A 47,162-nucleotide genomic window follows, 5' to 3' on the forward strand; every position below is an offset into this window, starting at 1 on the left:
AGCAGCAGGGCCAGCGCGATGAGCGTCACGCCCCATGGCCACAGGCTTTGCCAATGCGTCCATACCCGGCCATTGAGCGAGCCGAAGTTCCAGAGCAGGATCGACGCCAGTCCCTGCTGCTGGCGGAGCAGCAGCAGGGAGGTCAGCGCCTGCAGGATCGATGTCGCGACGATGCCTGTCAGGGCGAGACGGGCCCCGTGATTGCCCTTGCGACCGTTCAGCGCATAGATCGCCAGCGTCGTGCCGATCCCGCCGACCATGGCGAGCAAGGCGAGCCGCGAGCCTGAGCCCAGGAGCATCGGCGCGTGCTGCATCGCCAGCACGATCGCCAACACCGAGCCTGCGGAGACGCCGATCAAGCCCGGCTCGACGAGCGGATTGCGCAACACGATCTGCAGGATCGCGCCCGCCAGACCGAGCATCGCGCCCGCCAGCAGGCCGACCAGCACGCGCGGCAGCCGCAGCTGCCAGAGGATATGGCGAACGCCCGCATCTTCGCCCCAGCCGAGCAGCGCCCGCCACATCTCTGCTGCCGACAGCGCGCTCCGTCCATAGGTCAGGTGCAGCAGCGTCAGCAGCAGGACTAGCGCCATAAGCGCGCCGCAGACGAGGAGCAGTCGCGCTCTGGCGGTCGCCCTGACCGGATTGCCGTTACCCATGCTGACCGCCTCCTCTCCGCAGGACGATATAGACCAGGAAGACCGAGCCGCCGATCAGCGTCGTCCAGACGCCGACCGGGATCTCCATCGGCTCGAGCCACAGGCGCGCCGCCTGATCGGCCAGCGTCAGCAGCGCCGCGCCGCACAGCGCCGAGACGGGCAGGACGAGCCGCGCATCCTGCGATCGCGTCATCGCGCGCGTCAGATGGGGGGCGAGCAGAGCGATGTAGCCGATCGGCCCGCACTGAGCGACGGTGGCGGCCACGAGCAGCGTGGAGACGACGAGCACCGTCAGCCTTACCCGTTCCACCCGCACCCCCAGACCCGCAGCCGTCTCCTCGCCGAGCTGCAGCAGGTTGACCGACCTCGCCAGTCCGAGGGCGATCGGCAGCACGAGCAGACACCAGGGGAGCAGCCCCTCCACCTGCTCCCAACCCCGATTGGCCAGCGAGCCGAGCAGATAAGCATAGAGCAGATTGACGTCATTGCCCGTGCCGAGCGCGATCAGGACGACGAGCAGCCCGTTCAGCATCGCCGACACCGCCATCCCGGTCAGCAGCATGCCGGTCGCGCCGATGCTGCGGGCGGCCAGGACGACGACCCCGCCGCTGAGCAGACCTCCGGACAGCGCCAACAGCGGATGCAGATGGAAGGGCACCGGCAGATGGAGCACGGTGATCGTCGCGACCGCGAGCGACGATCCCGCAGAGACGCCGAGCAGCTCCGGCCCGGCGAGCCGATTGCGCAGCGCGCCCTGCATGAGCGTGCCGGCCGCCGCCAGCATCGCCCCTACGAGCATGCCCAACAGGATACGCGGCAGTCGGATGTCGAGCACGATCGTACGCTCCAGCTCCTCGCCGCCTCCCGCCCACAGGATCGCGCCCAGCGTAGACCAGTCGAAGACGCGAGAGCCCCATCTCAACCCTGCCGCCATCGTCGCCGTCAGCAGGAGGCACAAGAGAAGGACCGGGAGCATCGCAGCTCTTCCGGTCCGGTAAGTTCGACTACCCGGCATCGCAGCGGCCTCCTACGACTGCCCCGGGTACAGTATAGCCATCGCTTCGTCGAGCAGGATGCCAAGCGAGCGGCTCCCCCTGCCATCTCCCCAGATCGGCGAGCGCACCTCATGCACCTGACCGTGCTGCACCGCCGATAGCTTGTCCCAGAGCGGCGATGCCGCCAGCTGCTCCGAGACCGGCACGGCATCCGCTCCGAAGGCATAGCTCTCGACGAAGATCACGTCCGGGTCCTCGGCGATCAGCCGCTCCAGCGAGTAGGGCACTGCGCCTTCGCCATAGGGATCGTCCTCCGGCTTCTCGACCTTCCACGGATAATCGGATATCTGGGCCATCACAGTACCGCCGAGACCGGATTGCGTGATGACCGAGAAGTTGACATCCGAGCCATAGATGATGAGCGCCTTTTTGTCCTTTGGCGACGCTGCGGCAGCTTGCGCCAGCTTGTCGAGGAACCGTTGCTTGGCCGCCTCGGCTTCAGCTGTTTTGCCGGTCAGTCGTCCGATGGTCTCTAGGACAGCGAGCGATTCGTCGTAGTGCTTCGGATTGACCAGATAGAGCGGAGCGACGCCAGTCAGTCCCTCGCGCAGCGTGTCATGGACGCCCTGCAGGCCGAACACCAGGTCAGGCGCGGTCGTGACAATATCCTCCAGACTCGGCTCGAAAAAGCTGCCCCCGATCGACGGCAGAGACTCGCCTGCGCTGCCATAAAACTCGGGCGCGCTGGCAATCGTCCGCACGCCGCCCTCGGCGACGGCCGCAGGCTCCATGCCCAGCTCGGCCAGCACGTCTACGCATAGCGAGACGATGCATGCGATGTTCTCGACCGGCTTCTCGAATCGCAAGGTCGCGCCTGTCACGTCCTGCACCTCTACCGGCTCGAAGACCGCTTCCACTTCCGTATCGGTCGCTGTCGTCTCCTGCCCGGCGACCGACTCGACTTGTTGCTGCGGCTGCCCGCTCTCCCCCGTATTGCCGCTGTTGCCGCAGGCGGCAACGGTCAGCATGACGAGGATCAGTATACTTGCCCAGCCATATCGTGTTCTGTTTCTCATGTTGCTCTCCCTTTTATGCGTAATTATTACGACTTGGATAGAGAGAAGGTCGATTCTCCTTTCACTCTCTCTCACACACTAATTGTAATCATTACGCTTTATCTTGTCAATTGTCCGATTTTATCTCGCTCGCCCGCTCTGTCCATCGGTCGCGGCCGATACTCCGCATACGCTTCGTCGATATGATCGACAGCAAGCGGCCGCTCCTGGATGATCGCCTTGCGCATCGCTTTCAGCAGGATCTGCTCCATATCGGCATAGCTGCAACCCTCCATGCGCTTAGCCGCCTGCTCCCGCACCTCCGGCTCACGAGCAAAGTCGCGGAGCATCAGATCGATGTAGGCGTCTCTCGCCTCGGCACACGGCATCGTATAGACCATCTTCGTATCGAAGCGGCGCCAGATCGCCGTATCCAGCTCGGTCTCCAGGTTGGTGGCGGCGGCGCAGACGCTGTCGCCGTCAAATTCGTCCAGGCATTGCAGCAGCGTATTGACGACGCGCGACATCTCCTTCACCTCGTCGTTGTTATCCCGCGTCCTCGCGATCGCGTCGAATTCGTCGAGGAACAGGACGCAGGGCGAGGCTTTGGCGTATTCGAATATTTTGCGCACATTACTGGCCGTCTCCCCCAGATGACTATGGATGATCGCATCGAGCCGCACCAGCACCAGCGGCAGCTCCAATCTGGCAGCCAGGTAGTAGGCGGTCAGCGTCTTGCCGGTGCCGGGCGGACCGAACATGACGAGCTTGTTGGGGATCGGCACATCGTACGCTTCGAACTTCTCCTTCATCGCCAGGATCGTCAGGAACTCGTCGACGATGCGCCGATTGTCGGGCGGCAGCACGATGCGCCTCACCTTTCGAGTGCACTCCTTGGGCGTGTAGTAAGTTGCGGTGTCGATGCCTTTGGCCCGGGGAATCCGGGCGTTCGGCTTGGCTTTCGTCATATCGCACTTCCTTATACGTAATATTTACTATTTATTATAACGCCGTCCTGATGAAATGCAATCGACAAATCTCTACTAATCGCCTTACGCACAAAAAAAGTCGGCTAGTTCGCCGACTTTAGCTTATCTTGCGCCTGTCTTGGAATTTCCCCCCATGTTACGCCGTCGTACGACGTCACACTGCCCGATTTTTTGGTATACAGCTTCAGATACCCGTCTACCTTCAGCTTCTTCGCAGCGGAGAAGCTGGTCATTGTTTGCTTGCCGTCCTTATCATAGGCAGGAAGTTCATACCAGTAACGCGTATCAATCTCTCCGGAATTCAACTTCGTCTCCTCGAGGTGATGGGGCTCGCCAATCTGTACATATAAATGCTCCTTGCCGAGACGATTGATATCGAAGGTGGCCAGAAATGCGATCCCTCCAACGAACAACACGGCCAGAACGCCGATAATTGCAACTAATTTTTTCATGTTTTTATACTCCCTTCAAGATTTATCGATCGGCAGGACGCTCCGCTCGAAGCTTCTCGCCGTCGCAATATAGTACAAGAGATAGATGATGCTATAGGCAAGCATCCATAACAAGACGGGAATCCATAAATCGGTCTGTAGTATATTGGAAAAGGCCAGCAGCGCCACTCCGCCGTGCAGCAGCCCTAGCATCAGCGGCGCTGCGAACATCATCCCTACCTGCTGGCGAATACTGCGTCTCATCTCGCGTCTAGAGATTCCGAGCTTGCTCAGTACAGCATAGGTCGCCCGATCCTCCTCGGCTTCTGTCAGCGTCTTGAAGAAGATCATGCTGCCAGTAGCGACCAGGAAGACCAAACCAAGGAAGCTGCCGACGAACAGCATCGCTCCGAGTCCTCCGATAGACGTGCGATACATCTCTACGGCGCTGGAGAATTGCTCTGTCTGCTCACCAAGTGTCCTGGACAACTCCAGATGGCTTTTATAGTCCTTCACATCGACCATCTGATACCGAAGCTCCTGTGCGTCAATCGCTTCATAATCTCGCGAGGTCATCACCATCACCCGAGCGCCTATCGTCTTGACATTGAACAAAGGCTGCTCATACAACCGTGATACGGGATAATCGACGTCTTCCCATGCTATAGATTCCGGCAATACCGAAAATCGCTTATCATACAAGGCATCAATCAACAGCACACTGCCTTCATCCGGCGGCGCAAGCTCCCTCCAGCCCAGACGTTGGGCCGGTCCAGCGAAGTATTCGTATGGAATGGCCGTGATTTCCCATTGCTGTCCGCCCTGCTGGATGCGCAGCGATTTGCCGAATACCTCCGCCTCGAACTCAACGATCGACGAGTCGAGCGCAACAGCTTCCCCTTGCCACATAAAGCTGTACGGGGCAAACGTCTTCACCTCCTGCTCGGCATTATAATACAGCCCGAATACCGCGCCGCCCGCAGTAATCGTCGTGGCGCTAAGCGTCGCGATGATCGTAAGCGTGCGGGCATTGCCCTTGACTCGATAGAGCATCTGCGACATCGAGAGCAGCCGCAGTCCTCGCCATGCCAGCGAGGGCAATCGCTTCAGACGATGTAGCATATAGACGAGCACGCTGCGAAAAATAAGGAAAGTTCCAAAAATCGTCAGGCCGATGATGACGAGCGGCGTCGCCACACTGAGCATCCGCCACGCCTCGGACGAGGTCAGATCCTGCAGCGCCAGCCAGTACCCGCATGTCAGTGTCGCCATACCTGCCAACGCCGAGACGAAGCTTGCTCTGGGCAGCGCTTCGCCTGCCTTCTCGGCATGAAATAACTCGATCAGCCGAAAGCGATAGATGACGCGATAGGCCTGCAACGAGGTGGCAACGAAGAGCAACAGAAAGACAATTGCCGTATGCATAACAGCTTTCTGAGAGAAGATAAAACCGACTGTCAGTTCCAGACCCATAAGCTTGAGCAGAACGGCCAGTAGCGCTTGCGACACCAGGAAGCCAAGGCCGATACCCGCCACTAGCGACGCGATACCGATAACGATGTTCTCGAAGAACAGCATCCAGCCAATAGCCCGCTTGCGCACTCCCATCAGCGCGTACAAGGCAACCTCCTTTTTGCGTTTTTTGACGAAGAAGGCGTTGGAGTACAAAACGAAGATCGCGACAAAGACAATGAGTACAAACGCCGAAGCGCTCATCAAGCTTTGCATGCGCTGGGACTCCTCGGACAGCTCGCTGATCTCCTTGCTATACTGCAACGTCACGAAAGTAAAGTAGATCAGGATCGAGAAGACAGTCGCGCCGATGTACAGGCCGTAGCTTCTCATATTGCGCTTCATGTTCCTCAGCGTCAGCTCAGTTAGCGTCATCGACCACACCGCCCAAGCTGGACATCGTGTCCATGATTTGTTGGAAAAACGCTTTGCGGCTCTGCGAGCCGCGGCTCAGCTCGGACGCAAGACGCCCATCCTTAATGAACAGGATCCGGCCGCAAAAGCTCGCGGCGAACGCGTCATGGGTGACCATCATAATCGTCGTCCCTTGCGAGGCATTCATCGCGCTCAATCGATCCAGCAGATCGGTAGCCGAACTGGAATCGAGCGCCCCGGTCGGCTCGTCAGCGAACAACAGCTTCGGGTCGGTAATCAAGGCGCGACATGCGGCCGTACGTTGCTTTTGCCCCCCGGATATCTGGTAAGGATAATTGTTGAGCAGGCGATCGATGCCAAATGCCGCCGTTATCGCTTCGACGCGCGCATTGATCTCGGCAGCCGGCCGCTTCGCGACGGCGAGCGGGAGCAGGATGTTCTCCCGCACCGTGAGCGAGTCGAGCAGATGATAGTCCTGGAAGATGAACCCGAGATTGCGGCGTCTGAAGTCAGCGAGTTGATCCTCCTTCATCCCGCTCAGTTGATCCTCGCCGATATAGATATCCCCTCTCGTCGGCGCATCGATCGTCGCCAGCACATGAAGCAGCGTCGACTTGCCGGAGCCTGACGGGCCCATGATGCCGACGAACTCGCCCTCCTCCATATCGAACGTAATTTCCTTCAGCGCCTGGAAGCTATTCGCGCCCTTTCCATACATTTTGTCTACCTTTCTTACACTTAACAATACGCTCATCGCCGCATCCCCTCTTTCCTTGTATGCTTCCACTATACGGCGCTGTCTTTAACTCACCTTCACGCAAACCTTACAAAATGTTTAAATCCGCTCTCCTGCTGCGCGAACATGGTACACTAGGACATATCCAAAAGACAGCCTGGGGTTGGGACGCACCATAGGGCCAAAAAAAGCTGCCGGGAAAGGATGAACGATATGGAACAACCCTGCATCCTCGTCGTCGATGACGAGGCCGATCTGTGCCGATTGGTCAAAACTGCGCTGCATAAGGAAGGGCTGACGAACGTGGAGACGGCAGGCAGCGTGCAGATGGGCTGGACGCTGTTCGAGCGGCTCGCGCCTGACCTGGCAATCCTCGACATCATGCTGCCCGACGGCGAAGGCTTCGACCTGTGCCGCAGAATCCGCGAGGTGTCGCGCATCCCGATCCTGTTCCTGTCGGCAAGGGATGAGGAGGTGGACAAGCTGCTGGGACTGGCAATCGGCGGCGACGACTATGTGACCAAGCCGTTCAGCCCCAAGGAGGTCGCCTATCGGGTCAAAGCGCAGCTCAGACGGGCTGGCATCTATGCAGCAGAGAGCGGACAGACAGCCGATGCAAAGGTTGAGCACGCGGTCACGGTCGGGCCCTTCACTATAAATGGAGATCGGACAGAGGTATGGAAGAGCAGCGAGCGCCTGGAGCTAACAGCCAAGGAGGTCGGGCTGATGGCGTGCTTCATGCGCAATCCGAATCGAATCCTCAGCAAGGAGACGCTTTTCAGGACGGTATGGGGCGAGGACTTTTACGGAGCGGACAATACGTTGATGGTTCATATTCGCAGATTGAGGGAAAAGATAGAGGATACGCCTTCCGAGCCCCGACATATCGTAACGGTCAAAGGGCTGGGCTATCGTTTTCAGGAGTAGGTGAGCAGACATGAAATGGAAATTGACCGGACGGTATCTCGTCTCGATTATTTGTATCGTTATCGTCGTCATCATCGTCAATACGGTGCTGCTGATCATTTTTGTGCTGCACCAGCCAAGCTCCGGTTTTGAAGGCATACAAGGCACATCCGCTCAGACGTTCACCCGGGAGTTCTCCGCTTATCTGCGAATGGAGGGCGGCTCGCCCGTCATTACGGACGAAGGCAAGCAAGCCTTGGCCGACTACGGCGCCTGGGTGCAAATCCTGGACCCCAACGGCAATGTTGTCGCCTCCCATCTCGCGCCGGAGACGGCGGTCGCCCATTATACCCCAATCGATCTGGTGCATAAATACAAGTATATGGACGACGAGTTTAATACGTATTTCATCAGCCCCTTCGAGGAATACAGCTACCTCATCGGCGTGCCGTTCTCGCAGGAGCGACGCTTCTTCATCATGCTTGATCCGGATTCGCTATTGCAGCCTGCCTCGCGGGCACTGCTAGCGGTTATCGTCATCGATATCATCATCGCCGCCGTCATCGGCCTGCTGTTCAGCACGCTGCTCTCGCGGCCTGTCCATGCGATCATCGAGCGGATCGCCCAGCTCAGGCGCCGGGACTTCCGCCCGTCGCCTCCGCGCAGGACCGGCATCTATGCCTCGGTGTTCCACAACCTTAACGACGTCTCTGAGACGCTCCGGCAGCATGAGCAGGAGCGGCTGCAGCTTGAGCGGCTGCGGAACGAGTGGATCGGCAATCTGTCGCATGACCTCAAGACGCCGCTCGCTTCGATCCAAGGCTACGCCGAGCTGCTGAATGGCGATGAGGTAAGCGCCGCCGAGCGCGCCGACTACGCCGGAGTGATCGAGCGGCAATCGATCTATATGAAGGATCTGCTGGAGGACCTCAACCTGACGATGCGGCTGCGCAGTCAGAATCTGCCGCTGCAGCTGGAGGATACGCGTCTGGAGGCATTCACGCGGGAGCTCGTCATCGATGTGCTCAACGACCCGCAGTTCCAGGAGCGCGACATCGCCTTCGTCGGCGAAGCGCCTGAGCTGCTGCTGCCGCTCGACCGGCATCTGATGAAGCGGGCGTTGCTCAACCTCGTACACAACGCGCTCATCCACAGCGGCGAGCAGGCATCCGTGACCGTCGCCGTCAGCCAGACGAAGCTCGTCATCGCCGACGACGGCCGGGGCATCCCGGAGACAGAGCGCGAGCGCGTCTTCGAGCGTTACTATCGCGGCAGCCATACGGCGGCCACGCGCGGTACCGGCCTTGGCATGGCGATCGCCCGCGACATCGTCGTCGCGCACGGCATGACCGTGACGCTCGAGAGCGAGGTTGGGCGAGGGACGACGGTGACGGTGCGATGGGCGGGGTCAACTCTTAGACCAGGCTAACGCCGCCCTTTACGGGCCTGAGATTTTTTCAGACTCCAGCACTTCAATCGCCGGGCCTCTGTCATGCGAATGACTGGGGCCTCCAGCAATTGCCGTACCAGCTCTCTCCCATCACTCCTGTAGCGCCAGCTACAACAGCCGTGTCGCTCTGTTTTCCGCAGGTCATCTAGACCTCTGTTTTGTCGGCGTCCTAAGGCCCGGTTTTACGGACAACGATATGATTTTTATAATACCCATCCAAGTAACAATTCATCGTTTTCCAAACATCTTCTTTGAAATCGCGTTGAAGTCCATCCAGACCATTTTGCTCGATGATCTCGATAACTTCCGCAGGCAAGGTCGCAGATAATTTGCAGCCGGTTATTATCGAGGCTTCGGCCTGAAGAATCTCCATGACGTCTTCCGGAGTGACGGCTTGCGAATCGCAGATGATGGCCACCAGCTCTGTCATGAGCTGGTACAGATTGATTTTCTGGTTAAGCATCGTTTCCGCGTCCACGTTTTTCTCGAATACCGCTGTTCGCATGGATTCAAGCTTGACGTAAAGCGGGTTCTGATCTACCAATTCCATAAGTTCATTCATGACGAGTTTTTTGAAATCTTCAAAGCTCCGTACAGGCGTTTCCTTCGCCAATTCCGTTAGACGAGCCAGACGCATCGGGTCAGCAACCCGCCTTTGCCTCCGCAAAGAGACAGCTTGATCGCCTCGATCCGCAATGCCGGGTATCTGACTGCGGCAGAGAAGGAACAAGTCATTCGCCATCTGAACCGCTTGCCCGTCAAGCAGCAATTGTGTCACGGCGATCCTAACCCGGGCAATATTATGATTCACGGAGACGAAGCGGTATTCATCGACTGGATGAATGCCTCGATCGGTAACCCGGAAGCCGATCTGGCCGAATACATCATTATGATCCGTTACGCGATTTTGCCGCCGCATGCGCCGAGCAATGCCGTGTCTCGCTTTGATTCGTTACGGGAGCGTATCATTCATGTGTTCTGCGAGGAATACCGAAGGCTGACAGGTCTTGAGCCCAATGAGATCGAGGACTGGATATTGCCCGTGGCGGCGCGCAAGCTGCATGCGGACGCCATCAGCGAACAAGAAAAAGCGTTGTTGCTCGCGGAGATCAGGTCAAGACTATAACTGAACCACGTACGCAGCCGCGCGCCGCACCGGCTTCCGCATGTCGACCACCCTGGCGCACAGGATAACAATGCCTGGAGTGCGAGGTAATCCGAGGGAAGACAGTGCGGATTATAGCTTAACTGCCCGTCTCAGCCTTTGACCGACCCGGCCAGACCGGAGACGAAATATTTCTGAAATGCCATGTAGACGGCAAGTACCGGCAGGACCGACAGGAGCACCCCTGCATTCATTAATGTATAATTGGTGGAGAATTCCCCGCGGAAGGCTAGCAGGCCGGTCGTAATCGTCCGCATCGTATCCTTGGTGATGAAAATTTGAGCCAGCAAAAATTCGTTCCACGTCGCCATGAAATCAAAAATAAAGAGCGTGGCAATAGCCGGCATGGAAAGCGGTAAAATAATCCGGAAAAACTTGCCGGTATCTCCGCAGCCATCGATGAGCGCAGCTTCGTCGATCTCCTTGGGTATCGAGCGAAAAAAGCCGCGCAGAATCAAAATGCCGAACGGAATGCCAAAGCCCAGATAGACAAGAATGATGCCCGGATACGTGTTGACCAGCCCTGTTTTGTTAAGAAAGATATTGAGCGGCACCAGCGTCGCCTGCATCGGCACCATCATCCCAATCAGAAATAAAGCGAATAACGCGCTCCCCCATCGAAAGACCATCCGCGTCATCGCATAGGAGGCCAAAGCAACAACCAGAATGCCAAGCGGCACTTTAATAAAGGCAATCACAGCCGTATTTTTCATATACATGCCCAGTCTGCCTTGCTCCCATGCCATAGCAAAATTGTTCCACTGAATCTTCTCGGGAAATGCGTAAAAGGGATTGCGAAGCAAATCCGAATTGGATTTCAACGCGGTAAATGCGATAAATACAACCGGGATCATAAAGACGACAGCAAGCAAGATCAAAAAAACATAACGGGTCGCAACCCTCAGCGGATGTTCTTGAAGCTCCATTCGTTCGCCTCCAGTACATGCAAGCTATACATGCGATTTCTTCGTGGTGTAGTAGACATAAGGAATGATAACGACCATGGTAATCAAAATTAGAAACATGGAAATCGCGGAGCCGATTCCGATATTGGCAAATCGGAACGTCTGGAAATACATCCATGATGCCAATACATGCGTGCTCTCCGCAGGTCCGCCTCCAGTCATCGCATAGACCAGGTCGTATACCTTCATCGAAGACACCATCGTAATCGCGACGACAATAATAAACGTCTCGCGCAGCAGCGGCAGCGTAATGAATCGAAATTGCTGCGAGGGCTTGGCCCCGTCGATAATCGCTGCCTCATAAGGGTCCTGCGGAATCGTCTGCAAGCCAGCGAGGAACAGCACCATCGGCTGACCGACCCCGTTCCAGATAGCCGCCAGAAACACGGCATAGAGAGCGAGTTTGGGCTCAGCCAGCCAGGCTCTCGTCCAGCTCTCCAGGCCAAGCCACTCTAAAGCATGGTTGAAAAAGCCTTGCAACGGGTTGTACATCCACACCCAGATCGTAGCGACGATAATGCCGGAGAGGACATAAGGGAAATAAAACAGTCCTCTGAACAGTATCCGTCCCTTCAGCTTGCGATTGAGCATCAAAGCAAGCATTAGCCCGATGCCCATAATTAAGGTTAAGGAGCCGAGTGTCCAGATCAAATTGTTCATTAAGGCTTTCGGGAAAACGGTATCGTTCCAAAGAAGCTCTGCATAGTTTTTTAAGCCGACGAATTTTTTGTCCGGAGCCACCCCGTTCCAGCTGAAAAAGCTTAAATAAAGCGTGTAGGCGGACGGAATAAAAATAACGGTTAAATAGATAGCCAGAGCTGGAAGGATAAACAGCCAGGGCTTGTAAACGCTTGTCCTCATACGTTTGCTCCTCCATTAAGAAGAAGGAGGAGCGATCATAGCGATCGACCGCTCCAGCCTGTTCTTGGTTATGACCTGCCTTTATAGTCGTTCACGGCTTTATCCATCGCTTCCGCTGCTTGCTGAGGCGTCCATTCGTCGAGCGCTACCTTGTCCTGCGCTTCGAACAGCTTTTGCACCACCTCTTGCGGCAACGCCTGGTCCATGATCAGGAAGCCTCCCTTAGTCGCCATGTCGAGAAGAGGCTCGACATTAGGCATGTTGTCCGAGAAGGCTACATTTAACGTGGCCGGCGTGCCGTACGTATCGTTATATTTGTTGACGACGTCGATGCTGGTCAGATATTCGCCCACAGTAATCGCAGCCTCCAGCTTCGCATCGTCCAGATCGGCGTTCACCTGGAACATCTCTGCAAATACGGATGAACGCTCGGTCGGGAATTTAAATACCCCGAAGTTGTTCGGATCAAAGCCAGCAGCAGTAATGTTGCGGTCCAGCCAGGTTCCCTCGACGCTCATCGCTGCTGCGCTCGGATAGAACATATTAATCGCTTCTGCCTGATCGATCGCGACATGGCCTTTGGGGAAGTAACCCTTGTCCGAATATTCCTTGAGCTTCTCGAACGTTTGGACGACAGCTGGATCATTCCACGAAGCTTCAAGACGGCTCAGCTTGTCGTGCAGCTCTGCGCCTCCGAAATATTCGATGAGCTGCTCGGTCAGCCGCATCAGATGCCAGCCGTTTTTGCCGCCGAGCGCAAGCGGCACGATTCCGTTGTCATGGATTGTCTGTAATTGCGCTTCGAAGTCTTCGAAGGATGCCGGAGGCGTCAGCTGCAATTGCGCATAAACATCCTTGGCGTACCACATATCTACTGCATTCAGGTGGTACGGAATGCCCGCAAGCTTGCCGCCATAGGTTGACATGTCGATCGCTGCCTGATTGTATTTGTCCGACCAGTTGCGTTCCGCCGCAATCTGGGTCAGGTCGGCCGTCAAACCGTTCTCGGCGTAGAAGGAGCCGAGCGAGCCGCCCCATGTGAACCACATATCCGGCAGCGTCTTCGAATTTGCCGCGACCTTCAATGCTTCCTTCAGCGGATCCACCCCGTACTTGCTCACTTCGATACGGATGTCGTCATGGGAGTTGTTGAAGTCCTCTACCGCGCCGTCGATCCATAGATGGTCATCGATGATCCATAGCGAGACGGTTGTGGTCTCGCTTGGCGCCACCCCGCTTTCCGGCGAGTTGCCTGTTTGGCTGGAGCAGCCGGCGGCCAGGACAGCAGCGGCCAGTAGACCGCTCATTATTTTCATTGGTTTTTTCATAGTTATATCCTCCTCGGGTGATAGGACTCAGTTCATACTCTGGTAATGCGCAAGGCTTGATAAGGCTCTGCAGGCAGCTCGATCCGGCTAGAGCCTGTGTATACGCCCGGCAATGGCGTAATCGTCATCCGCCACGTATCGATTCGCTCGATCCGGTATTCGCTGCCTGCCGGCAGCGGCAGCACGCGAAATGCAGGCCGGCTCGAACCGAAGTACACGAGATAATAGCTCTCATCCGCACTGCCGGCGCAGGTATCCCACTGGAAGTTAGCCGCACTGGTATCGAGCTGCGGTCCCTCCTCCATCAAGCTTCGCAGAAAAGCGATTCGCTCCGCGCTCTCGCCATGCAGCTCGCCGCCATGCGACCACCAGATGATGTCATCCGGGTGCACGAAGGTTTCGCCATGTGTCGCATAACCGCCCTGGGCCATTCCTTCCCAGAAGCATTCAACCATCCGCTCAGCCGTAATGTTACCCCAGCCGTGATTCAAGTTGCCCTCGTATCGGCATTCATCGACGACGATCGGCTTGCGGTAGAGCGTCCTCCATTCCGTCACGAACTTTAAGTCGGCATGCTGGATGCTCGCATGGGTCACCCATGGCTTGCCGTGGTCGTACCAATGCAGATTGCTGCGATAATGAATCTCGGGATGATGCCAGTTATGGATCGATCGCAGATGCTGATAAGGATCGGACTGCTGGACAATCTGGAAATAGCGATCCCAGTCGCTCATCCGCTTCTCTTGCATCAGATCGTACTCATTGGCCATCGACCACCAGATGTTGCGGAAGGAAGCCAGCCTCGCTATCGCATACGTCAGATAAAAATCGTCGGTCTGCGCGCTCATCGCGGCGAAGCCCCAACGATCGTACGGATGAAACAGGATCACATCCGCTTCGATGCCCAGCGCCAGCAGATCATCGAGTCGCCGCTCCAGATGGCGCCAAAATACCGGGTTGAACCGCTCCCACTCCCATCCCTCCGCAAGCGAACCTTCGAATGCAAAGGATTGCGGCTCGTGCAAGTTATAATCGTAATGCTTCGGGAAGATACACATCCTGATTTTGTTGAACGGCGCGTTAGCCAGGCTGCTAAGCGTGAGCTGCTGCAGCGCCTCGTCTTGATGAATCCAGGCATAGCTGGTCGTGCCTACCGGGTAGAATGGCTTGCCGTCGGCATAGGCAAAATGATACGTACGGTCAACCCGGACGGGGCCGTGATTATCCTCTGCTGGAGCCGAGCAATGCAGCACGCCTCTATGGCTATCCAGCTCCGGGGCATTGCTCCTGGTCTCGAACGACCATTCTCCTGTCGTGTCCGGCATAAATCGAATTGCATATTGGCCGTCGCCGTCGTAGAAGCCGTTCACCTCGATTACGCGATGATGATGACGAAAATGCCCCGATAGTTGCACGTCCTTAAACGGGTTGCCGAGCGCTGGTCCTTCCATGCGATACTCAAACCGCCCCCAGCGCTCAACCGTAAACGCTTTCCCCTCTGTTTCGGTCATTCTGGCATTCTTCCTTTCTTGTGCTTCATGCCTTAATTTTATACGCCAAGCGGCGACATTCGTAGAAGAGGAATCGGCTGTTTCGTGTCCCATCATGACCTGTTCAAACGGGCGGACAGCAACAGGACATATCTCTTTTATCCTTTTGTATGTTTTTTTGACCTCATAGCGGTTGTTCAAAAAGTCCCCAATTGATCACGAAGAGAATCAGGAAGCGGGGCTACAAAAAATCCCCTATCCTTCGTCGCAGGACAATAGGATAAGGGATAGCGTTATGAATTGCGTTATTGATTGCGGTATTCAAACGGCGTCACACCAATCCGCTCCTTGAACAGCTTGCTGAAATACTGCGGGTTCGAGTAACCGATATCAGCGGTAATCTCATATATTTTGCGGTTGGTCTCCCGCAGCAGCTTCTGCGCATGCTCCAGCTTGCGGCGGATGATATAATCGCTGAAGTTCTCGCCCATCTCCTTCAGGAAGATCCGGCTCAAGTATCCTTGACTGACATGCGCTTGCTCCGCAACATTGGCCAGCGTGACGTCCTCCAGCAGATGCCGATCGATGAGCTGCTTCGCCTTGCGAACGATATAGTTGTCCGTATGATCGTCGCTTGGCAGCTCCAGAAGAGCAGCCAGATACGCCTGGGGCAGCCGCTTGATTCCGGGTTGCGTGGCACTCGTCGAGTACACAAGCGCCACGTTCAGCAGCTCCATCACCTTCTGCTTGAGTCTTGCCAGAAATTCCGCCAAGCCCTCGTCCCCGCCAGTTGCCCCCCTTGCAGGCGCAATCCAAATAATCTCTCTGTAGCTGCGATGGAACACAAGCCCGCCCCAGCCCTTATTGACTCGTTCGGCGATCAAATACTGCATGGCGCGAAACTGCAGATGGTCTTCGTCTCCATCGGCAGATCCATCCTCGCGCTTGCGCAAGACGGTAAGCCATCCTCCCTGCTCCAGCATGTCCAGCTCTAGACCCGCCAGATGCGGATGGTCCGGCATCATATAATCATCAAGCAGCGACAGCAGGAAATCATTGGCTTCCTCGGCGCTTGGTCCGACCTTCGCTCCCATCGTCGTCTGCAGCGCTTGGACAGCCTTCGTTAGTGCCGCTCCGATCTCTATCTCGTCCATCGTCAGCTTGTGCAAGTAGTCCACCGCGCCGATACGCAACGCTTCCTTGGCATAATCAAAATCTCCGTAACTGCTGAGGAATATAATCTGAACGTCGGGATAGCGCTGGCGAACCTGCTTGGCGAAGCGCAGTCCGTCGATTCCCGGCATACGGATATCCGTCAACAGGATATGGAAGTCTTCTGTCTCCATCAGACGTAACGCTTCTTCTCCGCTAGAGGCCTCACCCTTCCAGCACACATTGTAGACATCCCATTTCATCATATATCGCAAGCCAACCCTCACGATCTGCTCATCTTCGACTACCAGCAGATTCCACATGTCAGTCCTCCCCGTCCTTGCTCTGCCTGAATGGCAACGTAACCGTTGCAAGCGTCAGCCCGTTCTCTCGCACTACGCTCACGCCGTACGCCTCGCCAAATCGCAATCGTATTCTATCCTGGACATTCTGAAGACCGATATGTCCTTGCTGGCCCTGCTGTCCTCCATGAGCCGCCATGATCTTGTGTTCATCGGATGCAAAGCCCATACCGTCATCGCAAATCGAAATGACCAGCAGTCCTTCATCGTGCGGCGAGAGCTCAGCCATGATCGTAATCGTAAGGATGCGACCGAGTCCTTTGCTGCCGTGGAAGATTGCATTTTCCAGTAAGGGCTGCAGCAGCATAGGCGGCAGCACAGCCATTCGCACTCGCTCCGCAATGTGCCATTCCGTTTGAAATACGCCATCGAAGCGCAAATCCATCAGTCGCGCGTAGCTTTGCAGCAGCTCGAACTCCTCGCTCAGCGTGACGAGCTCGGTATCCAGCTTCATATTGGCATATAGCAGCTTGTTCAAGGACTGAATCAGATGGGCGATCTTATGCGACTGCTGCAGCATCGCTAACATACGGATCGAATTGAGCGTATTGTACAAAAAGTGAGGTTGAATGCGCGCTCGCAGGGCATACAGCTCGGCATGCCGCTTCTGTCGCTCATTTTCCTCAATCGACTGGATCATGGTCTCCAACCGCAGCACCATCTTGCTATAGCTACGCTCCAACTGTCCGATCTCATCCTCGCGTCCGTATGGTATAGGTGCGTCGAATTCTCCCTTCTCCACGCTCCGCATCGAACGGATCAATCGGGCAATCGGCTTGGACAGTCCTTTGGACAGCATGTAGGATAACAATATCGCAAGCAGGGCAACAGCGACTACGATGACGAGCGTAAAGCTACGGATCGCATTGCTGCCCTGTAACAGCTCGTCCTGGTCAATTCCCATATAGATATGCCAGTCCAGGTAGTTGCTCTTCAGGAATACGCCACTAAAGGTTCTGCTTTTGTCTTCCAGCTTGAGCTCCATCTCCCACACGCCTTTGTCGTCCACGCCCGCTGGCAACGCTTGCTCGGACAGCTCTGCTGAAGAGGCGTAGATGAGATGACGCTTGCTATCGAGCACCGCGATCTGCACATCGTCGTAATCCAGCGAGCGGATGATCGACGGGATAAACTGCGGCGATATAAACATCGCGATAACACCGAGCGGGTGGTAGTCCTCGTCCATCAATAAACGGGCACCGATAATCGCCTCCAGCGGAGGACCGTTGAACTGGTGTACCTGCTGCACGCCGGTGACGACAAAGCCTCCTTTTCTGGCAACAACATCTTGATACCATACTTCTTCCTCAGCGTTGACACGCATATTTATCCCGTTATCTCCGCTTAGCCTGTACCCGTTGACAGACCCGTTCATCCCGTACAAGACGAGCCCCTTTATCGAAGAATTAATGGAAGGGTAGGCGCTCATCAGCCGCGCCATCGTTTTCTGAGCTTCGATCTCCTGCGTCCCCCAGCGCTCCGGCGACACATAGGGCTTGTTAAGAAAGGTGAACATATCGGGCATAAAGTAAGGCAGCATCGTAAATCGATCGAAATCATTAATTTGTCGTTCCATTGAAGCGCTTACCTGACCAAGTATAACTTCCAGGTCTTTGGTCGATTGCCTCTGCAATTCGTCTGCCGATCGCTGATAACCAATCATGCCAATAGTTAGGGCAGGAAGACTGCTCAGAAGCAAAAACAAGATGAACAGCTTCGACTGGTATTTGGCATTTTTCCAAATCATGAATCCACCTGCCGACCAGAGATGTAATGCTTATACGATATACGACATTTCATTCGCTGTCCACATCCGCTATTAGGAAAACGATCCACCTCAAACTCTGCACTCAAAAAAGACCGTCACATCAGCTGTGACGATCATCATTATTGTTCTGTTCCTTGCAGTCTCCTGCTTAGGGCAACAGCCGCCGCGTCGTCAGACGCGGCCAAGCCTGGCACGCGACGAAGCCTTCCGCATACGCTGCGCCGCATTGAAGCCCGCGAAACTTGGATACGGTGCGGACGAAGTCGAGGAAGTCGATCCCGTCATGCTCGTAGAGCCACTTGATCTGGCTCTGATGCCGCTCATTCATCGCCAACTTGGTATCGATAACCTCCGAGATGTCCACGTACTCGGTCGGCAGGAAGCCTACGCCGGCCAACGTGTCCATATAGAAGATCGGCGCTGGAGAGCCAGTCGCGCTGCTGCCCTTATCCCGGCTGTAATGCGGTACGGTCGCCGCGAAGCTTGCATCGAACACCGCCCGCGACACCTCCATATGATCCTTCATATAGTCCTCTGGCGGATGGGTGATGATGTAATCCGGCTTCGTCTGACGGATCACCTCGACCAGCTTGGCGATCAAGCCATCGTCGTCCGCCTTCACCGACAGATCGGGGATACCCAGGCTGATCACCTCGGCGCCGATCAGCGCGCCAGCCGCCTGCGCCTCTCCCTCCCGCAGCGCGCTCAACTGCTCGGGCAGGATCACCTTGTGCCCTTTGTCCCCATTGGCTACATGCACCATCGTGACCTTGTGGCCTTGCCCAGCCAGCTTCGCCAGCGTGCCGCCGCAGCCGATCTCCAGATCGTCTGGATGACAGCCGATTGCCAATACATGCATGATGCTTCTCCTCTCTTTTTCCTGAGCCTCGCGCGGTCTGATTCGCCCCTCCCTGCATCGCCGCATGTTATACTACTCTATAAGTAGAGCATGAGCTGACGGAGGTTGATCTTGCTGTGGCAACAGACGCTTTTGTACGAACCAAGCTTCAGGAGGTCTACACGATCGGATCGATCGTTTCCTTGCATTATTTCGAGTTTTCCAAACACTTTCGATTCCAGGGCGAGCGCCATGACTTCTGGGAGCTCGTCTATGTCGACAAGGGAGAGATCGACGTGTTCGCCGATCAGGAGGGGTACTCTCTCCAGCAGGGCGACGTAATCTTCCACAAGCCCGACGAATTCCACGGCGTATGGGCCAACAGCCGCAGTGCGCCCAACGTCGTCATCGTTTCCTTTGTCAGCCATTCCAAGGCGATGAGCTTCTTCGCGGGCAAAATCTTCAAGCTGAATGCGCGGCAGCATGAGTTGCTCGCCCAGCTGATGAAAAACGGCTTCGCCGCATTCGAGCCGCCGTACGACGATCCGTATAACCATACGCTGCGGCGACGAGACAGGGCCCCGCTCGGGGCAGAGCAACTGATCAAGCTGTACCTCGAGATGCTGCTGATCAGCCTCAGCCAGGACGATGCGCTGACCAAGCGCGAGCAGCGTCTCTCAAGCAGAACCAAGCAGCGCAGCGAGGCCGAGCTGGCCCGACGGATGCAAGCGTACATGGCGCAGCATCTGCTCGAGGATCTGCGGCTCGAGCAGATCCACCGGGCGGTTAACCTGAGCCGGAGCCACGCCCTCCATATCTTCAAGTCCCATACCGGCCAGAGCATCATGAAGTATTATCGCGGGCTGAAGATCGAGTTGGCCAAGACGTTGCTCCGCGAGCAGCAGCACAATGTGACCGAGATCGCCGAACGGCTCTGCTACAGTAGCGTCCATACCTTCTCCCGCCACTTCAAGCTGGCCGCCGGCATGTCCCCATCCGAATATGCCAAGTCGGTGCTCGCCCGGATGTGAGCTGCGGTAAGGTGTGTGCGTTAATTGACGGCTGCAGCCAGCGGTCCTGCGAGCTCCCGCAGGAAGAATAGCGATCCTGGAAAGGTCGGCATATAGGTCGACGGCAGCCAGCGGTCCGGGCCATAGCGCAGCGTCGTCCACAGCGACAGCCCTTGCCACTGCATGCCGCGACCCAGCGCGCCGTCGCAGCCGCCGATGATCGCATCGGACTGCAGGAAGATGCCCGGTCCGATCGTGTTGGCCCGGCACGGTACGAGGGTCGTCCGGCTCTTGAAGCTGGTGATCGCGTTCTGCTCGATCGTCAGCGGATGGAGCTGGGCAGCGATCCGATGCGTCGCCTGACGCCATGTCGCATCGCTCTCGTACTCGCCGCCGAAGTGCGGCTCCCAGAAGGCAATATGCATCATCCGGCCGATCCCGAATATGGTGATCAGCTGCGCCCCCTCCGCCTTTAGCGCGGCGATCTGCTCGGCATAACGCGGCAGCGCCTCCTTGGTGGCAAAGTGGCGCTGTGCGACCGGCACCGTATATTCGCCCAGCGGCCCATAGAATGCCTGCTCCATGGCATACTGGAAGGAGCCGGGATTGTCCGGCGACAGCGTATTGCCCGCATCGTCGCTCCATTCATCCATATTGAAGCCGTAGACATGACTGCAATCCACCTGCCACGCCCGCAAGAAGAAGACCGCCCACTTGTACATCCCCATCGGCCCCGCCGGCAGGATGCAAGCCAGCTTGCGCCCCTGCTCGCGACTCGAACGGATCTGCAGGGCGATCTCATGTCCCATCTTGACCTCCAGCTCGCCCAGCTCCTCGCAGGCGACGGGACGGAAGCCCTCGTGCCAGTGCGGCTGGCGCTCCTCGATCGTCTCGGGCGCGTGTGCGCAGCAGCGATCGATCCGCTCCATATCCCACCCTTGCGGGAAGAAGCCCTCCGTCATCGATCCTTTGATCGTCTGCATCAAATTCAATCGAACCCCTCCTGACAAGTTATAATTTGGCTATGCTTCCCTTTCAGTGTAAGCCGGGACGCCTTGCGTTTCTTTAGCAAAAGACACGGAATCGGTTGCAATTCGGACACTCACGCGCCAAAAGGCCAGCTCTGCAGAGCTGGCCTGTCGCCTGTATCCCTATTCCCCTATCATCTGTATCTTCCTTCACTGCATCTGTAACGACCAGTCTTCGGCCCGTTGCTGGATGTCCCACAGCTCCGCATATAGTCCCCTCTGCGCCAGCAATTGTCCATGGGACCCGTGCTCCACCAGCTCGCCTTGATCCATGACGAGGATCTGATCCGCCGCCTGGACGGTGCGCAGCCGATGCGCAATCAGGATGACGGTACGATCAGCGACCAGCGCATCGATCGCTTGCTGCACTGCCGCTTCATTCTCGGGGTCTAGCGCAGCCGTCGCTTCGTCGAGCAGGACGATCGATGCGTCCTTAAGCAGGGCGCGGGCGATCGAGATCCGTTGCTTCTCGCCCCCCGACAGCGTCGAGCCTCCCTCGCCGACAGGCGTATCGTAGCCTTGAGGCAGTCCGGCAATGAAGTCATGACAGCACGCCCGCCGCGCCGCTTGCTCGACCTCCTCTTGACTCGCGCCCGGCTTGCCGATCCGGATGTTATTGCCGATCGTATCCCGGAACAGATAGACGTCCTGGAACACCATCGACAGATGCCGCAGCAATTGCTCGGGGTCGATCCGCTCCACGGAGCGCCCGCCGATCAGGATGCGTCCCTCCTGGATGTCCCAGAATCGCGCCAATACTTGCAGAATCGTACTCTTGCCGCTGCCGGACGGACCAACCAGCGCATTGATCGTATTCGGCCGGATCGTGAAGGAGAGGTTGCGCAGCACCGGCAGGCCAGGGTCGTAGCCGAAGCCGACGCCCTCGAAAACGATCTCCCCTCCCGCAGGCATCCCTTCCGCACCCTGAATCGGCTGTTCTCGCCGAACGTCCATGATGCGCTGGGCGCTGTAGGCGGAATAACGCAGCTCGCCATAGCTGGTCATGACCACTGCAAGCGGCTCGTACAGCTTGGTCCCCACCAGCAGGAACAACAGGAAAACGGAGAACGACAGCGATCCGCCGACCAACAGGTAGCTTCCCAGTCCGATCATCAGCGCCATACCGGAGCGAGTGAGCAGGAGCGCGCCCAGGATGGCCGGTCCGACGACGCCCTCCAGCCGGATCGACGCCCGCTTCAATCGGTCAAACGACATCCGCAGCCGCTCGAACCGCTCGCCGCCGACATGATGTGCCTTGATCTCTCGGATACCGGAGAGATACTCCTGCAGACGGCTTGCCGCCTCGTTTTTGGCCTGTACATGAGCAGCGCTCAGTCGTCGCTGCAGCGCATCGGAGAGCCAGAGCAGGAGCGCGCCCAGCGGAATCGAGAGGAGCATCGCCAGCGCCATCCGCCAGTCGAGCCAGAGCAGGCCGCCAAAGGCCAGCACCGGCAGCGTGATCGCGCTGATGAGCTGCGGGACATTGTGCGAGATCGTATGCTCGACCTGCCCATAGTCGGAGAGCAGCAGATTGGTCAGATCGCCAGGATCGCGCTTGCCGATGAAGCCGAGAGACAACTGGCGGACATGATCGGCCAGTCGCAGCCGTCCTTCGGCCGCTACCTCATAGGCCGTACGATATGTCTTGTCGTACAGAAGCGCATACGTCACATACTGCAAGCCGAGGAAGACGAACAAGAGGAATGCGATGAGCCACATCCGTCCAAGGTTAACGCCCGTCGTCGGGTCGGCGAAGGCAGTATAGAGCGTATGGATCAGATCGATCAGCAGCGCAGCGGGAATCACCTTTACGATGCCATCGAGCAGCGCTGCCGCTGCTGCCGGCAGCAGGCTGCGGGGCTTGCCGGCCGTAATGTTGTAGAAGTACTCAAGCATAGCGCCCCTCCTTCTTCTGCATGCCTTCGGCATCTGCGGCTTGCGAAGCTCCTCTCTGACCAAGCCGCCATACATGCGAACGACTATGCGCTTGCCACATCTGCTCATAGCAGCCCCCGAGCGCGCGCAGCTCGTCATGAGTGCCGCGTTCGGCGATGCGACCGTTACGGACGACCAGGATCTGTTCGGCCCTTCGGATCGTCGACAAGCGGTGAGCGATGATGATGACTGTCTTACCCTTGACGAGCTCGCCGATCGCCTGCTGGATCTGGTATTCATTGGCTGCATCGGCGTAGGCCGTCGCCTCGTCGAGGACGAGGATCGGCGCATTCTTCAGCAGCGCCCGAGCGATCGAGATGCGCTGGGCCTCGCCGCCGGAGAGATACGTGCCGCCTTCGCCGATCCTTGTGTCATAACCGAGCGGGAGCTTCGCGATAAAATCATGGCAGCATGCCGCCTTGGCTGCGGCGATTACCTCTTCGCGGGTCGCCTCCATATTGCCCATCCGCAGGTTGGCCTCGATCGTATCGTAGAACAGATGCACATCCTGGAACACAAAAGAGATTGTCCGCATCAGCCGCTCGGTGCCCATCTCCCGGATCGGTACGCCGCCGATCGCAATCTCCCCTTGAGACACATCCCAAAAGCGCAGCAGCAGATTGGCGATCGTCGATTTCCCTCCGCCCGAAGGTCCGACAAGCGCCGTCATCTCGCCCGCCCGCGCTAAGAAATCGACGCCCTGCAGCACTGGCTTGTAGTCGCGGCTCGACGAATGCTCATACGCAAACGACACCTCTCGAAAAACAATGTCGAACCGCTCCGGCCTGCGCGGCATTGCCGGCTCGACTGTGATCGGCTCCGATAAGACCGCCTCGATGCGCCGATTGCCCTCGGCGATCTCCCGCAAGCCGCCGCCAAGATAGATCAGCTTCAATACCGGCGCAGACAAGCCCGGAGCCAGAATGAGAAAGGCGGTAAAGGTAATGGCCATCGCCTGATTGTCGGGCGTTCCGCGCATCAGCCAAATGCCGAGCGGCACAACGAATATGACGAGCGACGCTACCAGTACAAAAAACAGACTATAGGAGGTTTTGCACAGACGCGTAATCGTCAGCGCGATGTCGCGATATTGCGTGACGGCATGCTTGAACGTCAGGAAGGAATCGGCGGTCAGGCCGAACAGCTTGACCGCTTGCATCCCTCGCACATACTCGACGCCGGTCGCATTCATGTCCTCAAGGGCATACTGGTAATCGCGATACGCCTGCTTGCCCTGCTCGCTGGCGAATACCCGGGCTTGCAGCCAGAAGGCTGCAAGCAGCGGCAGCAAAAGTATCCCGGCCATCCGCCAATCGATCCAGAACAGATAGCCAAGCAGCAACAGCGGCATGAGCAACGCGCTCACGGTATCCGGCAACTGATGCGCAAGGAAGGATTCGATCTTCTCTACGCTCGTCTCGATGATCTTCTTGAGCTCGCCGGTCGCTGTCTTGGTATGATAGCCCATCGGTACCCGGCTCACATGCTCGGCCAGGCGAAGACGCAGACGGTAGAGGATGTTGAAGGCTGCGATATGAGAGCACATGCCGCCTATATAGAGCGCGATCAGGCTCGCGCCCAGCCCGCCGAGCGCCAGCCACCCCCAACGCATGATCAAGGCGCCGTCGATCGCTTCCGGCTGCTGGGCATGACGGAGCAACTCCTCGACAATCCGGTACACCGCGACGAAGGGCACGAGCTGCAGCACGCTTGAGAGCACGGAGAAGCACGAGGCGACGAGCAACAGCCATTTTTTCTCCCCGGCGACTTGCAACAGCCTGGACAGATCCGAGTTCGTCTTCAAGACTGCTCACCCGCCCGTCCGGGCGTCTGCGGATCGTTGCAGCTCATCGGGGAGCATGCGCTGCAGCCAGCTAAGCCCATCCTCGGCTGTGGCAAATGCTTGACCTGCACAGCCATACACCTTGCGGGTGGGGATCGCTGTCACAGGCTTGTACAGCAGCAACATCCGGGGCGTCGGCAGCACTACGGCGATGCCGGCGCAATACTGACCGATCTGCTCCTTGTGCGACTTGCACCAGTTCATATACGCTGCCGTGACCGTCTTGTCAGGACGCTCGGCGTTATCAGCCTTCTGCACAATCAGCAGCCCGAAGCGCTGCTGACGCGCCAGCAGCCGCTCCCACGCACGGATATACGCGTCTACGATCTCTGCCGTGAATGTCTGCCCCATCTCTACAGCGACGATCGGCCACTGACTTTCATCAAAGTTCATTGCTACCCCTCCATCAATATACGAAGAATAGCTCTATCCTACATTTAGTTGAGAATTATTCTCAACCCCTCGCAGACGCATCTTCCCCCCTGAATGACAGGGACCAGCGCCAAAAAGACAGCAGCCCGCGAGCTCCCGTCCTTTTACGCTTCCCTCTATTCGTTGCGTTCGTCCCGGTAGCGGCCCCGCCACTCCCGCGGCGTCATCCCCTCCAGCTTTTTGAAAATTGCCGAAAACTTGCTCGGGTTGCTGTATCCGAGCTCAACGGCGATGTCGGTAATGCTGTCATTGCTCTCCAGCAGCTTCCTTTTGCCTGCCGCTACTTTGCTCTCCAGCGTGTACATGGAGATACTCGTATGGTACAACTGCTTGAAGCCTTGCTTGACCTTGGTCGCATTCATACAGCTCAGTCTGGAGAGCTCCGCCAAGCTCGGCGATCGGTCCGGCTCTCGCTCCAGCGCTTGACGGACGCGCTCCAGCGCCTGACGGTCCTCCTGAGTGAGCGGGATGCGCGCTCTGTCTCCGTCCCCGGATCGCGAGGCCCAATCCAGACATTCCGAGAGCACTTGAAACGTCAGTCCCTTCCACTGAAAGTAACGTTCCGCTCGCTCCAGCCCTTCCATCGTCGACAGTTGGCGGAAGCGGGCGATTATCCGCTCCGGTGCCCTCGTCACGACCATCCGGGTGCCGCCCAGACAGTCTGAGAGATGCTGCTGCCACGGTACGTTTGCATCCTCGCTCAGCTCCAGCAGTGTCGGGTCCAGCTCCAGACTGATCGAGACAAAGCCGTTGGTCTTCATCTCGACGGCCGATACGTCGGGATCGGTCTGATAGAAGATGAGATCGCCCCGGGCGAACTCATGCCACTCCTCCGAAGGTCGAAACCGGTAGCTGCAGCCGCCCTCCACGATGAGGATCATCTCGAACATCGGGCGGAGCCACACCCTCGAGTCCGGCAGCGTATACTGCACCCGCTCATAGGTCGTCGCACAGAAGACGATCCCTTCGCCCACGCGTCTGCGCAGGATATATCCGCTGCCATAGCGCTCGGACAGCCGATATCGCTGGCCGCCCATGGCCGTCTCGATCCTATGCAGGAGTCGATTCGCGCGCATCACCTCGAACGGATCATCGTCTTGCAGCTTGGAGTAGCTCAAGCGATCACAACCTTTACTATGGTAATAGGGAGTTTTCCGTTATAATAAGTGATAATCATTATCGACGCAAGCAAAAACGACCGTCACAGGATAAGTGACGATCGTCCTTTCCTCTATTGGCTTCCCGCAGTCCGAAACACCGCAGCGCTAAGGTTCAAGCCTCACCTTGGCGCCAGCCACCGCAAGACTCGCGGAACACAAACGGCGTCTCGAACGGAACGGCTGTCGGCTTGGCCGACGTATCCAGCACCCGCGCCATGACGAGGCGGATACAGCCCTCCGCCATCTCCTCGACAGGCAGCTTGACCGTCGACAGCGACGGCACGCTATACGACTCCGCGTCATGGTCGCCGTAGGTCAGGATCTCCATCTGCTCCGGGATCGCGATCCCTGCCCGGTAGAACTCCGGCAACGCAGCAACGGCCATCGGTCCAAGCGGGAAGTACATCGCTGTCGGCAATGGCTCGCCGCTCTCGAGGATTCGCTTCGTGGCCGCGTTGCCGCCAGCCATCGTCATCGGAGCAGCCTGGATATGATGCGGCTCCAGTTGCAGCCCGTACTTCTTGCAGGACTCGACGAAGCCCTTGAAGCGGAGATTCTTCATCGTATCGACGAGATAGTCCGGGACGATCGTACCGACTCGCTGATGTCCCCGACTGGCGAACAGCTCCGCCGATCTGCGCCCGATCTCATACGTATCGACATAGGCGCAGCTGTAGACGCTGCTCATCCGATTGAACAGTACAACCGGCACACTGAGCTTGTCCTTCTCCAGCTCCTCCTGCTCATCCGCCGACAGCCCCGTCAGGATCGCGCCATGATAGCCGCCGCCTGCACAAATATCGCGGATGCGCTCGATATCATTACGCTTGTAAGGATGTATGGTCATCTCGAACTCAGCCTCTTGTGCCAGCACGCAGCTCTGAGCCCCCATGATGAATCGGCCGAGCAGATCCGCCGACAGATCTGATGGCCAGAAGATCGCGATGACCGGTATGTTGCGTGCATTGGATTGTCTTAGTCGCCTCGCCGAGACGTTAGGCAAATACCCGAGTCCTTGCGCAGCTTCTATGATTCGCTGCTGCGTTTTTTTCGAGATCCGCATCTCGTCGCCGCGCCCGTTAAGCACGATCGATACCGTTCCGATCGAGAGGTTGGTTCGTTCAGCGATGTCCTTGATTGTCGTCACACTCATCCGTCCATACCCCCTGTTTACTATATTAAGAAGGAATACATATCCTCTTGTCAAGCAAGCATAAGATATATTACGCGACTATAATGGGAAAATCTAACTAAGACTATAGATTGAATTGACATTTTATTCAACCCGCGATACGATGCATATATTAGCTAAAACGAAATTGCAATTGCTCCAACCTTTAATCCGGAGGAGGAACCTGTGTTGAGAAAAGGAAGCCGCGCATTGCAACAAACTGTAACCGCATTCATGTCTGTTATCTCCCTGCTGCTCATGAGCATTTTGGGTCCATTCAGTGTCGTACCGGCCGCTGCCGCCCCGTCAATTCCCTATCTCGCGCCGAAAGGCCCCGTCACCTTGTCCGCAGGTCATACACACGCGTTCGAGATTGCCAATCTGCCAAAGGATGCCAAAGCGGTATGGAGCAGCGACCGCAAGGCAGTAGCCACTGTCGATCAAAGCGGCAAGGTGCAGGCTGTCGGTCCCGGCACGGCCACGATCAGCTGCGTCCTGACCTCGGATAACAAACAAGAAATCCTCGCCGCCAAAGTCATCGTAAAGGAGGAAGCTATGAAGACCGAACCTGTAAAAATCGAGGTGGATAAGAACGGAGTCGATGCTCAAGGTCGAATGATCGCCTACTTCGGCTCGCCGGTCATCGATGGCAACGCAGATCCGATCTGGGCCGCAGCGCAGCCGATCGTGCCGCAGCATATCTCGCCTAAGATCGATACCTCAGTATCCTTCCGGGCACTGTGGGATGACCATGCCCTCTATATCCTCGCCGAGGTCAAGGACAAGGAGCTGTCCGCCCAATCAAACACACCGCATATGCAAGATTCCATCGAAATCTTCCTCGATGAGAACAACGACAAGACCAAGGAATACGGTCCCGACGATCTACATATCCGCATCAATTACGAGAACAAAATGACGATCGACAACGGCAACCCCGATATGTACTATACAGCTGCCAAGCGTACGAAGGACGGCTATCTCGTCGAAACGAGAATTGCCTTGAAAGCCAAGCCGGAAAACGGTACGGTGTTCGGCATCGAGCTGCAGGTGAACGATGCGAAGGGCGCCGAACGCATCGGCGGCATCAATGTATTCGACGGCAGCGGGACCGCTTGGCATGATCCGTCCAAATTCGGAGAAATCGTACTGGCCGGGAAAAGCGCCCGAGATGTAAGCGGAAACAATCCCTATGAACTGTTGAACCTGGTCAAACGCGCACTGAAGCTGGATGTGAAACGTTACACCAATGCCAATATCGTCTCGGATGCAGTGACGAATGCGATGGCGGAAAATATCCTTGGCGATAGCGCCGTCACCCAGGAGCAAATCGATCGGCAATACGCTGCGCTGCAAGCCGCCATGGGCAAGCTGATCATGACTGATGAAGCGGCCAATGAGAAATACTTCACGCCGCTCCCGGACGCCTATCGGCTCCAAAGCGATAAGCCCGGTATCATCGAAACCTTGCATTACCAGACGCCTAACACGGAGAACGGACTCGATGACAAAAAAATGCATGTCTACCTCCCTTACGGCTACGATGCCAAAGCGAGCGACAAAAAATACAATGTGCTCTACATGATGCACGGCGGCGGAGAAAACGAGGATCTCCTCTTCGGCGGGCCAGGTCAGGAGAAAGAGCTAAAGCGAATCGTCGACCACATGATTGCTAATGGCGACATCGAGCCGATGATCGTCGTCACGCCGACCTTTAACGGCGGCAAAAAGGATGTCGCGCTCTTCCATGAGGAACTGCTTGCCAAGATCATCCCGACGGTAGAGACCAAGTACAACACGCATGCCAAGTCTGGCAGCCTGGAGGACTTGAAGGCTTCCCGCGCCCACCGGGCGATCGGCGGCTTCTCGCAAGGTGCGGTGACCACATGGTTCGCCTATATTAACGCCTTGGATTACTTCAAGTACTTCATCCCGCTCAGCGGCGACAGCTGGGTTATCGAGCTGCGCGGAGGCGGGCTGAAGCCGAAGGAGACAGCGGAGCGTCTCGCCGAGGTAGCCCGGAAGTCCGGCTACAAGCCGCAGGACTACTATATTTTCAGCGCGACAGGCGATCTGGATATCGCCTATCCTAACCTGAAGCCGCAGGTCGATGCTATGAAGCAACTGAGCGACGTCTTCATCTACTCGTCCAATCCGAAGAAGGGCAACTTCTACTTCCTCGAAGCCGAGGGCGGGACGCATGCCTGGGGCTGGCAAAACCAATATATCTTCGACATCCTGCCTGACCTGTTCCACAATTAAATCTGCGTCTCGTCCAGAAGCTCAGGCCATAGCCTGGGCTTCTGTGATATAATCAAACCGAATCCTATTGGTATGCTATTGGTCCGCTATCCTTCTAATATTCGGCAACGAAAGGAAACGTGAATCGCAATGACCAAAAAACAAGCCGTCAATCCGTACATGCCCTCCTGGGAATACGTCCCGGACGGCGAGCCGCATGTGTTCGGAGACCGTGTCTATGTGTATGGCTCGCATGATCGATTCAATGGGCATGTCTTCTGCCTGAACGACTATGTGTGCTACTCGGCTCCTGTGGACGATCTGACAGACTGGCGCTATGAAGGCGTTATCTATGAGAAAATTGATGATCCGCTGAATCCCGACGCGCGTATGTGCCTGTATGCGCCGGATGTCACAGTTGGGCCGGACGGACGTTACTATCTGTACTACGTCCTCGACAAGGTACCCGTGGTCTCGGCGGCGGTCTGCGATACGCCGGCCGGCAAGTATACCTTCTACGGCTACGTGCATTATGCAGACGGGACACGCCTTGGCGAGCGCGAGGGCGATCAGCCGCAGTTCGATCCGGCTGTGTTGACGGAGGGCGATCGTACCTACTTGTACACCGGCTTCTGCGCGATCGGCGATCGCTCGCGCAAAGGCGCAATGGCTACGGTGCTGGATGCGGATATGCTGACGATTGTCGAGGAGCCGGTTTTCATTATGCCGAGCGAGCCCTACAGCGCGGGCAGCGGCTACGAGGGCTTTGAATTTTTCGAAGCGCCGTCGATTCGGAAGGTTGGCGATACGTACTACTTCGTCTACTCCTCGATCTCGATGCACCAGCTATGCTACGCGACCAGCAAGCATCCGACGAAGGACTTCTCCTATCGGGGCGTCATCGTCAGCAACAACGATACCCATATCGACACCTACAAGCCGGCGGACAAGCCAGCTTACTATGGCGGCAACAATCACGGAGGCATGGTCGAGCTCCACGGCCAATGGTACATCTTCTACCATCGCCATACGAACGGGACGAGCTTCTGCCGTCAGGGCTGCATCGAGCCGATCGTCATCCTCGAGGATGGCAGTATCCCTCAAGTGGAGATTACGACCAGCGGACCTAATGGCGGACCGCTAATCGGCCTAGGCGAGTACCCTGCCCATCTGGCCTGCCACCTGTTCACCGACCATGACGAGCCGTATTCGGGTACGCATGGCGCCTGGATGGACGGCCGCTTCCCGAAGATTACGCAGGATGGCCGAGACGGCGACGAGGAGCCAGGCTATATCGCGAATCTGCAGAATAACGCTCAGGCTGGCTTCAAGTACTTCCAGTGCAGCGGCGTGCGACGCGTCAAGATCAAGGCCAGAGGCTACGCACGCGGAGCCTTCGAGGTGAAGACCGACTGGGACGGCCCTTCGCTCGGCTCGATCCCTGTCCAGTTCACCAACGTCTGGACGACCTACACAGCCGACATCGCCATCCCGGACGGCGTCCATGCCCTTTATTTCCAATATAAAGGCATCGGCAACGCCAGCCTGGCTTCTTTTACGCTGGAGACGTAGTAGACTTTACGCGGTTCCAAAATTTTCATTCCTTTCGATTTCCTGCAGAAGGTCGCAAGGGCAACCAAAAGCTCAGCCCCCAATCGACGATCGGGTGTCTGAGCTTTTTTAGTCGTGGTATAATAAAAAGAAACGGAGTTGATGGCGCATTGACGGAACTGCTCGATCCCCGAAACGATTTTGTGTTCAAACGCATCTTTGGCAGCGAGGACAACAAGGATGTCTTGCTCGCCTTCCTCAATCGCACGTTCACAGAATCGGGTGAAGCGCCGCTGACGGAGATTGTGCTGCTTAACCCGTATACCGACAAGGATGCCCCGCTCGATAAGCAATCCATATTTGATATCTGGGCCAAGACGGTCGAAGGGCAGCTCATTAATATCGAAATGCAACTCTTCAACAAATATGACATTGAAAAACGGACCCTCTATTACTGGAGCAAGCGCTACGCCAGTCAGCTGCAGGAGGGCCAGACCTACAAGCAACTAAAGAAATGTGTCACGATCAACATACTGAACTACTCCTTTATCGCCAACGAGCGTTATCATAACGTGTTTCATCTGAGAGAAGATCATACCGGCATCGAGTTAAGCGACGATATCGAAGTGCATTTCATGGAGCTGACCAAGCTGGATCAGCAGTCCCTGCCGATGGAGGGCGGACTGATCAACTGGCTGTTGTTTTTGAAGGGTGCCGACAAATCAAACTGGGAGGTGTTGAAGATGAATGAACCAACCTTGAAAAAAGCGATGGATACGCTCGAGTTTCTCAGTCAGGACCAGGAAGCTCGCCGCCTGTATGAGGAACGGCAAAAGTATCTGCACGATGAAGCTTCCATGATCGAATGGGCGACGGAAAAGGGGATCCAAAAAGGCCTGGAGCAAGGCATACAAAAAGGCCTAGAGCAAGGCATACAAAAAGGTTTAGAGAAAGGCCGGACCGTCATTGCTCACAATATGCTGGCCATGGGCCTTGAAATTTCCGTCATCGCTAAAGCTAGCGGATTGTCTGAGGAAGATGTGAAACTGCTGAAACGTGGTCAAATGGGTCGGGTTGAAGATGAATGAACCGACCTTGAAAAAAGCAATGGATACGCTCGAGTTTCTCAGTCAAGACCAGGAAGCCCGCCGCCTGTATGAGGAGCGGCAAAAGTATCTGCACGATGAAGCTTCCATGATCGAATGGGCGACGGAGAAAGGCATGCAAAAAGGCTTTGAGAAAGGCCGGACCGTCATTGCTCACAATATGCTCGCTATGGGGCTTGAAATCTCTGTCATCGCCAAAGCTAGCGGATTGTCCGAAGAAGACGTGAAACTGCTGAAACGTGGTCAAATAGGTCGGGTTGAAGATGAATGAACCGACCTTGAAAAAAGCGATGGATACGCTCGAGTTTCTCAGTCAAGACCAGGAAGCTCGCCGTCTACATGAGGAACGGCAAAAGTATTTGCACGATGAAGCTTCCATGATCGAATGGGCGACGGAGAAAGGCATGCAAAAAGGTTTGGAGAAGGGCCGGACAGAGGAAAAGAATACCATTGCACGAAATATGCTCGCTATGGGCCTTGAAATCTCCGTCATCGCTAAAGCTAGTGGATTGTCCGAAAAAGACGTGAAACTGCTGAAACGTGGTCTTTAATTTCTACGAATAGCTTGAAGCCTTTACACACCTGGAAGCCCTTGTGTATAAAGGCTTTTTATTATTCGTTGTCCCAAGCTGGATTCCAGACGATCTCCCACAGATGGCCATCGGGATCAAGAAAGTGTGCAGAGTACCCTCCCCAGAAGGCCTCATGCGGGAGATCTGTGACGATCGCTCCCGCTTGCTCGGCTTGGTGCACGATAGCGTCGACCTCCGCTTTGCTGCCGACATTATGACAGATCGTCAGCTCGCTTGAGCCCCCCCTGTCTTCACGCTTACTCGGGCTGCATAATCGGCTCGGCGAACGGCGTGGAGACAAGCACCTCCCCCGTAACATCCTCGACGATAATAGCTAATCCCCAAGGGGTGTCTGTCAACCGGGAGTCCGCCGCTTCGCCAATGACATACGGATGCTTCGAGTTAAGCAGCACCTGCGTCGTATGCTCGAACCCGGCTTGCGGAAAGATGGTCAGCGTGGCGCTTTGAAGGCCCCTCACACGAATTCGCCGCTGCATCACGATGCTGACAGCGGGGTATTCCTGACAGCTAATAAGAGCGCTCCCCTCCTGCTGCACGAAGACACGACATTCGGCCTGCCAAGCGCGTGGCAGGCGATAGCGCGCATATCCTGCCTCCAGCCGCGTCTCCCAACCGATCAGCAGTGGCGCTCCCATCGGATAGCGCAGCAGCAGATCGACCGTCGTATCGGGCACATAACCGGAGAAATAGAATGCGCCTGCGCTGCGATGGGTCGTTATCGCCATCCCGACGGCGCGCGGGTCCGCCTTGGCAAAGCGATACCCGGGTCCCAGCTCGGCCAGCAGCAATCGCAGCAACCTCTCCACCGGGTAATATACGGCAGGATCATCCGGAATCAACAGGTGCTCACCAGGCTCGGAGCGATTGCCATTGGCGCCGCGCAGCCATGCGACGGCGCCGCCCTGCCATGCGGGCTGCCTGCGGATCAGCGCGGCCACGCGCTGCGCCTCTCCTGCTCCGGCATACGCCGCCACCGTCGTGCCGACATCCGCAGCGTCCCTCAGCACGGCATCGATGCCACCGTCCGAGAACGCGGCGCGATGGCGGATGCGCTGCGGCCACACGCCGCGCTGCAGCGCATCGTCAGGCAGACGAAGCTCCCAGGCCAGCTCGCCGTCGATCGGCTCGGCGACAGCCAGATTGAGCGCCTCCAGCATTCGCGCTCCCGCATGACGCGCCGAGCCGTACAAGATCGCCTGACCGCCTGCCTCGATCCAGCCCAGCAGATCCCGTTCCCATAAGCTGCCTGCTGTCGGCAGCGGCGTGACGATGACCGAGCCGCGATACAGTCCAGGTGTCCGCTGCGCCGTCGCCGCGAAGTTGTCCGAGGAGACGACCGTGCTGATCGGCAAGCCGTGGTTGATCGCGCCTCGGATGAGCCAATCCTCGAAGAACGGACGCGCTACATCCGGCTGTTCGGCCATCGCGCCCTCATGATATTCGCGGAACGGGTACACCCATACGACCGGAGCCGGAGCATCCGGCTCGCAGGCGTAAGCCTGCATGAGATGGGGGATGACCTCGCTCGGCACCTGCTCCGGCAGCTCGCCGAGACAATTGTCCACCGTCAGCAGATTGAGATGGCTCGGCCCCTTCACCTCGCCCTGCCCATTGATGCGACAGATCGCCAGCGGCAGATAGATATCATGCGGCTGACCTTCGTAACGATCCAGCCAGGGGCTGTTCATCCACCACGGATCGTGGATATAGAAGCGGTACAGGAAGTCATCGCCGCCCGGCAGCTCGGCGATCCGCGACATATAGCCGGCCAGCTCCAGGCCGAAGTCGCCGTTCAGCGCCGCCCACGGCGAATTCGGCGGCGGCAGAATATCGAAGCCGCCCTCATAGATCGCCTGCAGCGGCACGCCGTCCGTCGACAGATCAATGCCTGCCGTCAGGTTCGTGCCCCGCGTCTCGATCGGGAAGCCGGGGCACTCCTGGCGGAAGAGCCGCCAGAACGTCAAGATCTGCTGCTGCGTATCCGCTACCCTCTCCTCATGGAAGCGCTCGCCGTCGAAGATGGCCCCCGTTACGCCCCACGTCTCCGTACCGAAGCCAAAGCCGTTCGACAGCCACAGGTAGTCGAATCCCAGATCGGTCAGGAACGCCTGGCATTGCCGGCCAAAAAACGTGCCAAACGGCGTCCCGTCAGGTATCCCGTATGGAAAGCTCGCGTAGGCCCGCTCGTCCCCGCGAAGCGTCGCATAGCTGCAGACGAAGCTGCGCGGCCCCATCGTGTCTCCCATGCAGATCTCGGGGTGGCGCTCGTACTTGAAGCTCGACTTGGCGAACTCAGGGCCGGGGTCGAAGGTCGCGCCGACCCGGATCGGCTTGATCAACAGCTCTGCGCCGACGCGCTTGAGCGTGCTGATGATCCGCGAGAGCAGGCCGTAGGTTAGCAGCGGAGGCTGCTCCGTGTACAGGTAGCTCCGCGTATGCAGACCGATGCCGTCAGGGTCGTTGATGCGATCCCAACGCTCCAGTGCAGTGGCGCCGCCGATATATTTCGCCCATTCCAGCTCCGTCTCCATGTGGCCGTCGTAGTCCAGGATCTCCGAGCCGTCGGAGGTCCAGAGGAGCACCGATACCGTATCTGCCTGCCGGGCCAGCGGCTGCCATTGGGCGAACATTTTACGGCATATCTCCTCCACGTAGACGGCATCCATCTGTTTGAACGGCTTCAGGCTCATTTCCAGCGTGATGCTCTTCAGCGCTTTCATGACATTCTCTCCCCGTGCATAGATTTGCTGGCTATCCTTTCAGCTACCCTTTCACAATAACGCTCTCGATGCCGAGCACCTGGCCGATCTTTTGCAGCGTCTTTGCATGATGGCCGACCCCAAGCGCGAAGTGATGCGTCGGCCCCTCCATCACCCACGCCTTGACGAAGGATTTGGCATCCGGCTCGAAGAAGCCGCGCGTATTGGTGTTGCCGGTGGGCGGGATCGGACCCTTCCTGGACTCCCCCTCGCCGATGACGAACTTGAAGCCGCTTGCCGTCTGCGTGATGCCGAGCATCGTGATCGGGCCTTCCTTGATCTTGAATTCGACCGATGCGCCGCTGCCCGGCTTGCCGTGGTATTTGGTCAGGCTGCGCAACACCGGCTTGTCGTCCGCGATCGCGATATGATGTGGGCCGTCATGGCCGACGAGGATGAAGTTCTCCTTGAAGTCGAATGGGTGAAACTCGGCGAAGCTGCCGCCGATGTCCAGCCGATCCATGATGAGCATCGCCAGCAGCGTCTTGATATCGTATTCGCTGCACATCGGGACGCCCTGCGCATTGAGCATCGAGTTGCCGACGATGAACGAAGCGGCAAGACGTCGCTGCAGCGAATCCTCCAGCCCTTCGTAATAATAGGCGAGTCCTGTCAAATGGTAGGCTTCAATCAGCTTATCCAGGGCAACCGCCGTGTGAGCGGCCTGCCGCAGATCAGCCTCGGTCAGCTTCGTCGTCACCGGATCGCTCTTCGGCTCCGGCGTGTCGAATGCATCCAGGATGACCTGCTGCTTGGCCGCAATCTCCGCCTCGGTCACCGTATCGTACAGTCGCACAACATCATCGATCTCGAGCAACGGCACATGGACGCCAAACGCCGCTGCGATCGCTGTCGGATCGGCGTGCATATCGTACATCGCCTCCAGTACATGACCCATCAGTCCGAGACGCGCCCCCTTCAGATCATGCAGCACCTTGGCGATTTCGCACCACATCCTGATCTCCTGCTCGGCCTCCTCGTCGTTGTGTAGGGTGCCCAGGATGACGTCATCGACCTTCTTGCCAATCCGCACCGCTGTGTTGGTGAATTCCGGCACCGCGCACACATTGTCGTTGACGAGCTGCATGTAGGTGCTGGCCTTCGTATAGTCCATCGCCGCCAGCGGCTGCAGTCCGATCAGCACCACTGGGATATCGATCCCGCGGATGATCGGCGCGAAGGTGGAGGACGTTGCGTACGTGATCATATTGCAGAATACCACGTCCAGACGATCCCCCTTCATACGCTCGAGCGCCTCGTAGCCCTTCATGCTCGTATCGATCATGCCATAATCCTTGACCGTAACGCCGTGCTGCTCCAGCTTCTCCCGCAGCTCGCCGTGATACCCCATCAGCTCATCCAGCAGACCTGCAAATTGATCCCAATAGGTGGCGTGACCGACCGCAAAAAAGCCCACTCTCGCCCCGCGTGACTTTAACCTCTGCAACATGACTTCTCCTCCATATCCATCTTAAATAAACTCGTCGGAATAAATCAGCTTCCTGCAGGAAGCGCGAATTATTGTCTTGATTATAGGCGATGTAATCGGATACGATATAGATGAAAAATAAACGCATAACCGTATAAAATAAACCTGTTGGAAAGGAGTGATACGATGCGCTCGCTGTCCTTCGATGCTATCGATCCATGTATCCGACTGCCTCATCTGTTCGAGGTACAAGGAAGCGATCCGTTGCCGCCGCGCGCAGCGTACGATTATCGAATCATGTACATCTATGGCGGTCAGGGGAAGGTCATCATCGATGAGGTGGAGTACGATGCCGCGAAGGGCAGGCTGTTCTACTGGAAGCCGGGGACGGTCTATGCATTAGAGGCGGATAGCGGCGAGAAGCTGGACATTTTCGGGATCAACTTTGACTTTACCCAGGCGGGCAGTGCGATCCATTATCCGATCCCGCCCGATCATATCGCTTTGTTTAACGCCGGGAATATTACGGAAACGATAGATTTTACAGACTTCCCCGTCTTAAACGATACGCTCGTGCTGGATAACATGCAGTCGATGGAGACTACCTTGCTCGATATGGAAAAGGAGTACACGCTCCGCAAAAAGTTTTACAGGCACCGAATACGAGGTCTGTTCCTCATGCTGCTGGGCGATCTGGCCAGACATGCCACATCGACGTACACGGACCAGGACATGCTGATGCATAAGGTCGATCAGATCCTGCAATACATCCGGGACCACTATGATGAGCCGCTGACCAACCGACAGATCGGCGAGCAGTTTAACTTCCATCCGGTATACATCAATCGGCTGCTCGTGCGATATACCGGCACGCCGCTGCATCAGTATCTGATCCAGTGTCGGATCTCCCGTGCGCTCAATTTGATGCAGCACTCCGGCTGCTCCGTCACCGAAGCGGCGCTCGAGTCGGGGTTCCAGGATGTCAACTCCTTCTCCAAATGCTTCAAAAAAAGACTCGGCATCAGTCCAAAGCATTACCTGGCGGCCGCGCGACGAAACGGAAACTGAGCAAGCTGCGCTGAGATAACTAAAAACAGAATGGAGAATCGTATCATGAGCGATGAAGCGAACATCAGCAAGAGCGCCTCTGCGCTGCGACACATCAATCTCGTCCTCGAAGGCCAAGAGCCACAGCCGCTAGGCTCGGCACATCCCGCCAACCTCGTCGTACAGGCGTACCAAGCGCCGGCAGACGCAGGCTACGGCAGCGCGGCTTACCAGGAGGGCGTCGATTATATCGTCGATTACGCTGCCGGCACCATCGCCCGCACCGAGGACAGCCGCATCCCCGATTGGCGCGAGCACCCTGCATACGGTCTGGAGCGCTTCGACCATACCGAGCTCCCGTATTACTCCAACGCCCATTACACCTGCGCGATTACTTACGAAGCGCCGACGTCCTCTCCTGCGCAGAGCGAGGCTCGAGACGAGCGCAGTCTGCTGGCCGAGCGGCTGCCGCGACTACACGCACGGCTGAGCCAAGACCGGCAGGCGGTCTGCACGATCTACGGCGACAGCATCAGCACAGGCGCGGAGGCGAGCGGGCCGGAGCGCTCGTTTTTCGGCCGCATCGTCAGCGAGTTGCAGCTTCGCTATCCTGACGCAGCGATCCGCTCCGAGATGCGGGCGATCGGCGGCGAGACCTCGACGATGGGACTGCAGCGGATCGCCGAGGTGATTGATACCAAGCCGGATCTCGTCCTCATCGGATACGGCATGAACGATCAGAATGTCGATCCCGATACCGGCAACGCAGTGCCCGTAGCGCAGTATGAACGCAACATTCGCGAGATGATCGCCTCGATCCGCAGCGCTACCGGCGCGGATATCGTGCTGCTGACGCCATGTCTGCCCAACCCGCGCTGGCGGTTCGCCAGCTCGAACGTAAGAGACTACGCAGCCGCCCTGCGCCGGATCGCAGACGACGGCGAGGCTGTGCTGGCCGATGTCCAGACTCTGTGGGAGCAGGCGCTTGCCACGGGCCTGTCGCATGCGAGCCTGCTGCTCAATCATGTCAACCACCCCAACGACTACGGCCACGAGGTGTATTACGAGGCGCTGGAGGCATCCCTCCTCGGCTGAATGTCACACCAAATGGCTGACTCCAGATGCGGACTCCTAACGCCTAACCATCAATTGACAAGAGGCATGCCCCGATGCGGACATGCCTCTTGATCTTGATGATTACGTTCAACCACAACATGATGATTACACTTGGTCACTGCTTGCTCGCGAGTCGCTAACCCACGTTTCAGTTCCAGCTGAACAGCTCGATAGCCTGCTCCCCCCCGCCGGTGAGCGATTCCATTGCGCCAGACTTGTCATAGCGGATCGTGCGGCGCTCGCCAGGCAGCAGGTCGAAGTAATTGTCCGAGAATAGATAGGCGCCGTGCAGCAGGACCGACTTGGCATAGCGGTCCGCCACGACCGTCACCTCTCCCCGCTCGGCGTCGCCGACGCGAGCTTCGATCCGCGCCCCCGAGGGGCGCAGCCTCATATCCGCAGGAATGCCTGCAAAGTAGATGCAGCGCTCTGCCCCGAACGGGCCCGCAATGTCCATGATCGCGATTCGGCGATCGTCCAGCAACAGTGCATCTAGCGCATCCAAGGGCTCCGTCAGGATAGCTGCCGAGGTGCCCGCTCCTAGCGCAAAGGCGATCTCGCGCTCCCACCCCGCAGCGGCACCCGCCGCATCGTCCAGCTTCACAATACGCAGCTTTGCCGTACCGCGAACCTCATGCGGCAGATCGCTGCATACCCAGAAAGCATAGCGCCCGTCCGCCTCGCTCCGCTCCACCGATGCGATGACTGGCCTGGCCGCCTGCTTGAAGCCGTAATAGCCGCCCTTCGGATAGCCGTAATAATCGACGAGACTCCAGCCGCTCGCCGGCCAGCAATCGTTGAACATCCAGAACAGAATCCCGCCCGTGTAGGGACGCTGGCGTCTGTACGCCTCGACGACCAGCCGGGTCAGCTCATGCTGAACATACGACATCTTGCGTATCTGCTCCGCAATGGAAGCGGACGGCGGCGTCAGCTTGTCTGCCAAGGTGCGGAGTGCGCGGAAAAGCGAAAAATCAACGAGTCCCGGATGATTCTTCGTGTGGTATTCCAGCATATCGAACGCGGGATCGGCGAGATCCTCTTCGCTCATGAAGCGGCGCAGCGTGTGCAGCTCGGGGGCGCCGAACATCGGAAACTCCGGGCAAAACCGACTGAGCAAGCCTGCGAAGTAAGCCTGATAATCCCGCAGATCCGTCTTGCGGAATACGTCGATCATCTCTAGCAACACGCCCGTATAATGGGCGGTTCCGATCGTCAGCGAATTGTTGGTCGCGCCCCCGTAAGGGCTGGTAGGCAGGAAGGGTCGGAGCGGGTCCAGCTCCGCGCACAACCGCCCGGTCACCCGCTCCGCAATCGCACGACCGATATAGGCCGGGTCCTCTTCATTGCCGAACATGCCATTTTCATTATCGCCGTTCCACCAGACAAGACTCGGATGATTGCGCAGCGCGCGAATGATGCCTTCAGTCTCGACTGCGAGCGAGGCCATCCACTGCGCATCCTCCTCGGGATACGTGCCGCAAGCCATCATGAAATCCTGACTGACGAGCATCCCCAATCGGTCGCACGCCTCCCAGAACGGCTCCGGCTCGTAGATCCCCCCTCCCCAGCAACGCAGCATCGTCATCCCGGCATCGCGGGCAAGACGCAGCAGATGTTCATAATGCGCCGCAGGAACCCTCGACGGAAAGGGATCGCACGGCACCCAGTTGGCCCCCTTGCAATAGATCGCAACGCTGTTCACAAGCAGCGCGAAGCTGCTGCCCGGCCGCTCCCCGTTGCGATCCCACTCCGCTCCGGCAGCCCGCAGCCGCTCGGTCGTTCGCGCCTCCTCGCTGCCCGGCCGGTCCGGCAGCTGCTCGATGCGAACCGTGCGGATGCCAAAGGCGCATTCCCGGACATCGACGACCCTGCCCCTCTCATCGACTAGCCTGGCTATGGTCCGGTACAGCGGCTGCTCGCCATAGCCGGTCGGCCACCACAGCTCCGGCTCCGCCAGGTCCGCAGTCAGCTCCAGCCGATCGCGATGGAGCTGGCGGGAGCACGCCCATACTTCACGCCCGGACGGGTCCAGCAGCTTCACCTCCAAGCGCAGTGGCTGCACCAATTCGTTGCGATTGCTCGTCTCTACGGTAATGCCGATCGAGGCCCCACGGCCATCGATCGACTTCGTATAGACGTGGAGATCCTCGATGACCGCGAGGTCCTCGAAGACGAGCCGCACCGGACGCCAGATGCCATAGCTGACCAGACGCCCGACCCAATCCCAGCCAAAGGTGCATTGCATGCGCCGCACATACAGTCGTTCGCTCGTAAACGCTGCGCTGCGGCCGACATATGGCTTGCCTGCTATCCCGTCGGCCACGGTGCGGAACCGAACGGCCAGCTCATTGGAGCCTACCTGCAGCAGCTCCGTTACGTCGAACCGATAGCCGATAAACATATTGTCGGTCCGAGCCAGCAGCGTCCCGTTCAGATAGATGTCTGCGTACGTGTCCAAGCCGTCAAATTCCAGGACCGGTCGACCGCCTCCATGGCGGTCGATATGGAACTCGCGACGATACGTCCACTGCCAATGCTCGACCCAGCCGCATTCGTCCGCCTGCTTGCGATAGCCGGGATCGCGGATCAGGCCGGCTCCGAGCAAGTCCTGATGGACGTGTCCGGGCACTTGCGCTTCGATGGCAATGGTTCCTCCAGCCGGCCCTTCGCCAACGTCTCCTCTCTCGCCTGTCAATTGCCAAGTACCCGTCAGCATCGTCGTACGTTTCATTCTTCTGCCGCCTCGGCGTAGTCGACCTCGCGAACCTCGACGTCGTCCACATAGAAATCCTGTACTGCGCCCTGTTGCTCCGTGTAGAGGAACAGACGCGTATCCGTTACGACCCCGGCGTCCTCGATCTCGTAAAAGCCCGACGCTTGCACCCACCCGGCATAACCGAGCTGCGGGCTCGTAAACAGGATTTTTTGCTGCACGACGCCATCCAGCTTATATTGCAGGCAGATCCGCAGCAGTCCGGGAGAGGCAGGCGCAGCGCCCAGCTTGCCCCAGGCCGAGTAATAATAACGTTTGTTTTTCTCCACCGTCACAGGCATAAAAATCGAGCCGTATCGGTTATTGTTTGTCTTGACCACATGCAGCGCCTGCGCGCCGTTGCGATGCTCGGACGAGACTAGGGACACATTCGCGCTGGAGCCATAATACGCTGTCGGCAATGCGCTGCCCTCCATCCCGCCATCGACGATCAGATTGCTCCCGAGCACCGCATTGTCCGCAAGGCCGGGGCTAAGCTTCACGGTTACGGTCGTGGTCGCCGTGAATCCGCCATCCACAGAGGTTGCCGTAATCTGCGCCGTACCGACGCTGTTGCCGTACACTGCGCCGTTGCGATCGACGACCGCCACCTCGGGATCATCCGAGCTCCAGATTAAGTCCCGGTTGCCGATGCCGCTTGTCGGCAGGAACGTCGGCTCCAGCGTCATCGTCTGCCCGTAGTACAAGGTTGCGGCAGGATCGAGACTCAGCCCCTCCACATGGACCCATGCAGGATTCGTCGAATACGTCACTGGCCTGGCCTCGACATCGTCCACATAGTAATTGTTGGCGCTGTCGACCTCAGTGTACACGAACAGATAGACGTTAGAGATCGCGCTTGTCTCCGCGATCGTGTAATGGCCCTGCAGTTGCGTCCAGTACTGGTCGCTTAATCCCGGGCTGGTAAAGATGATCATCTGCTTCACCTGATTGTCCACCTTGTACTGCAAGCACAGTCGCAGCGGCTCGCTGATCGTCGGCGCGTTTTGCAGCTTGGCCCAGATCGAATACCGATATTCCTGGCCCTCCTGCACGCCATCCAGCTTGAACATTGCGCTGCTGTAGCGGCCATTTTTCATCACCTTTAACGACTGACGGCCGCTATGATACTGCGAGATGTCCAATCCCATCGCGGTATTCTGCGTGAGCGCGCTCATCGTGCTGCCCTCGATGCCGGGATCGGTCACGATATTGTCGCCCAGGATCGGCAATGACGTCTCGGTATCCAGCCGCAAGGAATCGAGGCTGAACGCGCCGGAAGCCCGCGTCGGAACAAGCTTGATCTGCCTGATCACGCCCGACCAGGCCGTCTCCATTGTCGTATCGAAGACATACTCCCGATACAACGGTTCATTCGGCAGGATAGAGGAGGAGATCATCTTCAGCTCATTCCACGTCGTATCGCCATTGACCGTATAGTAGATTCGGGCTTCGTCGCCCGCCGTTTCATTGCGGAGCTTGACCCGCACGCGCTTGATCGATGCGGCATCCAGATCCAGCTGGTCGGGCGAGATGAGCTCCGGCTCCGTCGTGCCGGAGACGCCCAGGGAGACGCCGCTGAACGTACCGCCCAGCACGGCGCTGTCCGCGATCTGTCCGCCCGTCGTCCAGCCGTCCGCGAACTCGAAGTCCCAGATGACGCCGCCCGGGTAGATGCGGATGATGCCCGTCGTCTCATCCCAGCTGACCGTAGAGCCGAAGGCTTGCTCGAGATACGTAAGCGGCGCGAGTACCGTGCCGTTCGGGAGCAGTACAGGCGCATGCTCCAGTGTGAGCGGCTGCCCGTCCTTCAGCGCAGTCAGGCTTCCGACCGTCAGCTCGTGTACGCTGCTGTCCTTGGCCGCCACGCCGATCATCTTCTGTCCGTCTGCATCCCATTCGGACTTGACGCCCATCTGCAGCCATATATCCTTGATCGGAATCATCGCTACATCATCCTGTACGAGCGGCGCTTGACTGAAGCTTCTGCGCTTGCCATCCACATACAGCTTGATGTCGGCAGAGTCGTCTGCGACGCCCCGTATATAATCGATGCTGAACGTGCCCGTTGCCGAGATTGGATCGATGCGGATTTGCCGGATATTGCCGGTCCAGCTTTTGTTCCTCCACATGTCGACGTAGTAGTCTGTATATCCGTCGTCCTGCGGCTTCACGTAGAAGCCCATCGCCTTCGTCTCGTTCCAGTCCCCGTCGAGCTCCGTTGTAAAGAATACGCGCCCGTCGATATCGTTGGCTTCGTTTTTCATCCGAATCTTCAAGTAAGGAACATCCTCGGCCCGAATGCCGAGATGATCACCGGAGATGATGCCAGGGTCTGTATTGTCGGAGGTTCCCGTGAAGCTCCCGTTCGCCACGCCGGCCGACACGACCTGCTTCAGCACGCTCCAGCCCTCGCTATCGCCGTCGGTGTTGAACTCCCAGGAGACGACGGAGCTGCTGGAGATGGCGGGCGGCGTCAATGTGCGATTCGGCACGACTCGGTCTGCAGGGTACAACACGCCGATCCGGTTCTTCTGACTCTGTGTCGGTGCGACATCCGTATGCGTACCGGCTCCTGCAGCGAATACGTTGCGGATCGCATCGACATAGCCGAAGCCAGCCAGACCGGCAGGCATCAGGAAATGACCTTCGCCGAATTCGTTCCAGTTGTCCAGCATGACCAGCTTTTTGCCCAGATTGCCTGCGGACAAGGAGGGGATATACGTATCCTTCGTCCATTGCGCCAGCGATTGGAATTCGCCGGGGGTCGCGTAGTAGCCTGCGGCCAGCCCCCATGCCGTATCGTCGCGTCCCATGCTTAATCCGGCGATTACATCCAGCTCCTCGAAGCCGCTCTCGATCGTCAGCTTCAGCTTCTGGAATTCGGGATGTCCGCCAAAGGAGCCCCATGAATAGGCATACACGGCGTCAAAGCCAGCCATCCGGCGATTGACCAAATCCTGCGCATTCGTGCCATTGTACACGTTCAACAGGATCAAATCGTCGAAGCCGGCCGCAATTACTGCGTTCCGCAAGTAGTCAGTGTCGGCCTTGGCCCCGGCTACCGAGCCTGACAGCTTGACGAATTCGTTGTAGTGATAGATCGTGAACACCGGCTTATTGTCGATTTTCAAATACCGCGGATCCTTGAAATAGTATTCGATCCAATATGGCACCAGGTTCGTCCGGAAGTCGGCGCTGTCCGCAGCCTTAGAGTTGAGATTTTCCCACATGATCGCAAAATCCAGCTGATCGCTGTACTGCGCGTTGAAGTAGCCGTCATTCAACGCCGCCGACAGATAGGAGTCCTTGACCGGCGCATGCTCGCCGCCGATCGGGCGGAACCAGCAGGACATCTGGAAGCCGATGCCGTGCTCGACCATCCACTTGATCTCCCAGTCCGCCGTCTCCGGGTTGCCCTCGTCATAGAAGCCAAGGTATGGCGTCCGGTCGGGGAACGGATTGATCAGATCCCATCCCAGATGCGCCCCCTCGCGCCACATCGGACAGCTCTGTACGCCGACCAGTTGGTCTCCCGTACTGACCTTGACCGGCGCCGGCACATAATCCTCCGCCAGCGGCGTATCCTCGTAGACGACGATATCGTCGAGCCAGATCGTCCCTTTGTCGGCTGCGGAAGTGGTGAATCGAATGCTGTTGACGTCGGAGATGTCAGCCGCGAGCGCGATGTCCTCGGCCTGAAGCTTGCCGTTGATATAGACGTCGGCCATGGGGCCGGAGGCCGTCCAATGCAACTTGATCCTCATGCTATACCACAGATTGGCCTTGTAGTCGTACAGCTCGACAGGTTGACCGCCCGTATCGAGGTAGGACAGCATGCCGCCCGAGGTGACGAGCTTCAGCACCGTACTGGAGCCGCTGCGAAGCTCGGCTGCCAGACCATTCGTCTTGACCGGGATCAGAAACTTGTACTCCGCCGTCAGATCGTCCGTCAGCGGGTCGAAGCCTTTAGTCAGCTCCATCGCGCCAGTGGCGGACGCAGCGTCCATCCGGATGCTGTAAACGTCCGGCCGCGTCGCGATGATATACGGCTGCCCGTTGCTGCCGCTCATCTGTGCTGCGACGATCGAGCCGCCCGCCGCGCTCGCCGTCCAATCCTGGGGCAGGAAGCCATTTACGACCGACAGTAGCCGCTCATTGACGGCATAGCCCTTGTAGATTTTGAGCGGCGTGAAAAAAAAGTCCCCCTTCGAAGCCACTCCCGTCGTCAATTGGAACCGGTCCAGGGCGTCGACGGGATTGGCGAAGCTGGCGGCCGTCGCCTTCTTGACGCCGTTCACATATACATCCGCCTGCGAGGAAGCCATATCGATGACTACCTTGATGCCGTATTCTGTGTTGGCCGTATAGGCCTGGAGCGTCTGAGCGCCACTCGGCGTCTCGATCACGAGGTTGCTGCCGCTGGTCGCCACGCTGATGCCGGGCGTATCGCCGTCGAGCAGCTGCCACTTGATGCCGTCGATGATCGTCAGCGGCTTGAAGCGGTACTCCATCGTCAGCCTCCCCTCGCTATGCGCAGGGAACTTGCGGCTCATCGATACAGGCAGCGTCGCGCTCGTATCGCTCACCTTGAGCGTAGTGGCGTATGTACCCGCAAGCGAGCCGCCCGCGGCGCGGATGTCCCAGCCGGAAGGCTGACTCTCGCCGGGCACCAGGTTCGACAGAAACGTGAAGTTCTCGTCTACCAGATAAGCCGCTCCCTCAGGCGGACTGTCGGCCACTGCGGCATGGGGCCGGATCACTAATAAGAAAGCGCATACAATCATCGCTAAGCTTAATGACGCCCATAAGCTTTTTCCCTTAATCGTCATTATGGATTCCCCTTTTCATTAAATTACAAATCTCAGACAGCCCTCAAAAGGCAGAAGAGGCACGAGATCGAATCTGTAGAAGCGAAGCGTTCGCCTTTGTCCCCGGATTTCAACCGC

34 protein-coding genes and 3 pseudogenes are annotated in these 47,162 nt (G+C 57.6%); 11 read left to right on the forward strand and 26 right to left on the reverse strand.

Translation table 11 applies throughout. The annotated features are described in order from the left end of the window. The 7 genes from PA598K_RS16035 to PA598K_RS16065 all read right to left on the reverse strand — a co-directional run. A partial coding sequence (locus tag PA598K_RS16035; RefSeq protein ID WP_148091959.1) for a FecCD family ABC transporter permease occupies nt 1-659 on the reverse strand: 659 nt, incomplete at its 3' end. Beyond that, nucleotides 652-1,674, reverse strand: coding sequence for a FecCD family ABC transporter permease (locus PA598K_RS16040; RefSeq protein ID WP_128657939.1), 1,023 nt, complete (start codon nt 1,672-1,674; stop codon nt 652-654). The genes PA598K_RS16040 and PA598K_RS16035, both read right to left, overlap by 8 nt. 12 nt (nt 1,675-1,686) lie before the next feature. Further along, nucleotides 1,687-2,730 (reverse strand): ABC transporter substrate-binding protein, encoded by a 1,044-nt coding sequence (locus PA598K_RS16045; RefSeq protein WP_128657940.1) that lies wholly within the window; start codon nt 2,728-2,730, stop codon nt 1,687-1,689. 98 nt (nt 2,731-2,828) lie between these two features. After that, nucleotides 2,829-3,677 carry an AAA family ATPase gene (locus PA598K_RS16050; protein ID WP_128657941.1) on the reverse strand — a complete coding sequence of 283 codons (849 nt, stop codon included), beginning with the start codon at nt 3,675-3,677 and terminating at the stop codon, nt 2,829-2,831. A 104-nt stretch (nt 3,678-3,781) separates the two neighbouring features. Further along, a complete protein-coding gene (locus PA598K_RS16055) occupies nt 3,782-4,150 on the reverse strand; it encodes a YxeA family protein (RefSeq protein WP_128657942.1) in 369 nt (122 codons plus the stop codon). Nucleotides 4,151-4,165: 15 nt separating this feature from the next. Further along, nucleotides 4,166-6,016 (reverse strand): FtsX-like permease family protein, encoded by a 1,851-nt coding sequence (locus PA598K_RS16060; protein WP_128657943.1) that lies wholly within the window; start codon nt 6,014-6,016, stop codon nt 4,166-4,168. After that, complete coding sequence (locus PA598K_RS16065) at nt 6,003-6,770, reverse strand: ABC transporter ATP-binding protein (RefSeq protein ID WP_128657944.1); 768 nt, start codon at nt 6,768-6,770, stop codon at nt 6,003-6,005. The genes PA598K_RS16060 and PA598K_RS16065 overlap by 14 nt, the downstream gene beginning before the upstream one ends. Before the next feature lie 195 nt (nt 6,771-6,965). On the opposite strand from PA598K_RS16065, the gene PA598K_RS16070 reads away from it, so the two are divergent. Beyond that, complete coding sequence (locus tag PA598K_RS16070) at nt 6,966-7,679, forward strand: response regulator transcription factor (RefSeq protein ID WP_128657945.1); 714 nt, start codon at nt 6,966-6,968, stop codon at nt 7,677-7,679. Nucleotides 7,680-7,689: 10 nt separating this feature from the next. Continuing rightward, on the forward strand, nt 7,690-9,087 hold the full coding sequence (locus tag PA598K_RS16075; protein ID WP_128657946.1) for a sensor histidine kinase: 1,398 nt from the start codon (nt 7,690-7,692) through the stop codon (nt 9,085-9,087). Nucleotides 9,088-9,277: 190 nt separating this feature from the next. On the opposite strand, the gene PA598K_RS16080 is transcribed toward PA598K_RS16075, so the two are convergent. Continuing rightward, the gene (locus PA598K_RS16080) at nt 9,278-9,745 is read right to left on the reverse strand and encodes a hypothetical protein (RefSeq protein WP_128657947.1); all 468 of its coding nucleotides are present in this window, start codon (nt 9,743-9,745) and stop codon (nt 9,278-9,280) included. Nucleotides 9,746-9,784: 39 nt separating this feature from the next. On the opposite strand from PA598K_RS16080, the gene PA598K_RS16085 reads away from it, so the two are divergent. Then, nucleotides 9,785-10,234, forward strand: coding sequence for a phosphotransferase (locus PA598K_RS16085; protein WP_260405439.1), 450 nt, complete (start codon nt 9,785-9,787; stop codon nt 10,232-10,234). Between the two features lie 131 nt (nt 10,235-10,365). Here the strand turns inward: PA598K_RS16085 and PA598K_RS16090 are convergent, their stop codons facing one another. The 7 genes from PA598K_RS16090 to PA598K_RS16120 form a co-directional block, all read right to left on the reverse strand. Next, nucleotides 10,366-11,199, reverse strand: a complete 834-nt coding sequence (locus PA598K_RS16090; RefSeq protein ID WP_128657949.1) for a carbohydrate ABC transporter permease — start codon at nt 11,197-11,199, stop codon at nt 10,366-10,368. 24 nt (nt 11,200-11,223) lie between these two features. After that, nucleotides 11,224-12,099 carry a carbohydrate ABC transporter permease gene (locus PA598K_RS16095; protein WP_128657950.1) on the reverse strand — a complete coding sequence of 292 codons (876 nt, stop codon included), beginning with the start codon at nt 12,097-12,099 and terminating at the stop codon, nt 11,224-11,226. A 68-nt stretch (nt 12,100-12,167) separates the two neighbouring features. Next, complete coding sequence (locus PA598K_RS16100; RefSeq protein WP_128657951.1) at nt 12,168-13,427, reverse strand: ABC transporter substrate-binding protein; 1,260 nt, start codon at nt 13,425-13,427, stop codon at nt 12,168-12,170. 32 nt (nt 13,428-13,459) lie between these two features. Then, the gene (locus PA598K_RS16105) at nt 13,460-14,938 is read right to left on the reverse strand and encodes a DUF5605 domain-containing protein (protein WP_128657952.1); all 1,479 of its coding nucleotides are present in this window, start codon (nt 14,936-14,938) and stop codon (nt 13,460-13,462) included. Nucleotides 14,939-15,222: 284 nt separating this feature from the next. Further along, on the reverse strand, nt 15,223-16,392 hold the full coding sequence (locus tag PA598K_RS16110; RefSeq protein WP_128657953.1) for a response regulator: 1,170 nt from the start codon (nt 16,390-16,392) through the stop codon (nt 15,223-15,225). 1 nt (nt 16,393) lies between these two features. Further along, nucleotides 16,394-18,007 carry a sensor histidine kinase gene (locus tag PA598K_RS16115; RefSeq protein WP_260405440.1) on the reverse strand — a complete coding sequence of 538 codons (1,614 nt, stop codon included), beginning with the start codon at nt 18,005-18,007 and terminating at the stop codon, nt 16,394-16,396. A 340-nt stretch (nt 18,008-18,347) separates the two neighbouring features. Further along, entirely contained in the window at nt 18,348-19,058 is a 711-nt protein-coding gene (locus PA598K_RS16120) for a PIG-L deacetylase family protein (RefSeq protein WP_185602023.1), read from the reverse strand. A 116-nt stretch (nt 19,059-19,174) separates the two neighbouring features. Here PA598K_RS16120 and PA598K_RS16125 point away from each other — a divergent pair, with 116 nt between their 5' ends. Next, on the forward strand, nt 19,175-20,068 hold the full coding sequence (locus PA598K_RS16125; protein ID WP_128657956.1) for an AraC family transcriptional regulator: 894 nt from the start codon (nt 19,175-19,177) through the stop codon (nt 20,066-20,068). Between the two features lie 20 nt (nt 20,069-20,088). On the opposite strand, the gene PA598K_RS16130 is transcribed toward PA598K_RS16125, so the two are convergent. The 6 genes from PA598K_RS16130 to PA598K_RS16155 form a co-directional block, all read right to left on the reverse strand. Beyond that, entirely contained in the window at nt 20,089-21,030 is a 942-nt protein-coding gene (locus tag PA598K_RS16130) for a glucosamine-6-phosphate isomerase (protein WP_260405441.1), read from the reverse strand. A 195-nt stretch (nt 21,031-21,225) separates the two neighbouring features. After that, a complete protein-coding gene (locus PA598K_RS16135; protein ID WP_128657958.1) occupies nt 21,226-22,971 on the reverse strand; it encodes an ABC transporter ATP-binding protein in 1,746 nt (581 codons plus the stop codon). Continuing rightward, the gene (locus PA598K_RS16140) at nt 22,964-24,814 is read right to left on the reverse strand and encodes an ABC transporter ATP-binding protein (RefSeq protein WP_128657959.1); all 1,851 of its coding nucleotides are present in this window, start codon (nt 24,812-24,814) and stop codon (nt 22,964-22,966) included. The genes PA598K_RS16135 and PA598K_RS16140 overlap by 8 nt, the downstream gene beginning before the upstream one ends. 6 nt (nt 24,815-24,820) lie before the next feature. Further along, nucleotides 24,821-25,246, reverse strand: coding sequence for a hypothetical protein (locus PA598K_RS16145; protein WP_128657960.1), 426 nt, complete (start codon nt 25,244-25,246; stop codon nt 24,821-24,823). A 155-nt stretch (nt 25,247-25,401) separates the two neighbouring features. Further along, complete coding sequence (locus tag PA598K_RS16150) at nt 25,402-26,403, reverse strand: helix-turn-helix domain-containing protein (RefSeq protein ID WP_128657961.1); 1,002 nt, start codon at nt 26,401-26,403, stop codon at nt 25,402-25,404. A gap of 154 nt (nt 26,404-26,557) precedes the next feature. Then, entirely contained in the window at nt 26,558-27,598 is a 1,041-nt protein-coding gene (locus PA598K_RS16155) for a LacI family DNA-binding transcriptional regulator (protein WP_128657962.1), read from the reverse strand. Nucleotides 27,599-27,805: 207 nt separating this feature from the next. On the opposite strand from PA598K_RS16155, the gene PA598K_RS16160 reads away from it, so the two are divergent. The 5 genes and pseudogenes from PA598K_RS16160 to PA598K_RS16180 form a co-directional block, all read left to right on the forward strand. After that, nucleotides 27,806-29,878, forward strand: a complete 2,073-nt coding sequence (locus PA598K_RS16160; RefSeq protein ID WP_221414144.1) for a sugar-binding protein — start codon at nt 27,806-27,808, stop codon at nt 29,876-29,878. A 129-nt stretch (nt 29,879-30,007) separates the two neighbouring features. After that, a complete protein-coding gene (locus PA598K_RS16165; RefSeq protein WP_128657963.1) occupies nt 30,008-31,429 on the forward strand; it encodes a family 43 glycosylhydrolase in 1,422 nt (473 codons plus the stop codon). Between the two features lie 149 nt (nt 31,430-31,578). Continuing rightward, nucleotides 31,579-32,496 carry an Rpn family recombination-promoting nuclease/putative transposase gene (locus PA598K_RS16170; RefSeq protein WP_128657964.1) on the forward strand — a complete coding sequence of 306 codons (918 nt, stop codon included), beginning with the start codon at nt 31,579-31,581 and terminating at the stop codon, nt 32,494-32,496. Beyond that, nucleotides 32,474-32,785: pseudogene (locus tag PA598K_RS16175) on the forward strand (Rpn family recombination-promoting nuclease/putative transposase); the annotation flags it as partial. The gene PA598K_RS16170 and the pseudogene PA598K_RS16175, both read left to right, overlap by 23 nt. Further along, nucleotides 32,772-33,065 (forward strand): annotated as a pseudogene (locus PA598K_RS16180) (Rpn family recombination-promoting nuclease/putative transposase); the annotation flags it as partial. The pseudogenes PA598K_RS16175 and PA598K_RS16180, both read left to right, overlap by 14 nt. Nucleotides 33,066-33,126: 61 nt before the next feature. Here the strand turns inward: PA598K_RS16180 and PA598K_RS16185 are convergent. The 3 genes and pseudogenes from PA598K_RS16185 to PA598K_RS16195 all read right to left on the reverse strand — a co-directional run. Next, nucleotides 33,127-33,324 (reverse strand): annotated as a pseudogene (locus PA598K_RS16185) (VOC family protein); the annotation flags it as partial. 19 nt (nt 33,325-33,343) lie between these two features. Further along, entirely contained in the window at nt 33,344-35,827 is a 2,484-nt protein-coding gene (locus tag PA598K_RS16190; protein ID WP_128657968.1) for a hypothetical protein, read from the reverse strand. 43 nt (nt 35,828-35,870) lie between these two features. Beyond that, nucleotides 35,871-37,316 carry an L-fucose/L-arabinose isomerase family protein gene (locus PA598K_RS16195; protein WP_128657969.1) on the reverse strand — a complete coding sequence of 482 codons (1,446 nt, stop codon included), beginning with the start codon at nt 37,314-37,316 and terminating at the stop codon, nt 35,871-35,873. A gap of 165 nt (nt 37,317-37,481) precedes the next feature. Between PA598K_RS16195 and PA598K_RS16200 the strand changes: the two genes are divergently transcribed. Together PA598K_RS16200 and PA598K_RS16205 are read left to right on the forward strand one after the other, a co-directional pair. Continuing rightward, a complete protein-coding gene (locus PA598K_RS16200; protein WP_128657970.1) occupies nt 37,482-38,363 on the forward strand; it encodes a helix-turn-helix transcriptional regulator in 882 nt (293 codons plus the stop codon). 45 nt (nt 38,364-38,408) lie between these two features. Continuing rightward, nucleotides 38,409-39,437 carry an SGNH/GDSL hydrolase family protein gene (locus tag PA598K_RS16205; RefSeq protein WP_185602024.1) on the forward strand — a complete coding sequence of 343 codons (1,029 nt, stop codon included), beginning with the start codon at nt 38,409-38,411 and terminating at the stop codon, nt 39,435-39,437. Nucleotides 39,438-39,606: 169 nt separating this feature from the next. Here PA598K_RS16205 and PA598K_RS16210 read toward each other — a convergent pair whose 3' ends face one another. Beyond that, nucleotides 39,607-42,192, reverse strand: coding sequence for a beta-mannosidase (locus PA598K_RS16210; RefSeq protein WP_128657972.1), 2,586 nt, complete (start codon nt 42,190-42,192; stop codon nt 39,607-39,609). Next, complete coding sequence (locus PA598K_RS16215) at nt 42,189-47,045, reverse strand: stalk domain-containing protein (RefSeq protein ID WP_128657973.1); 4,857 nt, start codon at nt 47,043-47,045, stop codon at nt 42,189-42,191. The genes PA598K_RS16210 and PA598K_RS16215 overlap by 4 nt, the downstream gene beginning before the upstream one ends. Between the last annotated feature and the right edge of the window lie 117 nt (nt 47,046-47,162).

The sequence above is a fragment of the Paenibacillus sp. 598K genome (genome assembly GCF_003851045.1).
Lineage (GTDB): Bacteria > Bacillota > Bacilli > Paenibacillales > Paenibacillaceae > Paenibacillus_D.

Bases quoted from the DNA above. Each gene is read 5' to 3' on its own strand.
- PA598K_RS16040 (WP_128657939.1), bottom strand. From the start codon at position 1,674: ATGCCGGGTAGTCGAACTTACCGGACCGGAAGAGCTGCGATGCTCCCG.
- PA598K_RS16045 (WP_128657940.1), bottom strand. From the start codon at position 2,730: ATGAGAAACAGAACACGATATGGCTGGGCAAGTATACTGATCCTCGTC.
- PA598K_RS16050 (WP_128657941.1), bottom strand. From the start codon at position 3,677: ATGACGAAAGCCAAGCCGAACGCCCGGATTCCCCGGGCCAAAGGCATC.
- PA598K_RS16055 (WP_128657942.1), bottom strand. From the start codon at position 4,150: ATGAAAAAATTAGTTGCAATTATCGGCGTTCTGGCCGTGTTGTTCGTT.
- PA598K_RS16060 (WP_128657943.1), bottom strand. From the start codon at position 6,016: ATGACGCTAACTGAGCTGACGCTGAGGAACATGAAGCGCAATATGAGA.
- PA598K_RS16065 (WP_128657944.1), bottom strand. From the start codon at position 6,770: ATGAGCGTATTGTTAAGTGTAAGAAAGGTAGACAAAATGTATGGAAAG.
- PA598K_RS16070 (WP_128657945.1), top strand. From the start codon at position 6,966: ATGGAACAACCCTGCATCCTCGTCGTCGATGACGAGGCCGATCTGTGC.
- PA598K_RS16075 (WP_128657946.1), top strand. From the start codon at position 7,690: ATGAAATGGAAATTGACCGGACGGTATCTCGTCTCGATTATTTGTATC.
- PA598K_RS16080 (WP_128657947.1), bottom strand. From the start codon at position 9,745: ATGCGTCTGGCTCGTCTAACGGAATTGGCGAAGGAAACGCCTGTACGG.
- PA598K_RS16090 (WP_128657949.1), bottom strand. From the start codon at position 11,199: ATGGAGCTTCAAGAACATCCGCTGAGGGTTGCGACCCGTTATGTTTTT.
- PA598K_RS16095 (WP_128657950.1), bottom strand. From the start codon at position 12,099: ATGAGGACAAGCGTTTACAAGCCCTGGCTGTTTATCCTTCCAGCTCTG.
- PA598K_RS16100 (WP_128657951.1), bottom strand. From the start codon at position 13,427: ATGAAAAAACCAATGAAAATAATGAGCGGTCTACTGGCCGCTGCTGTC.
- PA598K_RS16105 (WP_128657952.1), bottom strand. From the start codon at position 14,938: ATGACCGAAACAGAGGGGAAAGCGTTTACGGTTGAGCGCTGGGGGCGG.
- PA598K_RS16110 (WP_128657953.1), bottom strand. From the start codon at position 16,392: ATGTGGAATCTGCTGGTAGTCGAAGATGAGCAGATCGTGAGGGTTGGC.
- PA598K_RS16115 (WP_260405440.1), bottom strand. From the start codon at position 18,007: ATGGAACGACAAATTAATGATTTCGATCGATTTACGATGCTGCCTTAC.
- PA598K_RS16120 (WP_185602023.1), bottom strand. From the start codon at position 19,058: ATGCATGTATTGGCAATCGGCTGTCATCCAGACGATCTGGAGATCGGC.
- PA598K_RS16130 (WP_260405441.1), bottom strand. From the start codon at position 21,030: ATGCAGACGATCAAAGGATCGATGACGGAGGGCTTCTTCCCGCAAGGG.
- PA598K_RS16135 (WP_128657958.1), bottom strand. From the start codon at position 22,971: ATGCTTGAGTACTTCTACAACATTACGGCCGGCAAGCCCCGCAGCCTG.
- PA598K_RS16145 (WP_128657960.1), bottom strand. From the start codon at position 25,246: ATGAACTTTGATGAAAGTCAGTGGCCGATCGTCGCTGTAGAGATGGGG.
- PA598K_RS16155 (WP_128657962.1), bottom strand. From the start codon at position 27,598: ATGAGTGTGACGACAATCAAGGACATCGCTGAACGAACCAACCTCTCG.
- PA598K_RS16165 (WP_128657963.1), top strand. From the start codon at position 30,008: ATGACCAAAAAACAAGCCGTCAATCCGTACATGCCCTCCTGGGAATAC.
- PA598K_RS16190 (WP_128657968.1), bottom strand. From the start codon at position 35,827: ATGAAAGCGCTGAAGAGCATCACGCTGGAAATGAGCCTGAAGCCGTTC.
- PA598K_RS16195 (WP_128657969.1), bottom strand. From the start codon at position 37,316: ATGTTGCAGAGGTTAAAGTCACGCGGGGCGAGAGTGGGCTTTTTTGCG.
- PA598K_RS16200 (WP_128657970.1), top strand. From the start codon at position 37,482: ATGCGCTCGCTGTCCTTCGATGCTATCGATCCATGTATCCGACTGCCT.
- PA598K_RS16205 (WP_185602024.1), top strand. From the start codon at position 38,409: ATGAGCGATGAAGCGAACATCAGCAAGAGCGCCTCTGCGCTGCGACAC.
- PA598K_RS16210 (WP_128657972.1), bottom strand. From the start codon at position 42,192: ATGAAACGTACGACGATGCTGACGGGTACTTGGCAATTGACAGGCGAG.
- PA598K_RS16215 (WP_128657973.1), bottom strand. From the start codon at position 47,045: ATGACGATTAAGGGAAAAAGCTTATGGGCGTCATTAAGCTTAGCGATG.